Origin of the sequence: Stutzerimonas stutzeri, assembly GCF_024448955.1 — a bacterium.
GTDB classification, from domain to species: domain Bacteria; phylum Pseudomonadota; class Gammaproteobacteria; order Pseudomonadales; family Pseudomonadaceae; genus Stutzerimonas; species Stutzerimonas stutzeri_AQ.
Genome location: NZ_JAMOIH010000005.1, coordinates 113486 through 171156, shown reverse-complemented (window position 1 = coordinate 171156; position 57671 = coordinate 113486). Strand labels below are relative to the sequence as shown.

Below are 57671 nucleotides of genomic sequence, written 5' to 3'. Positions count from 1 at the left end.
CAACCAGTGGCTCGGCCAGTATTCGTCCAACCGCATCCTCGATCGAAACGCTCTCGACGTCTTTGATTGCAGTGCTTTCTGCTTGCGTGAGCAAAGCATTGAGCGCCTGTTCCACAGGCATCAGCGCTGGCGAGTCGGTCAACGTCATGAGCGGCTCTCGCATGGCTCGGCCTGCTTGAGATGCGGCACGAAATTGCACGGACGATGACGCGCATCGAGTTGCTCAGCGAGAATGCCATCCCAGGCGGTTCTGCACGCATTAGTCGACCCCGGCAAGCAGCAGACAAGGGTCGAATTCGACAATCCGGCCAATGCACGCGACTGGACAGTCGAACTGCCGATATCGCTTACCGATATCTGGCGAAACAGTTCGCCAAAGCCATCGACCTGCTTGTCCAGTAGGCATCCAACCGCCTCCGGCGTACTGTCGCGACCTGTAAAGCCAGTGCCACCAGTGATCAATACGACCTGCACCATGTCCTCGGCGATCCAGCTCGCGACCTGCGCTCGGATCCGATAAAGATCATCCTTGAGCAGCACGCGCGAAGCGAGTCGATGACCGGCAGCCTGCAGACGGTCGACGAGTAACTGCCCTGAGGTATCGATTTCCAGCGAGCGAGTGTCACTGACCGTCAGGACAGCGATATTCAGCGGAACAAATGATTGATCGGCGAGGTGGCTCATAGGGGCATTCCGGTTGTTGGTCTCAATGCCGGGTGTTATATCACAAGCTTTTAATGGAGCCCTTGATGCAACAAAGCATGCTTGCCGATTGCTCAATCCTGCTGCTAGCGGGTGGTCGCGGGCAGCGGATGGGAGGCCAGGACAAAGGTTTGGTCGAGTGGCATGGCAAGCCGCTCATAGCCTGGCCGCATCGGATCGTACGGCCATTGACGGATGATCTGCTTGTTTCCTGCAACCGCAACCACCAGCGATACGCAGCCTTCGCGGATCGAGTGGTTAGCGACGACGAGCCGGACTTTCCCGGACCGCTTACGGGCATACGCGCAGGCCTCGCGGCGGCTCGTCATCGCTGGCTCTTGGTACTGCCATGCGACGCACCGCTGATCGATGACGCACTGCCCGCAGCCCTGCATGCAGCGGCGCGAGCGGAACCAAACGTACCCGTAATGGTTCGGCGAGGTGAGCAATGGGAACCGCTGTTTTGCGTCATTCCGGTCAGTCTTGCTTCTGCAATCGAGGAGGCCTGGCGGGCCGGCGAGCGAAGCAATCGCAAGATACTGCTGGCGCTACGATCCCGCGCTGTCGAGCTCGATGAGCATGACCCTCGGCTTGCCAACCTGAACTCACCCGAACTGCTGTCGGAACAAACGCCTCCAGATTGAACTTAGCGCCCTCGAACGCCGTCACAGACGCAACTAACCAAGAGGAGAAGCACTATGCGCGCAGCAACCGGACCCGCCTTGGCATTGTTGGTCGGACTGACCCTGCTAGCGGGCTGCTCGAACCCCAGCGTCATCACCCTAAACGATGGCCGCGAAATCCAGACAATGGACCATCCCCATTATGACGATGAAGCCGGCTTTTACGAGTACGAAGGCCTCGATGGCAAGCCGGGCAGAGTCAACAAGGATCAGGTTCGTACCGTCAAGGAACTCTGAAAACCGCCCTTCTGGTGCCAGGCAGCCTGCCGGGCACCACCAAATAGCTCGTTCTAACCTCTTGTGAAGCAAAAGTTTTTATGTAAAATGCGCGCCATCTTCGGAGCGTAGCGCAGCTTGGTAGCGCGTCTCGTTCGGGACGAGAAGGTCGCTGGTTCGAATCCAGTCGCTCCGACCAAAATCCCGATATTGGATAAACAGTCTGATATATACAAAACCGGCTAATGGCCGGTTTTTTTGTTTTCCAGATTTTCACTTCGTTATCTCGATTCGAGCAGCCAGGATCCGCCTACATGGTGTCCTGCCGTTTCGGTGATAACTATCTAACCCAGTGCCCTAACCCTGCGCCTCTCTTGCTGCAATTGCTCAGGCGCAACGGCTTATTGACGCAGAAACCAGACGACCTGTTCGGTTTCAAATGGCCAATCCAACTCAGCTCCCGTATCGACTCGCCGAAGCACGGGTATACGCAGCCCATAGTCGTCGACCCACTCAGGCCTGTCCGCTATATCCATCAATTCCACCAGCAGACCATGCTCTACCAACGGCAACACTACTGCCTCGGCCTGCTCACATAGATGGCAGCCCAACGTTCCAAACAGTTGGCATTCAGGAAGATACATAAAGTGCTGCTCATTGAAACTGCTGCACGCAATTCTAGCAGCCTCGCCCTGATCCGACTGCCGCTAACCGACCTCATTCCTTGGCGTAACGAACGAGAAAGTGTGATCTCGGCCCCACTCAAACGATGGTTTGGTTTAGGGAATCGACGCGAGGCCGGCAAACGGCTAGGATGCGCGAACCCAAGCGGCCACAGAGCTGTAGGGCCGAAAGTGTTCGTGCGTATCGGTAGCGCTTGATGCTTGCATCAAATCAACGCAAAGCAACTACCGATCAGTTCAACCGGCACTTTCGCACTCAAGCCTTCAAAGACTAAGGTCTAAGGGCTGAAATACCTATGTAGTGCTTTATTGCACAGCGCCGTAAAGAGCGACTTCAGAGCATCATCCAACGAGGAGAAATAAGAAATGCTCAAGACCCCAATCGCCCGGGGCGTGGCACTCGCCACTCTGGGAGCAACACTGGCAATCCCGTCCATGGCTCAGGCTGCTTTTATTGAAGACACCAAGGCCAGCCTGGAACTGCGCAACTTTTACTACAACCGTGACTATCGCCAAGAAGGAGCCAGCCAATCCAAGCAAGACGAATGGGCACAAGGCTTCCTGCTCCGTATTGAGTCGGGTTACACCGAAGGTACTGTAGGCTTCGGCGTCGATGCTTTGGGCCTGCTTGGCGTAAAACTGGACTCGAGCCCTGACCGTACTGGCACTGGCCTCCTGCCGGCTGGCGATTCCGGCGCACCGGATGATTACTCCCAGCTGGGATTAACCGCCAAGGCGAAAGTATCCAAAAGCGTCCTGAAAGTCGGCACCCTGCAGCTGAAGAACCCAGCCATCGCGACCAGCGACAGCCGTCTGCTGCCTGCTGCAATGAGCGGTGCCCAGTTAGTATCCAATGAAATTGATGGCCTGACTCTGGACCTGGGTTATGTTGACCAGATCAACAACCGGAACTCGACCAACTACGAAGATATGGTCGTCAATACGTCCGGTAAAAGCATCACTGGCACCACCGGTGTAGAATCCGACGAGTTCGTTTATCTCGGCGGCACTTACAAGGTCACCAAGGACCTGAGCGCTTCCTACTACTACAGCAACCTGGAAGAGTTCTACAAGCAGCACGCACTGAACCTTGTTCACGTGCTGCCGATCGCAGAAGGCCAGTCGCTGAAGACCGATCTGCGCTACCAGCGCTCTACGGACGACGGCAACACCAACGTCGACAACAAAGCCTTTGGCGCCATGGTCACCTACTCGCTCAGTGGGCACAGCTTCGGTCTGGGTTATCAGAAAATGTCCGGTGACACAGGCTTCGCCTATGTCGGCGGCAATATCGACCCCTACTTGGTTAACTTCGTACAGATCGGTGACTTCGCTCAGGCCGACGAGAAGTCTTGGCAGGCTCGCTATGACTTCAACTTCGCCTCTATCGGCATTCCTGGCCTGACCTTCATGACCCGCTACGTTACTGGCGATAATTTCGAGCGCGCCGGCGTATCGGAAGGCAAAGAATGGGAGCGCGACACCGACATCGGTTACACCTTCCAGGAGGGCGCGCTGAAGAACCTTAATTTGAAGTGGCGCAACGCTACTTTCCGCAGCAATGGTACTGCTAACGATATCGACGAAAACCGTCTGATCGTCAGCTACACCATCCCGCTGATGTAATAGCGGCTACCGCATGCAAATGCAGTAGATAGAAAACCCGCTTCGGCGGGTTTTCTTTTTCTGACATCCCACACTACTGCGAAGCCAATCTGAAACTGGCACGCCGGCCTTAGCTCGATCACAACGCGAATTGACTAACCGAAACGGGAACCTTGCGCCAACACCATGCTCGAAAACTCTAGGCACCGGGACCTGTCGTCCCTGCGCGATTAAAGAGGAGCTGCAGATGTCTACCGAATCGACTTTCGGCACCAATGACAACACCCCGATTCCCGACGCAAGCGCGGGAACTACCGCACCCTTGTTCGATAAATCCGCACACCGCCGCAACCTTCAGGCCGCTCAGGCTGCACTCATCGAAGAATTTCACACATTAATCGGCGATACGGAGCGTCTGCTTAAACATACGCAGGACACCGCAGGCACGCAGACCGAAGAGTTGCGCGGCAAGATCAACGCGAACCTGACCCGCGCTCGGCAGATGCTAAAGGAGCAGGAAGGCTCTCTACGAGAGCAAGGCCAGGCGGCTATTCAATGCACTGAGGAATATGTCCATACCCACCCTTGGCAGTCGCTCGGTATTGCAGCTGGGGTCGGCTTTCTCTTCGGCCTGATTACCCGCCGCTGATGTGGGGAACCGATCCAATGGAAACCAAATATTCCGATGAGGCCCCAGCCCCTTCCATCAAAAAGATGGGCAGCGCGCTTGCCGGCCTCATCCAGGGGCATCTGGAGCTTGTCGGAATAGAGCTACAGGAAGAGCGGGTACGGGTCTTCAAACTGTTTCTGCTGGCCAGCATCAGTCTGATACTCGGCTTGCTGATACTGGTGGGGCTTTCGGCGGCGATCGTGATTGCCTTCTGGGATAGCAACCCTATCGCGGCGATTCTCGTTCTCTGTGCGGCATACGCGGTTGTACTAGCGGTATGTATCAGCCGTGCAATCCGCCTCGCCAAGGCCAGCGCTTCGCCCTTCCAGGCGACGGTCGAAGAATTGGCCCGCAATCGGGAGCGCCTACTGCCATGAGCCTGCCTCTCAGTAATGCCAGCGATCTGACCATGCGCAAGGATTTGATTCGGTTACGCATGGAGATGAATCGACAACAAATCCTCTACCACTCACAGCCCTTGGCTCACCCATTCCAGCGAATCAAGGGGATGGTGGCGAATAGGGCTACCGGATCCGATCAACACATACCAAAAGCACCACTGATGGTTGCCGCAACCTTGGCCATGACACTCTTCGGACGTCGTCTGGGGAAAGTTGGCAAACTCGCGCGACTGGGTCTCCTTCTGTATCCAGTGGTTCGCAAGCTGCGGCATTAGTGGTGTGGCAGCGCCTAGCGGTTAGGAAATACGGTAGGCTGCTGCCTGTGCGTGAACACTTCCCCGGCAGGATGCGCTCTCGCTGACGGAATGGCGCCGCTTGGCCTATCGGTCCCCACTGACGGCATCACAAGGAGTTGCTCTTTGGACTGGAACACCCTGCTCAATCGTGAACGGCTCGGGAAATCCGTCCACAGCAATGAAGAACTTGGTCGAAGTCCATTCCACAAGGATCACGACAGGATCATCTTCTCCGGCGCGTTCCGCAGGCTTGGTCGCAAGACCCAGGTGCATCCGGTCTCAAGTAACGATCACATCCACACCCGCCTAACCCATTCGCTAGAGGTTAGCTGCGTTGGGCGTTCACTCGGCATGCGCGTGGGTGAGGTGCTGCGTGAAGACCTGCCGGAATGGTGCAGCCCGGCCGATCTCGGCATGGTCATTCAGTCGGCGTGTCTCGCGCATGATATTGGTAACCCGCCGTTCGGTCATTCTGGCGAAGATGCCATTCGCCACTGGTTCCAGCAGGCCGCCGGGCGTGGCTGGCTCGATGACATGAGCGACGCCGAGCGAGCCGACTTTCTCAACTTCGAGGGCAACGCCCAAGGCTTCAGGGTGCTTACACAGCTCGAATACCATCAGTTCGATGGTGGCACCCGGCTGACCTACGCAACGCTCGGCACTTACCTCAAGTACCCTTGGACATCGCGTCATGCCGAGGCGCTCGGCTACAAGAAACATAAATTCGGCTGTTATCAGAGCGAGCTGCCCCTGCTCGAGCAGATTGCGTCGAAACTCGGCCTACCGAAGTTGGACGAGCAACGGTGGGCGCGCCATCCATTGGTCTATCTGATGGAAGCGGCAGATGACATCTGCTACGGCCTTATCGATCTAGAAGACGGGCTCGAAATGGACCTGCTCGACTATCCCGAGGTCGAGGCGCTGCTGCTGGACCTGGTGGGCGAAGATGTGCCGGAAACCTACCGGCAGCTCGGTCCTGCCGATTCGCGTAGACGCAAGCTGGCGATTCTCAGAGGCAAGGCAATCGAACACCTTACCAACGCAGCTGCACGCGCCTTTGTCGAACAGCAACAGGCACTACTGGCGGGCCAACTCACCGGGGATCTGGTCGAGCATATGCACGGCCCCGCCAAGCGCTGCGTGGTGCAGGCCAAAGCCTTGGCGCGGCAGAAAATCTTTCAGGACAAACGTAAGACGCTGCATGAAATCGGCGCCTATACGACGCTCGAGATACTACTCAACGCCTTCTGTGGCGCGGCGCTGGAGCAACACGGCGGGCGCACCCCGTCATTCAAGAATCGCCGCATTTTGGATCTGCTTGGCAGCAACGCTCCAGACCCCGACTGGCCGCTGTATCAATCCTTCGTACGGATGATCGACTTTATCGCCGGTATGACCGACAGCTACGCGACCGAGATGGCCAGCGAAATGACTGGACGCTCGAGCCCGACGTGAGCCAGATGAAAAAACCGTTGTGGAAGATCGTCGGATGGCAGCCTGGCCGCCCCGCCTGGGGAGCGGCGGCCGTGGCGGGCCTGGGCTGCGCATTGCCGCTTCTGCTCGGCCTGTTCAGCGGCCATCCGGGTTTTCTCTGGGCCACAGTCGGGGCCTTCCAGGCAGCCAAGGCGAATCCACTGCACCGTCTCGGAATGTTGCGAATGCTGTTGCTGATAGCCCTTGGCGCCGGCAGCGCCGGCCTAGGATTCTGGTCGGCAACCCATCCACTGATCAGCCTTGGCCTGTTCGCCTTTTACGGTCTGCTGCTGGCATGGCTGCAACGTTACGGTAGCGAAGCCGGCAAGCTCGGGATCGGCTTGGCCATCTGTCTCTGCCTCGGCCAGGGCCAGTACGGCATCGGGGATTTCAACAACCCCCAGGCGATTGCCACTCTGTTCGCGCTGGGCGGCCTTTGGGTCACCCTGCTCGCCTTCGGCTTACGCGGCATGCATGGCCTGCGCATGTGGCCATACATGCCGCGACTGCTCAGCTTGATGAAAGTGCTGCGCCGACGAGCGCGGCGCACGCCGATTCGCCAGTGGCGACTGCATGCACTCACATACATGATCGCAGCTGCCGCAGGCGGTCTGACCGTCAACATTGCCGATCTTCCACGAGGCTATTGGCTGACGCTGGCGGTTTTTACCACGCTGCAGATGGATCTACAACGCAGCCTCACTCGGGCTCTGCAGGCCGGGGTCGGGATTCTTTGTGCAGCGGCGGTGTTGATCTACATGGGCCACAGCCTGGCCGATCCGCCGATGATGGTCATGATCATGCTGCCGCTGGTCATGCTCAGCCGGGCGTTCCAGGCACATCACTATGGGCTTTTCGTCTTGCAGACGACCCTAAGTTTCCTGTTACTGGCCGAAACCCTGGCGCAAGACTGGGAATTACCACAGCTGCGCCTGATCAACGCGGTAGTTGGCGTGGGCGTAGCATTAGCCGTTACGTTGCTGGTGTATATGCTGCGTAGGCTGTTTGCCCGGATTGCATTGCGCAAACGCGGGCAAACAACCACAACCGATCAGGACAAGAACGACTCGATCATGCCTTAGCGTTGATCTCGTTTTCCGGGTACCAGACGTCCATCAGCGGGCTTACGTTGAATTCGGACAACTCGTTGCGCCCTTTGAGCCACGCCTCGACCTGACCGCGCTGCTCTTCGTTGACCGAGCCACGGCTGGCCAGGCAAACGAAACCGTAATCCTCACCACCGATATAGCCCAGACCGTTGGCTTCGATGGCCTCGGTCAGAAAGGCTTCGAGGAAATCGTCCACCGCCTTGGCATCAAGACCCTCACCGTAGGTCAGAGTCACTTCAAAACCCAGTTCCTGGAATTCGTCGACACAGAGTTTCTTGCGCAAACGACGCGAGCGATTGGTAGCCATTGAATCGGTCCTTTTTTCTAACGAGATGACGGCGCGCACTCTAACAGCAACGCCGCGCTTGTGCGATTGCATCAGGCCGCACTGCTCATCGTCTTTTTTGCAGACTCTCGACATCGCCGTCTACGCTTGTCGGATGAGAAGTACGTCACTTCTCGGTCACGGGCATAATGGCCCGCCATTTTCCCTGAACGTAGTAGGGAACCTCCATGTCATTGATTCTCGCAAGAACTGCCCCAGCCAATCGGGGCAGCGCAATCAGCAGATTTCTAGGCCGTGTCGCCGCCGCCGCACTGACGCTACCGCTGGCATTCCCGGTTTATGCCGAAGCCATCAACCAGACCCTGCCCTCACGCGTCGCGCAGGCACTCAAGGCAAACAAGATCGAGAGCAGCGCGCTGTCCGTCGTCATGCTGCCGCTCAACACCAACGCGACCCCGACGTTCGTGAATGCCGACGTATCGGTAAACCCCGCCTCGACCATGAAACTGGTCACGACCTATGCCGCGCTGGAGCTGCTGGGGCCCAATCATCAATGGAAAACGGAATTCTACGCCGACGGCCCGATTGAGAACGGCACGCTCAATGGCAATCTCTATCTCAAGGGTGGCGGCGATCCCAAGCTCAACATGGAGAAACTCTGGCTTTTGCTACGAGACCTGCGCGTCAACGGCGTGCAGACCGTGACCGGAGAATTGGTGTTGGATCGCAGCCACTTCGTTCAGCCTGCCCTTCCGATTTTCGATGACGACGGCAATGACAAGAACAAGCCCTTCCTGGTCGCACCGGACTCGCTGCTGGTCAACCTCAAGGCGCTTCGCTTCATCGCCCGTAACGATGCCGGCAATGTGAACGTCGTCGTCGAGCCACCGATCGCCTCGGTTCGTATCGACAATCGCATTCAGGCGTTGCCGAAGGCCAAGTGTCCAGGCTGGCCTGATATTCGTTACAACCCGATCGAAGATGCCGAAGGCGTTACGGTCGTCGTCACCGGCAAGCTTCCGGCCGGCTGCAGCGGCCAAACCTATCTGGCGCTACTCGATCATCAACGCTACGCCGCCGGCGCCGTGCGTGCGATCTGGAAGGAACTCGGTGGCAGCATCCTCGGTGAGGATCGCGTCGCCCCGGTACCTGACGACGCGCGGATGATCGCCCGTGCTTACTCGCCGGACCTGGTCGAAATCATCCGCGACATCAACAAATACAGTAACAACACCATGGCGCGGCAGTTGTTTCTGAGCCTGGGTGCGGAATTTCGCAACGAAACGGACGCGGATGATTCCATAGCCGCGCAGCGTGTGATCCGTCAGTGGCTGGCGAAGAAGGGACTGATTTCACCGCATCTGGTCATCGAGAACGGCTCAGGCCTGTCGCGTGCCGAACGCGTCAGCGCACGGGAACTGGCGAGCTTGCTCCAGGCTGCATGGCAGAGCCCCTACGCCGCGGAATTCATTTCCTCGATGCCACTCGCAGCGATTGACGGCACCATGCGCAAGCGTCTGCGCAACACCGGCGTCGCCGGCAAAGCACATATCAAGACCGGCACGTTGAACAACGTGCGAGCAATCGCCGGTTATAGCCGCGACAACGATGGCAACACCTGGGCAGTTGTCGCGATTCTCAACCACCCCCGGCCCTGGGGCGCGTCTTCAGTGTTGGATCAGGTACTGGTCAGTCTCTACAACCGCCCAGGCAACGAAAGCACCGCGCAACGTTAACCCGGCGTGCCGGCGGTTGGCGCCGCCGGCACGGGCTCGACTGAAACGGCGAGCCGATCATTTTCTGCGAAAGCTTCAGCGCGCCTGGAGCTTCCAGGCACGGTGAATCTTGCTGTTGCGGCGGAAATCCTCGTCCAGCGTGGCACTGGTGATCTCTTCGACGGCGTAGCGCTCGGCGATACCCGGGTCAAGCACGAACTTGCGGAAGTTGTTGGAGAAATACAGCGTACCGCCTGTTGCCAACCGCGCCATGGCCAAGTCGAGCAAAGCGATATGGTCGCGCTGGACGTCAAAAACGCCTTCCATGCGCTTGGAGTTCGAGAAGGTCGGCGGGTCGATGAAGATCAGGTCGTACTCGCCACGATCCTCTTCCAGCCAGGCCATCACATCGCCCTGCTCCAGACGCTGCCGATCGGACAGGCCGTTCAGCGCCAGGTTGCGCCGTGCCCAGTCCAGATAGGTTTTCGACAGATCGACACTGGTCGTGCTGCGCGCACCGCCCTTGGCCGCGTGGACGGTGGCAGTCGCTGTGTAGCAATAAAGATTCAGGAAGCGCTTACCGGCCGCTTCGCGCGCAATACGCAGGCGCATCGGGCGATGATCGAGAAACAACCCGGTATCGAGATAATCGGTGAGATTCACCAGCAGTTTGACGTCGCCTTCCCTGACCTCCAGGAATTCGCCCTGGCTGGCCTGACGCTCATACTGACGCGTCCCGCTCTGGCGCTCGCGTCGCTTGACCACCACACGGTCGCGGGAAACGCCCAGCGCCTGCGGGATCGCGCTCAGCGCATCGTACAGGCGCGCCTGGGCCTTCTCCGGATCGATCGAGCGCGGCGGTGCATATTCCTGCACATGCACCCAATCACCGTACAGATCGATGGCCAAGGCGTATTCGGGCATGTCGGCGTCGTATAGCCGATAGCACTGGATGCCCTCCTTACGTGTCCACTTGCCAAGCTGGCGCAGATTTTTCTGCAAGCGGTTGGCGAACATCTGGCCACCCTCGCTCAGGCGCGCCAGTTCCATGGCGGGCTCCTGCTCAGGCTTGTTTTCAGTGAACGCTTTGCGCTGACCAGTGACGAACTGATCCAGCTCGACCTTGATCAGCAATAGCTTGCACGGCAACGCACCGTTCCAGAAGGCGTATTGCTTGTGGCTGCGAATGCCCATGCGCTTGCCGAGATCGGGCGCCGAGGTCAGGACCGCAGCCTCCCAACCGAGGCAGGCCTGTCGCAGCCGCTCGCCGAGGTTCTGGTATAGATAGACAAGGCTCGCCTCATCGCCCAGACGCTCGCCGTAGGGCGGATTGGAGATCACCAGGCCTTTCTGATTCTGGTCTGGACGGGGCTCGAATGTGGCTACATCCCCTTGATATACACGAATCCAGCTCGCTAGCCCCGCTCGCTCGATATTGTTCTTGGCCGGCTGTATTAGCCGCGGGTCCGCCTCGTAGCCGCGTATCCACAACGGCTGCCGGGCCATACCTGCCTCCGCCCGCGCCTGCGCTTCGGCATGCAGACGATTCCAGATGGCCGGAACGTGGCCAAGCCAGGCGCTGAACCCCCAACGCTCACGACGCAGGTTCGGCGCGACGTCCGCTGCCATCATGGCGCCTTCGATAAGGAAGGTGCCGACGCCGCACATGGGGTCCGTCAAGGCTCCGCCGGCTGCGGCGATGCGCGGCCAGCCAGCACGAATCAGTACCGCAGCCGCCAGGTTCTCTTTTAGCGGCGCGGCGCCCTGCTGCAGGCGATAACCACGTTGGTGAAGGCTGTGCCCGGAAAGATCCAGCGAAAGAACCGCCTGACCACGATCCAGGCGCAAATGGATACGCAAGTCAGGATTCAGCTTATCGACGTTCGGGCGCTCGCCAGTAGCCGTGCGAAGGCGGTCGACAATCGCATCCTTGACCTTCAATGCGCCGAAGTGAGTGTTGTCGATCCCCGATCCGTGACCGCTGAACTCGACCGCCAGGCTGCCGCTCGCTTCGAGGTGCTCCGACCAATCGATCCGATGAACGCCGTCATACAGTGTTTCGGCGTTTTCTGTGGCGAAACGATCGATCACCAACAACACCCGGTTGGCCAGGCGCGACCAGAGACACAACCGATACGCCACATCCATGCCGGCGAACCCGCGGATCGCAGCGGTCTGCTCGCGCGCCTCTTCGAGTCCGAGCTCGGTGGCTTCTTCAAGCAGCAGGCCTTCCAGCCCTTTCGGGCATGTGAGGATGAGTTCGTGACGATCGGTCATGGCATGGTCCAAAGAATATGTGCGACCGGTTGGGGATTCCCGCTCCGGATCTCGTTCGATAGGTGGCGCAGTCAATATGACTTACTGTGAATCAGACGCAATGGGGCGCCGGAAAGCTGCGTCTTGCCTGCCTTATGGGCAGCGCTACTGTTTGGTTACCTGCTTATGACAAAACGATCATTCCCGCCCCGGAGTCATTAGGTTAGAACTCGACTCAGCCCGGTATCGCAACGATGTCCGGCAGAGGTCCGCCACGCCGGCAGCGGACTTCGCTGGCAGTCTATCTGCCGACCTCGCCATGAGGTCAACAGGAACACCAGTCAACCACTGAGGGCAATACCCAATGAGAAGACTCAAGCGTGATCCGATGGAACGAGCATTTCTACGCGGTTATCAGCATGGCATACACGGTAAATCTCGCGACCTCTGTCCTTTTTCTCATCCCGAAGTACGCCAAGCCTGGATTAACGGCTGGCGGGAGGGTCGCGGCGACAACTGGGATGGTCTGACCGGCGCCGCCGGTCTTCATCGACTGAACGAACTCCACGCGGTCGGCTGACACGATCACACCGACCTCAACTGGCACGCCCCACCCGGGCGGCGGGCTTGAAGCCCGGGGCTCCCTCAAGGGAGCCCCACCGGGCAACCAATCAGCGATTCACTTCCTTCCTTGATTGCAACGCAGCGATGGCATCCACCGCCTCGCGTATCAATGCCGGCCCCTTGTAGATGAAGCCCGAATACAGCTGAACGAGGCTCGCTCCGGCTTCGATCTTTTCCGCCGCGTGCCGGCCTTCCGTGATCCCGCCGACCGCAATGATCGGTAGACGACCAGCCAGGGTTTCAGCCAACACCTTGACGGTATGGGTGCTTTTCTCGCGCACCGGAGCCCCCGAAAGCCCACCGGCTTCGTCGGCATGGGCAAGCCCCGCGACGCCTTCACGGCTCAGCGTGGTGTTGGTCGCGATGATCGCGTCCATCCCAGCCTGAAACACCGCTTCGGCCACCAGAACGGTTTCTTCGTCGCTCATGTCCGGCGCGATCTTTATGGCCAGCGGCACGCGCTTGCCATGCAATATTTCCAGATCTTCACGGCGCTGGCGAAGCGCGTCGAGCAACTGTTTGAGCGAATCACCGAACTGCAGACTGCGCAGTCCCGGCGTGTTGGGCGAACTGACGTTGACGGTGACATAGCTTGCCTGGTGATAAACCTTGTCCAGGCACAGCAGATAATCGTCCTGGGCACGCTCGACCGGCGTATCGAAATTCTTGCCGATGTTGATACCCAAAATGCCTTTGAATCGCGCTGCATCGACCCGGTCCAGCAGCGCATCGACCCCATGGTTGTTGAACCCCATGCGATTGATGATGGCTTCGGCCTCAGGCAGGCGGAAGATACGCGGCTTCGGGTTGCCCGGCTGCGGCCTCGGCGTCACGGTACCCACTTCGACGAAGCCGAATCCCAGCTGGGACATTCCGCAGATCGCTTCGCCATTTTTATCCAGTCCGGCCGCCAGCCCCACCGGGTTGGGAAAATCCAGGCCCATCACGCGCACCGGCAACGCGGCCGGCGTCTTGTTCAGCAGCGCATTGAGCCCCAGGCGCCCGCCTGCACCGATAAGATCGAGCGATAATTCATGGGACGTCTCGGGGGTGAACTTGAACAGCAGCTGGCGAGCCAGGTTATACATACGCAGCCTAGATCCTGGAAAGTGTGGCGCGGGAGTATAGCAGGCAGGAGGATTTCTCAGCGGGGCGAAACGCAGTTCGACCACACCGCATCGCCCTTATTCGAGCGAGAGTCAATCGAGGCGGCGCAAGCGAATCAGCTGGCCCTCTGGAGCAAATTCCATCTCGAATGAACCAAACACGCCCGCAGTTGTCAGAAAGGGTCGCAGATGATGGGCCGGCAAGCTGACATTTCTTCCTTCCCGGCTCTTGATCAGGATGCGATTGGCGCGCCCCTGGTAGACAGCCAACAGTTTTTCTGCAGGCAGCGCGATATCCAGCACGAGGCTTGGCATGGAGGCTCCTCATTGATCAGCTCAGCGATTTTGCCATACTGGCGCTCTGCGGAAGATACATCGCTGGTATCCGAATATCTCATCTTCGAGCAAAAGCTCGGCAAACACGGTGCACGGCCTCGTCCGCTCTGCCACACTTCGACCGTTGCCCCATGCGTTCATCCACAATGATGAGCTTGCCCGAGCCGATGCCACCCGTGACTTCCCGAATCGCCAGATTTGCCCAGTGCCTTGGGCTGACCGGCAAATCGCCGCGCCAGATTCTTGAGCACGCCAGCCAGATCCGATTGCCGTTCGCCCCACTCTGCGAACCGGCACCGAGCATCTTCTGGAGCGACGGACCGTGCCTGCAGCGATTCGTCGACCTCCCCAGAAGCGCCCTGTCCGGCCCGATACAGGAAGACAAGGCCCGAGCTCGCGCGGCTTTGATGCGGCTCGTGCGTCAGGAGCAGAGCAGCCATCGGGCAATCGACCTGCGACAGATCGACGGGCTCGGTGGCCAAAGCGCCGACGGAATGACCTATCCGACGTTCGAAGCCCTGGCTGCCACACCAGCCTGCCGTCAACTCCGCGTGATCAGCTATAAGGATTTCGTGCGGACCATTACCACCGCCCTGCCCGATTTTCTAACTCGGGCTTCGATCGAGCTTCGTCAGGCCAGTTGGCTGGGCGAGCGCATCTACTGGTCGGGTGAATACCATGCCGAAGCCTTCGCCTGTGCGATCGCCTATGCGCGACTGCGTGGTCTGGAGGTGAGCCTGCCTTGCGAGCTGACCGACTACCGGCTCGACGCGGGCGGGCTGCATACTCTGGATAACGAATACCACGCCATCACCATGCCAGCGCAGGCCTGGAACGATCGTGAATTCATGGGGCTGTTGCTGGAAGCGAAGATCCCGTACGCCCGCTTGACGCTTTTGCGAAACGCCAACAACACTGAATTGCTCCTGCTGGACAAGCGACAGCCGGCCGCCAATGCCCTTGGCGAAGGGCTGAAACTGGCCGGAGCGCCGGACATGGTGCGTTATCTACACACGCTGCCTCAGATAACCCGTTTTCGGCTGGGCAACTAACCCGCACAAGGGAACTGGACGCCGTTCCTGTCGCGGGAGCAGCGATACGAGACGAACCCAACGCGTGACCACAGCTCGATCACACAAAAACGCCGGTGCAAATGCACCGGCGTTTCAGTAAGCGCAACCAACTGCAGAGCAGTCCGGCAGCCAGCCGTTACCTACTGCTGCGTGCTGTTCAGCGCCAAGTCCTGCAACTCGCGACCAGCGACGGCGTACATTGCGTAGTCGACACTGCTGGCGCCCTGCAACTCGACCAGCATCCGCCGCCAGCGCTGGACCTGATACTCACGCTGCGCCAGCCAGAGCTGAACCCGCTCATCCAGATCTTCCGGTGCGTCACTCATCTGCAGCACCGACACCGTGATCGCACGCTGCTGAGCATCGAGATCATCGCGGAAACTCTCTCGCGCCAGCGCCTGCCAGTTGTTCTCGACCGGAAGCGCGGTGATTTGCTGCAGATACCAGGGCAACTCCAGCGCGCCCCCGACGGCAAAATAGGCTGCGGCGACGTCAGCCGGTGGCTGGCCGGTCTTGTCGGCGGCTTCGAGGATTGGCAACAAGGTGTACAGGTGGTTGGTGCCAGCCACCATCCGCGCCAGCAACTCGGGGACGCCTGCCTCGGTGTAACGCTCGTAACGGCCCTGCCACAACTCACGCGTACCGCCTTGCAGCAGCGCGTCGAGCTTAAGGCCTAGCGCCGCCACACGCGGTCCGAAATGAGCGATGTCACGTGCCGCGTCCAGTTCGTTGCGACGGTTGCGCAGGAACCAGCGAGTCGCACGGCGGCCCAGTCGCATGAGCTCATTCATCAGATTGAGCTGCAGCTCGGCCGGCACCTTGTAATCCAGCGCTTCGATCTGGCGGAACCAGTGCGGCAGATGGAAGATGTCCCGCACGATCACGTAGGCGCCAGCGACGTTCGCGGCGCTCAGGCCGGTGGCCTCTCTGAGGCGCTGCACGAAGGTGATGCCCATATTGTTGATCAGGTCGTTGGCGATCTGCGTGCTGACGATCTCGCGCTTGAGGCGATGCTGCAGCATCGGCTGACGATAACGCTCGCTCAGCAGCTGCGGGAATGCGCTCTCCATCTCCCGCGCCAGATAGGCATCGTCCGGCACGCGTGACTGCAGCAGCGCCTCTTTCAGATCGATCTTGCTGTACGAAATGAGCACCGACAGCTCGGCGCGCGTCAGCCCCTGGCCCTGGCTTGCGCGCTCAGCCAACGCCTCGTCGCTCGGTAGGAATTCCAGCGCACGATCCAGCAATCCATCGGCTTCAAGGCCGCTGATCAACCGCTTGTACTCACCGCCGCCTTCACGGGCACGGTGCTGCGCTTGCGACAGCGCCTGGGTCTGCTTGTAGTTGTCATGCAACACCAGTTCGGCCACCGCATCGGTCATCTCGAACAGCAACTGATCACGCTGCTTGCCAGTCATGTCGCCGGCGCTGACGATCTCGTTGAGCAGGATCTTGATGTTGACCTCATGGTCGGAGCAGTTGACCCCACCGGCGTTATCGATGAAGTCGGTGTTCGAGGCACCACCGTGCAGGCCGTATTCGACCCGCCCCAGTTGCGTGACGCCCAGGTTGCCGCCCTCTCCGATCACTTTGGCCCGCACTTCGTTACCGTTGACGCGCAGCACGTCGTTGGCCTTGTCGCCTACATCGGCGTGGCTCTCCATGCTGCTCTTGATGTAGGTACCGATACCGCCGTTCCAGAGCAGATCGACCGGCGCCTTGAGCAATGCATGAATCAGTTCGGCAGGTGTGAGCTGATCCGCGGCGATGTCGAAACGCGCTTTCATCTGCGGGGTGATCGCGATGCGCTTGGCTGACCGCGAAAAAACGCCGCCGCCCGCCGAAATCAGCGAGACATCGTAATCGGCCCAGGACGAACGCGGCAGATCGAACAGACGCTTGCGCTCGATGAAGCTGCGCGCGGCATCCGGATCGGGGTCGATGAAGATGTGCAGGTGGTTGAACGCCGCGACCATCTGCAGGGTTTCGGACATCAGCAAGCCGTTGCCGAAAACATCACCGGCCATATCGCCGATGCCGATCACGCTGACCGGATCGCGCTGAACGTCGATGCCACGTTCGCGGAAATGCCGCTGCACCGAGACCCAGGCCCCTCTGGCAGTGATACCCATCTTCTTGTGGTCGTAACCCGCCGAGCCACCGGAGGCAAAGGCATCGCCCAGCCAGAAATCGTATTCGGCGGCGATGCCGTTGGCGATGTCGGAAAAGGTCGCGGTACCCTTGTCGGCCGCCACTACCAGATAGGGATCGTCTTCGTCATAGCGCAACACGTTGACCGGCGGGACGACGTTGCCGTCCTTGAGGTTGTCGGTTATATCCAGTAAGCCACTAATGAAAATCCGATAGCAGGCGATCCCTTCGGCCAACACCTCGTCGCGCGAGCCGCTTGTCGGCAGCCGGCGCGGAACGAAGCCGCCCTTGGCACCACCCGGCACGATGATCGCGTTCTTCACCTGCTGCGCCTTCACCAGCCCCAACACCTCGGTGCGGTAATCCTCTTCACGATCCGACCAGCGCAGCCCACCACGCGCCACCTTGCCACCTCGCAGATGAACGCCTTCGACCCGGGGCGAATAGACGAATATCTCGAATTTCGGTGCCGGTCGCGGCATCTCCGGAATCGAGCGGGGATCGAGCTTGAAGCTGAAATAGCTTTTCAATTTCCCGCTGGCATCGGTCTGGTAGAAGTTGGTCCGCAGCGTCGCCTTGATCAGGGCCAGGTAGCGCCGCAGGATGCGATCTTCGTTCAGTACCGCGACATCATCCAGAGCAGTGACGATGGCCTGCTCCAGGCGTGCCTGCTTGTCGGCCAGATCTTCTTCGCCGAGCTTGCGCGCCAGGTAGAAACGCATCTTGAACAGGCGTACCAGTTCGCGGGCGATGTCGGTGTGGTTGAGCAATGCGCTGGCGATGTATCCCAGATCGAAGCCCATGCGGATCTGCTTGAGATAGCGTCCATAGGCGCGCAGCAGCGCCACTTCACGCCAGGTCAGGCCGGCAGTCAGCACCAGTCGGTTGAAGGCATCGTTTTCCGCCTGGCCGTTGTGTATGGCAATGAAGGCATCCTGCAGCGGCTCGTTGATCTCCATCAGGTCGATTTCCAGACCTTCGGCGTAGGTAAAGGCGAAATCGTGAATCCAGTATTCGCGCCCATTTTTGTGCCGCAGATGGAAGGGAAACTCGCCGAGCACCCGCAGGCCGAGGTTTTCCAGGATGGGCAGCATGTCCGACAAAGGCAGAGGCGTGTCGAGGTGATACAGCTTGCAGTGCAGGCGATTCTCAGCGGCGGTGATCGGCTGGTAAAAGCTCATTACCAGCGGCCGTTCTTCGCTCAGGCTCAGCACATGCTGCATGTCCACCGCAGCCGAATGCGGCGCAAAGCGTTCGCGGTAGCCAGCCGGAAAACCCTTGGCAAAATCGGCGAGGATGCCGGTGCCCTGCCCCTCGCCGAAGCGCTCGATCACTACGCTGGAATAATCGTCCTGCCAGGTGCGGCAGGCCTGCACGATTTCCCGTTCCAGTTGCGCCGCGTCGAACTGCACCTGCTTGCCCGGATCCACACGCAGCAGGAATTGCACGCGAATGAGCACGGATTCGGAGAAGTAAGTGGAGAATTCGCAGCCGCTGGCTTCCAGCCGATCCATCAGCACCTGTTGAATGCGCAATCGCGTTTCGGTCGAATAACTGTCACGCGGAACATAGACCAGGCAGTAGAAAAAGCGGCGGTAAGGGTCGGTGCGCAGGAACAACCGCAGTTTGTTCCGTTCCTGGATCTGCACGATGGCGATCGCGGTGTCGAACAACTGATCCAGGGTCATCTGGAACAGCTCATCGCGCGGCAGCACTTCGAGTACCTGGATCAGCTCCTTGGCCAGATGCGCCGAGTCGTCGAAGTGAGAGCGCTCGACCACCTGCGCGACCTTGCTGCGGATATAGGGAATCCGCCGCACGCTCTGGGTGTAGACCGACGAGGTGAAGAGCCCGAGGAAACGACATTCCTTGACCACCCGCCCCTGTTCGTCGAACTCGCGGATGGAAACGAAATCGGGATAGGCCGGGCGATGCACCCGGCTCGGCGTCGCTGCCTTGGCGAACGACAGCAGCAGCGGCTCGCGTAGATAGGCCAGGGCCGGCGACATGATCAGCTGATCGCTTTCCTCCAACCCGGTGCGCAGCGTACGTGACAAGCCCAGCAGTGACGACTCGTCATACACGATGCGCCCGCCGTCACCCTGATCCACCACGGTGAATTCTTCATAACCGAGGAAGGTGAAGTGGTCATCGGCGAGCCAGCGCATGAAATCCATTATCTCCGTCAGCTGCCCGTCGCCGGCCTGCTGCGGCAATGCGCTCAGCCGGGCGCAATGCTCCTCGGCCTTGGCCTTCATGGGCGGGAAGTCGTTCACGGTAATACGCACGTCGGCGAGCACGGCATGCAGCGACTGCTCCAGTTCGCGCAAGGCAGCGGCACTGGCGCAGCGGTCTATCTCGACGAAGATCAACGACTCGGCCTTGCTGTCCTCGGCGGAGCGCCCTTTAGGCAGCAGCTCGATCAGGCTGCCATCGGCGTTCCGGCGAACCTGTAGCACGCTGTTCTGTAGCGTATGAATCGCATAACCGCGGCGGGTCAGCTCCATCCGTACCGAGTCCACCAGGAACGGCATATCCGGATGCAGCACCTCGACCACACTATGGGTCGACTGCCAACCGTGCTTCTCGTAGTCAGGATTGAAGACATGCACCTCCGGACTGGCCGGATCGAAACGCTCCAACAGACGCCAACTGGCAAGTGTCGAACCGACGAGATCGGTCATGCGTCGCTGGGTGAGTTCGGGCAGGGCGACAATTCCGAAGAACTGCTCGGCGAAAAGTCCCACTTGTGGCAGGAGTCTCTCGTCGACATGCTGCGCCAGGGCCACTTGCAGTTGTTGCTGAAAGTCGGCTTTGCTGGCAGCGGTAAAGAACGCCATTGGTTCGCTCCATTCTGGCTTGAGATTCGGTTAAGGCAGTCGCGGCACCAGACTGGCGGCGCAACGTTCAAGTTCAACGGTAGTTCAGCAGACAAGGATTGCATCAATATGAGCCTGCCCGACCCGGCGAGCCATAGGCGCTGCCAAGCTGTCTCCAATGCGTTGGTACCTCCTGAGGCGACGAAGTTGCCGAGCCGCGCATAGCTCGCTCCCCGGCAAATGAATTAAAGTCGCGACGTCGAGCGCCCCGCCCCGACATTCCCAGCAGAAGAGCTCAGCGATGGTCCACCGTGAAGCAATAGTCGCCTTGCGACAGTTCCTATCAACCCAGATCCTCGGCCAGGAACGGCTAATCGAGCGTTTGCTGATCGCTTTGCTGGCCGACGGGCATTTGCTCGTCGAAGGCGCTCCGGGCCTGGCCAAGACCCGCGCGATCAAGGAGCTGGCCGGTGGCCTGGAGGCCGAATTCCATCGCATTCAGTTCACCCCGGACCTGCTTCCGGCCGACATCACTGGCACGGAAATATACCGCCCGGAAACCGGTAGCTTCGTGTTTCAACAGGGCCCGATCTTTCACAATCTGGTACTGGCCGACGAAATCAATCGCGCCCCGGCAAAGGTCCAGTCGGCGCTGCTCGAAGCCATGGCCGAGCGCCAAGTCAGCGTCGGCCGCAGCACCTACGACCTGTCGCCCCTGTTTCTGGTAATGGCTACGCAGAACCCCATCGAGCAGGAGGGCACGTACCCACTGCCGGAAGCGCAGCTCGACCGCTTCCTGATGCATGTGAAGCTGGGCTTTCCCGATGCCTCGGTGGAGCGGCGCATCCTTCAGCAGGCCCGTGGCGAGGCCATCAACGGCGAAACCCCTCCGGAACACCGCGTCTCGCAGCAAGCCATCTTCGCCGCGCGTAAGGAAATTCTCGGCCTGTATATGGCCGATGCGGTGGAGGAATATTTGGTGCAGCTAGTCATGGCGACCCGCACGCCCGCCAAGTTCGATGCCGAGCTGGCCGGCTGGATCGCTTATGGCGCCAGCCCGCGCGGTTCGATCTCGCTGGATCGCTGCGCCCGCGCCCACGCTTGGCTGGCGGGCCGCGATTTCGTCAGCCCGGAAGACATCCAGGCCATGCTGTTCGATGTGCTGCGCCACCGGCTAATCCTCTCGTTCGAAGCGGAAGCCGCCGGCATCGATCAGGATCGAGTGCTGCAACGCATCCTCGACGTGGTCGCGGTGGCCTGATGCAACCCTCGCCATCGTCTGGCAGCGACGCGACGCCCTCGCCTGAAGCTGGCATTCGCCTGAGCCTGGCCCAGCTGATCGACATGCGTCACCGCGTCAGGGAAGTTCCGTTGTTTTCTACCCCCCACCGCCGCAGCCCACTGGTCGGTCTGCATCACTCCAAGCTCCGCGGGCGCGGTGTGGATTTCGACCAGGTGCGCATCTATCAGGCGGGCGACGATGTGCGCACCATCGACTGGCGGGTAACGGCGCGCACTCAGGAGCCCCATACCAAGCTGTTCCACGAGGAGCGCGAACGGCCCATTTACATCCTTGTGGAACAAAGCCCCCGGTTGTTCTTCGGCAGTGGTCTGGCCTTCAAATCGGTACTGGCCGCTCAGGCTGCCAGCCTGGTCGGCTGGGCCGCGCTGAGTCACAACGACCGCGTCGGCGGCCTGGTTTTTGGCTGTGGCGAGCAGCACGAGGTAAAACCCCGGCGCAGCAAGCAGAGCCTGTTGCAGCTGCTCGATCGTCTGGCCCGCGCCAACGCCAACTTGAATACCGACCAGAATTGCGATGCCGACGCCTTCGGCATGGCCCTCAGGCGCGCCCGCGAAGTGCTGCGTCCCGGCAGCCTGGCGGTGATCGTCTGCGACGAGCGCACCCTGAGCGATGCCGCCGAACAGCAGCTGACCTTGCTCGCCCGCCACGTCGACCTGTTACTGATTCCGGTGTTCGATCCGCTCGACCACGCCCTGCCCGCTGCCGGCCTGCTGCGCTTCGCCCAGTCTGGCGCACGGCTGGAGCTGGACAGCCACGATGCCGCCATACGTCAGGCCTACCGCAGCCAGGGCGAGGCCCGCACCGCTCGGTGGCGCCGTCTGGCAGATCGCCTGCGACTGCCGTTGATGCCGCTCGACACCCAGCGCGAGCTAATCGAGCAGCTGCGTGAACACCTCAGCGTGCAGCATCCTGGGGCGCCCCGATGAGCTCGCTCGATCAGCTCGAACCCCTTATGGCTCCTGCTCCGATAAGCGCCTGGCCACCCGCACCCGGCTGGTGGTTTCTCGCTGCGTTACTGCTCAGCCTCGTTCTGCTCGTACGTTTACGCCCGTGGCAGCATTGGAAGCGAGACGACACGACCGAAGTCGAGCCGACCCTCGAACCTCAACGACAAATCGCCCTCGACGAACTCGCACAGCTGAACAAACCCTACGGCGGCCAGCCGGCCAACCTGTGGCTGCAGCAGCTTAATGCACTGCTCAAGCGCCTCTGTCGAACCCGTTATCCGGACGCCCATCCGCATACGCTCAGCGGGCGTGCCTGGCTGGCGTTTCTCGACAATCGCTGCCCAGCGGCTGGCCTGACGCGCTGGATGGTGCTGGTCGAAGGTGTCTATCGCGCCGAATGCCGACTTGATGACAAGGCCATCCAAGGGTTGGAGCAGGCCGTGCAGATCTGGATTCGCAAACATGTTTGATCTGGCATGGCCGTGGGTCTTCCTGCTGCTGCCGCTGCCCTGGGTGCTGCGCAGGCTGTTGCCGGCCGCCGACAGCGGCGATGCCGCCTTGAAGGTCAGCTTTCTCGACGACCTGGAGGCACTGGCCGGTCGCCGCGCCATGGTCACGCTGCCGGCGTGGCGCCAGCAACTTCCGTATCTGCTGGTCTGGTTGCTGCTGCTGTTCGCCGCTGCCAGGCCGCAATGGCTCGGCGAGCCGTTACCACTGCCCACCAGTGGCCGCGACCTGCTACTAGCGGTGGATGTTTCCGGATCGATGGACTACCCCGACATGCAATGGCAGGGCGAGGAGATCAGCCGGCTCGAACTGGTCAAGCGCCTGCTCGGTGACTTCATCATCGAGCGGCGCGGAGACCGTGTCGGGCTGATCCTGTTCGGTAGCCAGGCCTATTTGCAGGCTCCGCTGACCTTCGATCGGCAAACCGTGCGTACCTGGCTCGACGAGGCGGCCATCGGCATCGCCGGTGGCAACACGGCCATTGGCGATGCCATCGGGCTGGCCGTCAAACGGCTGCGTGAGCGCCCAGCGGACAGCCGGGTGCTGGTACTGGTCACCGACGGCGCCAACAACGGTGGCGAGATCGAGCCGCTACTGGCCGCTCGCCTGGCTGCGACGCAAGGCATCAAGGTGCATACCATTGGCATCGGCGCCGACGCGGAAAGCGGCGGCGTGCTCCAGCGTTTCGGCTTCAATGTCGGCGCCGAACTGGACGAGCCGACGCTACGGGCAATCGCTGAACAAACCGGTGGCGAATACTTCCGGGCGCGTTCGAGCAGCGAATTGGTCGCCGTCGGCGCGGCACTCGATCAGCTCGAACCCGCCGCGCAACAACCGACCCAGGCGCGCGTCGCCGATGCGCTCTATGTCTGGCCATTGTCCGCCGCCTTGCTGATCAGCCTGCTGCTGGTTGCAAACAGCCTCTGGCACTCATCGCTGCAACGCCTGTTCTGGCGTGGAGAGCGGCCATGATGGAGTTTTTGCCGCAGCTGCTTCGACCCTTCTGGTTACTGATTCTGCCGTTGCCAATCTGGCTGCTGTGGCGGCTCTGGCATCGCCAGCGGCAGATCGGCCGCTGGCAGCGCCTGTTGCCCGAAGCATTTCACGCCGCCTTGCTGACACGCGGCAGGCTGCGCAACAGCCGACGCCCCTGGCTGGTGCTCGGCGCGGCCTGGCTGCTTGCCTGTCTGGCGCTGCTCGGACCGAGCTGGCAGCAGGCCGAGCAGCCGAGCCTGTCACGCGCCGATCCGCTGGTGGTACTGCTCGATACCACGCCCGCCATGCTCGCCGCCGACGTTCGGCCCACCCGCCTGGAACAGGCCAAACACGAGATCCTCGATCTGTTGCAGACCCGCCCGGATGCACAGACCGCAGTGGTGGCGTTCGCCGGCAGTGCTCACACGCTGGTGCCGCTGACCAACGATATCGCCACGACCCAGAACCTCTTGGATGCCCTCCAGCCCGAGCTGATGCCGGAGCCGGGGCACCGGGCGGATCTGGCCGTTGCCCATGGCATCGGCTTGCTCGCTCAGGGTGGCCATGAACGTGGCCGGTTGCTGCTGATCGGTAGCCAACTGGATGAACGGGAGCGCTCCGCGATCGCCACGCTGCTGGAGGACAGTTCCGTGCAGCTGCTGATACTGGGCATCGGCACCGAGCAAGGCGCGCCGATCGCCCGCGAAGACGGCAGCTTTATGAAAGATGACAACGGCGCCATTCTGATTCCAAGGCTCGACGACAGTGGTTTGCGCCGCTTCGCCAGCGAAATCGGCGGGCGCTATCAGCAGGCGCGGCTCGATGAAAGCGACTTGCATGCGCTGGGATTACTGGCACGCACCGGCGAGATCGTGACCCGAGACGACACCACTCGCCTCAGCGCCTGGCTGGATCAAGGGCATTGGCTGCTGCTGCCGTTGCTGTTGCTGGCCGCCTGTGCCGGCCGTCGCGGCTGGTTGTTCTGTTTGCCGCTGATCGTCTTCATGCCGCAACCGTCCAGCGCATCGGGCATGCAAGATCTGTGGTCGCGCCCGGATCAGCAAGGCATACGCCTGCTCGAATCCGAACGTCCCGCCGAAGCCGCAGAGCGCTTCGAAAACCCGCAATGGCGAGGCTACGCTCTTTACCAGGCCGGCGATTTTGCCGGTGCCGCCGAGCAATTCGGTAAGGGTGATACCGCCGCGGACCATTACAACCGGGGTAACGCACTGGCGCGCAACGACGGGCTGGAAGCGGCGATCGAAGCCTACGATCAGGCATTGGCGCTCGACCCGGCGCTGGAACACGCCCAACGTAACAAGGCCACCGTCGAAGAAATCCTGCGCCAGCGCCAGCAACAGGCGCAGCAGGAGCAAGCCCCCGACGACCAGCCTGCCCAGGATGCGTCGCCCGATGCCGAGCAAAGGCCTTCGACCAGCGGTTCGGCGGCCAGTCGACCCGAAGCCACCGAGCCGGTCGACGCGGATGAAGCCAGCGATAACGGCGAAAACGCCACACCCGCCGCGGCGCCAGATCCGATCGAACAGGGCGAAACGGAGGAATCACTTGCCCACTCCCAGCTGGGCTCACACGATCCCGAGCAGGATCAGGCGATGGATCAATGGCTGCGCAAGATTCCCGACAACCCCGGCGAGTTGCTACGCCGCAAATTCCTTTACGAACAACGCAAGCGCCAGGAAACGATTAGATGACGCGGCTGATGACACTGGTGTTTCTGCTCATGCTCGGCTGCCAGGCGAGCGCCTCTGCGCTGGTCGCGCGGGTCGATCGCACCCAGCTGAGCCTGGATGAAACCGTCGAGTTGACGCTCGAAACCGGGGATATCACGGCGTTCGGCAGACCGAACCTGCAGCCGCTCGATGGCCTGTTCAAGGTGTTCGACAGCCGCCAGGTCAACCAGCTGTCCGGTGCCAACGGCGAGGCGCGTACCACCACACGATGGTTGATCACGCTTCAGCCGCTACAGACCGGCTACGTGGTGATTCCGCCATTGCAGCTGGGCGACTGGCGCAGCGAACCCATCACGCTGCATGTCAGCGAGCCCGGGAACGAAGGCAGCGACACGCTGGCGCCAATATTCATCGACTCCAGCCTCGACCAAGACAGCGTTTACGTCCAGGCGCAGGTGGTGCTGACCCTGCGCATTTACCATTCCGTGTCGCTCTACGACGACAGCACGCTCTCGCCCTTGCAGATGAGCGATGCGCTGGTCGAGCGGCTTGGCGAGCCGCGCACTTACGAAAAAGACATCAATGGAATACGTCACGGCGTGATCGAGATCCGCTATGCGCTGTTCCCGCAGAAAAGCGGCACGCTGAGCATTCCCGCGCAGCTATTCAGCGCGACCACCGTGGCCTCGAACGGTGCCTTTTACGGTTCTCGCTTCGGCAAGTCCACCCAGGTCAAATCCCCCGAGATTCCGCTAGAGGTCAAAGCCAAGCCGGCCGAATATCCCGCCGATGCGCCCTGGCTTCCGGCGACCAACCTGACCCTGGTCGAAGCCTGGAGTCCGCAACCGCAGGACGCCCAGCTGGGCGAGGCCCTGACGCGCAGCCTGATGCTGAAGGCCGAAGGCCTGTCCAGCACTCAGCTGCCGCCGCTCGAATCGCCGTCGGTGGCTGGACTGCGGCGTTATCCCGACCAGCCAAGCCTGAACGACGAGGTCACCGACAAGGGCGTCACCGGCAGCCGCGAGCAGCGTGAGGCGCTCGTTGCGACAGGCGCTGGGGAATACGTGCTGCCAAGCGTGGAGCTGGTCTGGTGGAACACCGGCGAAGACCGCCTGGAGCGCAGTACCCTGCCCGAGCGAGTGCTTCAGGTGGCTGAAAACCCCGAATTTCAACAAGCGCCGATCGAGCATCCAGACACGCCGCAGGCGCAGACCGAAACACGGCTATGGCCATGGCAGCTGAGCAGCGCAGTGCTGGCCCTGACCACCCTGCTCGGCTTCGGCCTGTGGCTACGGGCACGCAGCCAGCCGGCGGTAATCCGCACGGTACAGAGCGGTCCGACACCACGCAGCCTGCTCGACGACCTCAAGCGCGCCTGTCTGGCCAACGACACCCAGGCGACCCGCCACGCGCTCGACGCCTGGGCGCGTCAACAACCAGAAACACTGGCGGACATGGCGGCACGCTTCGTCCCGCTGTCCGATGCGCTGGATGGCTTGAACGGCGCGCTCTACAGCGAGACCGGTCAGCGCTGGCAGGGTGAGGCGCTATGGCAGGCCATCCAGAATCTGCCGGCCGCTCAACCGACCGCCACCGAGGCGGAAAACGGCGCCTTGCCGCCGTTGTATCCGCGCTGAAACTCCACCTGCGTAGCGCACCGCCTGCTGTCTGAACCGGAAGCGGGCGGAATCGTTTTCCCTTTGGCATGTGGCTTGCTTCGTCAGGCACATGATCTCTCAGCGCATCAGCCACCTCCCGTGGCGATCGCGTCCAGCATGTCAAAGGTCCCGTTCGCATGACTCATCCCAACACGCCGCCACGGCCCGACCTATTGGCTTGGGTTGCGGGCAGCGATGCACCGGAAAAACGCGTCGTCAATCTCGGATTCATGGCCCTGACCGATGCCGCATCGCTGATCGTTGCCGCCACACAGGGCTTCGCTCAACCCTACGGCCTGACCCTCAACCTGCAACGGCAAACGTCCTGGTCGAATATTCGCGACAAACTGATCAAGGGCGAGCTGGACGCCGCCCATGGTCTGTACGGTTTGATCTATGCCGTACATCTGGGGATCGGCGGCAGCGCGCCGATAGACATGGCGGTGCTCATGGGTCTGGCTCAGAACGGCCAGAGCATCAACTTGTCCAGCGCCCTCAAGACGTCGGGCGTGACCGATCCCGAAGCACTCAGCCGCTGCGTGCGCCAGAGCGGTGCAAAGCTTGTCCTGGCGCAAACCTTCCCTACCGGCACGCATGCCCTCTGGCTTTATTACTGGCTGGCGGCCTACGGCATCCATCCGCTGAAAGACGTGCGCACGCTGGTGGTGCCGCCTTCGCAAATGGTGGCGCACCTGCGGGCAGGTCGCATCGATGGCTTCTGCGCCGGCGAGCCCTGGGGCGCTCAGGCGATACGGGAAGACATGGGCTTCACCCTGGCCACCAGCCAATCGATCTGGCCCGACCATCCGGAAAAGGTGCTGGGCTGCACACGCGCCTTCGTCGAGCAATATCCCAACACTGCCCGTGCACTGGTCATGGCGATCCTCGAAGCCAGTCGCTTTATCGACGAGAGCCAGGAGAATCGGCGCAGCACCGCGCAGTTGATCGCCGGCAGCGGCTACGTCGATGCACCGGTGGCCGCCATCGAGCCGCGTTTTCTCGGCCAGTATGAAGACGGCCTGGGGCGCGCCTGGCAGGACGAGTACCCGCTACGCTTCTTCGGCAATGGCGAGGTGAACATGCCCTACCATTCCGACGGCCTCTGGTTCATGACCCAACTGCGCCGCTGGGGCCTGTTGCGCGAAGATCCGGACTACCTCGCCGTTGCGCAGAAGGTGCAGCAAACCAGCCTCTACAGCGATGCGGCGACGGCATTGAACATTTCGGTGCCGGACTCGGTCATGCGCAGCGCCGTGCTGATGGATGGCAGTCGCTGGGACGGCAGCGATCCGGCCGTCTATGCACGCAGTTTCGCCTTGGATGGCCTAACCGAAACCGCCGCGCTGCCCGAGCCGAGCTAAGGGAGAAAGCCATGCTTCGCGTCCTGCTGATCGACGATACGCCCCGCAAGGTTGGTCGCCTGCGCGCCGCGCTGATGGAAGCCGGCTTCGAGGTGATTGAGGAATCCGGCCTGACCATCGACCTGCCCGAACGAGTCGAAGCGGTTCGCCCCGACGTAGTGCTGATCGACACCGACTCACCTGGCCGAGACGTGATGGAGCAGGTGGTGATGGTCAGCCGCGATCAGCCGCGGCCCATCGTGATGTTCACCGACGACGACAACCCCGACGCCATGCGCCAGGCGATCCGCGCCGGCGTCAGCGCCTATATTGTCGAAGGCATCCAGGCTCAACGCCTCAAACCGATCCTGGATGTGGCGATGGCCCGCTTCGAAAGCGATCAGGCCATTCGTGCGCAACTGCAGGCGCGCGATCAACAGTTGGTCGAGCGCAAGCGCATCGAGCTGGCCAAGGGCATGCTGATGAAAATGAAAAGCTGCAACGAGGAAGACGCCTATACATTGATGCGCCGCCAGGCCATGAGCCGCCAGCAGAAGCTGATACAGGTAGCCGAGCAGATCATCGCCATGAACGAACTGCTCGATCGGTAACGACTGTCCGGCAAAGGTGCACGCAGCTTCGATGTTGCACCGCCGCTGGGCGTTTCGCCTCAGCAAGACGAGCTGAGCGGCCATGCTTCGCTGAAAAGAACCCCATTATCCTTGGCCACAGAGTCAAGCGGCATTGATGCTGCTCATTGGCAAGAGTCTTGCCTGCCCTTACGTAGCATTAACCACGCACTACGCCGGCTGACAGAGGGGTGCTGAACAGCACACGCCTCAATGAGATTCGCTCCAAACGCCGCTGATCGAATAAAAAAAGGATATCTGAATGGCCATGATCGCGACCTTGATAATTGCCTGCCTGCTGGCATTGCTCGGCCATTACCTGAACCGGATTGCAAGCGCACAGCATCATCAGCGACTCGAAGCGCTACGCACTAAAACAAAGCGTGACTGGAAAGCATCTGTATGAGACTCGGCGCTCCGCACAATAGAACGTGAGCTCTCGCATGTTACTTGCAGCGCTGCTGTGGCTGGCGAGCCGGCGGCGCTCGCGCTGTGCTCCGGCGTTAGCTATGGCGGACATAGTGGCTACGCTAGAATGCGCGCCTTCGATCACCAGCCGAGCATTTCATGGCCCGCCTCACTTTGCAGTTTCCCGAAGACCAATTCTGTTTCACCACGCAACTGACCGTACGCATCACCGACATCAACGCTGGTAATCATCTGGCCAACGATTCGATGATCTCGATGATTTCCGAGGCCCGCGCGCGCTTTTTGTTCGCCTACGGCATCGCCGAGACCAGAAAGGACGGAAACGGCATCATCGTCACCGACCTCGCCACTACCTACAAAGCCGAAGCCCATGCGCGCGATGTGCTGCTGTTCGAAGTCGGCGTGATGGACTTCAACCGCTATGGTGGCGACATCACCTTCCGCATCACCCGCCCCGCCGATGGCACCTTGATCGCCATGGCCAAGTCCGGTTTCGTTTTCTACGACTATCTGAACAAGCGCGTCGTACCGATGCCCAGCGAGTTCGACGCCAAGTTCCCCAAGGTCAACCGCATCAGCTGAAAAACGCTCCACTTCGAAGCACGACGCACCTGAGGTGCGCCCATTTCGCTCGGCAGCGAAGCCCTGGCTGCGCGCGAAGCCTTGAAATGTCAGGCTTCGGCTCTTTGGCACAGCTAATGCTTAGTACAGATCAGGTAGCCAAAGGCGGTTACTCACAGACATGACAAAGGCGTCGCGTTGCCCCGTTGAGACTGACGGCGGTTTCGCGGCGCTTTTTCGTTTGCCCCAGGGACCGGGGCGCGAATGGCAACGACCCGGCCACTCGCAACTGCTTCGAGCGCTGCCGCAGCCGGATCGGTTGGGCGGTCATCGCATATCCGCCGCCCATTTCGGCGCGTCGGTTGCACTTGTCTAGCGTCTAGTGAGGTGTTCGATGAATACGAGTTTCTGGAAAGCCGGCCATACGCCGACGCTGTTCTCTGCCTTTCTCTACTTCGATTTGAGTTTCATGGTCTGGTACGTACTCGGCCCGATGGGCGTGCAGATCGCTGCCGATCTCGGGCTGACCACGCAGCAGCGCGCCTTTATGGTGGCTACGCCGATCCTCTCCGGCGCCATTCTGCGCCTGGTGCTGGGTATGCTGGCCGACCGCACATCACCGAAGACGGCCGGACTGTTCGGCCAGATCGTGGTGATCGCCGCGCTGTTCGTGGCCTGGCTCCACGGCGTCCACAGCTATGAACAGGCATTGCTGCTCGGCCTGTTTCTCGGTATGGCCGGCGCTTCCTTCGCCGTGGCGCTGCCGCTGGCGTCGCAGTGGTATCCACCGCAGCATCAGGGCAAGGCCATGGGCATCGCCGGTGCCGGCAACTCGGGGACTGTACTTGCAGCGCTATTCGCGCCGGTACTAGCAACGATGTTCGGCTGGAGCAACGTGTTCGGCCTGGCGTTGATCCCGCTGGTGCTGACCCTGATCATCTTCGCCAGCGTCGCCAAGAATGCGCCGAACCGTCCCGCGCCGAAGTCCTTCGCCGACTACATGAAGGCGTTGGGTGACCGCGATAGCTGGTGGTTCATGTTCTTCTACAGCGTGACGTTCGGCGGCTTCCTCGGACTGGCCAGCACCCTGCCCGGCTACTTTCACGACCAGTACGCGTTCGACCCGGTCAAGGCCGGCTACTACACCGCCGCCTGCGTATTCGCCGGCAGCTTGTTGCGGCCGCTGGGCGGCGCGCTGGCCGACCGTATCGGCGGCATCCGCTCGCTGCTGGTGATGTATACCGTGACGGCTATCTGCTTATTCATCGTCGGGTTCAATCTGCCAAGCTCGACGGCTGCACTGGCGTTGTTCGTCGTTGCCATGCTCAGCCTTGGGGCCGGCAACGGCGCGGTGTTCCAGTTGGTGCCGCAGCGTTTCAACAAGGAAATCGGCGTGATGACCGGGCTAGTCGGCATGGCCGGCGGCATCGGTGGCTTCTTGCTCACCGCAGGTTTGGGCGCCGTCAAGCAGGCCACAGGCGACTACCAGCTGGGCCTCTGGCTGTTCGCCAGCCTGGGTGCGTTGGCCTGGTTCGGCCTCTATGGCGTGAAGCGTCGCTGGAGAACCACCTGGGGTTCGGCGGCAATGACAGTGGCTAGGGTATAGAAGGAGCAGCTAAAAGCTGGAAGCTGGAAGCTGGAAGAGGTGCATTTAGCTTCTAGCTTCTAGCTTCTAGCTTCAGGCTAAACCTGATCGCATCGGATCGACTTATGCCCCTTCAACTTTCCTTCGGCGAAGCCACCGCAACCGGTCCGCGTGCAGAAAATCAGGACGCGCTGCGTATCGTCACGCCAACGCTAGGCCTCGCGGCTAGCAAGGGTGCGCTGTTCGCTATCGCCGACGGTGTCAGCCAGTGCGCGGACGGCGGCCTGGCGGCGCGGGCGACGCTGCAGGCACTGGCCACCGATTACTACGCCACACCGGAAACCTGGACCGTCGCGCAGTCGCTCGACCGAGTACTGGTTGCCCACAATCGCTGGCTGCAAGCCAACGGTGGCGGGCAGCCGCTGCTGACGACGTTAACCGCGCTGGTGCTGCGTGGCCGTCGCTTTACCCTCGCCCACGTCGGTGACTGCCGGGCTTATCGCTGGTATGACGGCCAGATGCATCGGTTGAGCGAAGACCATGTGTGGGACCAGCCGAACATGCAACACGTGCTCAAGCGTGCCATGGGCCTGGACCAGCATCTGGTGGTGGACTACCTCGACGGCGAGCTTCGCCTCGGCGAAATCTTCGCGCTGCTCAGCGACGGCGTCTGGGCCAGCATCGCCGAGGGCGATATCCGGAACGTTCTCCGCTCCGAGTCTGATCTGTCCCGTGCCGCCGGCACGCTGGTCAAGCTCGCGCATCAAAGTAGTAGCCAGGACAACGCCAGCGCCTTGCTGCTGCGGGTCGAAGCGCTGCCGGAAGCGGTATTGGCCGATTCACTTGCGGAGCTCGCGGACTGGCCATTGCCGCCCAGGCTGCGTCCCGGTCAGGCATTCGAAGGCTGGACCATCGAGGCGTTGCTGGCCGAGTCGCGCCAATCGCTGGTCTACCGGGTGCGTGATCAACAGGCTCAGCCCTGGCTGCTCAAGACCTTGCCACCGAGCCGGGCGGACGAACTCGAAGCCGGACCAGCGTTGCTGCAGGAGGAATGGTTTCTGCGCCGGGTCGCCGGCCGCCATTACCCCGAGCTCCATGACCTGCCCCGGCGCCAGCACCTGTATTACGTGCAGCGCGAATACAGTGGGCAGACCCTCGTACAGCGCTTCACTCAACAAGGCCCGATGTCGTTGCCCGACTGGTTGCAGATGGCGCCACGCCTGATCCGCGCGCTGGGTATGCTGCACCGACGCAACATCCTGCACCGCGACATCAAACCGGAAAACCTGCACCTGGATGACGCCGGCGAGCTGCGCCTGCTGGATTTCGGCCTGGCCTATTGCCCGGGGCTGTCCGAGGACCAGCCGCACAACTTGCCGGGCACGCCGAGCTATATCGCCCCTGAAGCCTTTGCCGGCGCGTCGCCAAGCCGGCAACAGGACCTCTACGCAGCTGGCGTCACGCTCTACTACCTGCTCACCGGTCACTACCCCTACGGCGAGGTGGAAGCCTTCCAACGGCCCCGTTTCGGCAACGCTGTGCCGGCCAGTCGCTATCGACCCGATCTGCCCCAATGGCTGGATGACATGCTCAAGCGCGCCGTCGCGGCAGAGCCCGCACAGCGCTTCGAAACAGCCGAAGAATGGCTATTGGTACTGGAACAGGGTGAGCGCCTGGCAAACAGCACGCCGTCGCGGCCATTGCTCGAACGCGAACCGTTGAAGGTCTGGCGCGGCATCGCCCTGCTCTCGCTGTTGTTGAATCTGGCTCTGCTGGCGTGGCTAGGTAAAAACGGCTAGCCGATCAACGCCGAACGATCAGCCCCTGGCGCGCAACACGGGTCAGCTCGCGCACGCATTCCTCGAGCCGTTCGCCGCTCGGTGCTTGGATGACCGCCAGATCGAAGCTGTTGGTGGCGAAATGCGCCAGTGATTCATCGGCACCGGTGAACTGAACGAGGAAAGCGCGCGGCTTTCCCCAGCGCTTCGGCCAACCGTCCAGATAGCGCAACAGCGACGGCTGATGATTGCCACCAAGGAGAATTTTCGGATTGCTGCGGACCAGCCCGCTGGTGATGGGGGCCAAACGTAGAGAGGTGCGTTGCGATGCATTCATGAAAGATATCCCGCCTCGAGGATTCCGCTGGGCAGCGGTGGGAGGCGACACCGAACCAGCGCTTTAGCGGTATTTCGAAGCCTTCGGCTCCAGGCGCCCCGCAAGTAGCTGACTAAATCGGCGCATGAGGCGAAACAATAAAAAGCCGCACGGGTGCTGTCAACGGCGAATTTGCCGCGTGCTAGGCGGCTTGACTGCACCAGTGCTGCACGGCGCGCATCATAGCGGTGCAAAAAACACAGCCTCACCATGCCCCGTCGCTGACGCTAAGCGCCGGAAACCAAGCCAACACAGGGTTGGCACAGCCCCTGCATTGTCAGGAGCAACACAAGCCGGGCCTTCAATGTGGAGGGCCGGGCTCCGAATACGGAACAAGGACAAAGGCGTCCTCACCGGGTAACCGGTGGGGGCGCCTTTTTCGTTGACGCCCAGCTCGCGCGGAGAACGGTATGAAAAAACTCAGACTCGTGATGATCGGCAATGGCATGGCCGGGGTTCGTACCCTAGAGGAACTGCTCAAGCTCGCCCCTAATCTCTACGACATCACGGTATTCGGCGCCGAGCCCCATCCCAACTACAACCGTATCCTGCTTTCGCCCGTATTGGCCGGCGAGCAAACCTTCGAGGAGATCGTGCTCAACGACCTCGACTGGTATGCGAAGAACGGCATCCGCCTGCTACTCAACCGCAAGGTGATTCAGATCGACCGGATCAGGCGTCGGGTGATCGCTGAGGACGCCAGCGAAGCCGAGTATGACCGGCTGCTCATCGCCACCGGTTCGACCCCCTTCATCCTGCCGATTCCCGGTAATCAGCTCGACGGGGTGATCGGCTATCGCGATATCGCCGACACCCAGGCGATGCTGGACGCCGCCAGGAACCACAGGCACGCCGTGGTAATCGGTGGCGGATTACTCGGGCTGGAAGCGGCCAACGGCCTGAAGCTGCGCGGCATGCGGGTGACTGTAGTGCACCTCGGCGAATGGCCGATGGAGCGCCAGCTCGACCAGAGCGCCGGCACCTTGCTGCAGAACGCGCTGCAAGCCCGCGGCCTGATCTTCAGGATGAACAAGCAGACCGCCGAACTGATTGGCAACGATCAGGGCCGGGTCCAGGCCGTACGCTTCACCGACGGCGAAGTGATCAACGCCGATCTGGTGGTCATGGCCGCCGGCATCCGTCCCAATAGCGCGCTGGCGGAGCAAGCCGGAATCCCCTGCAACCGCGGCATTCTCGTCAGCGACACCCTGCAGACCTATGACCCCCGCGTCTATGCCGTCGGTGAATGCGCCAGCCATCGGGGCACCGCCTACGGGCTGGTCGCGCCCGTGTTCGAGCAGGCCCGGGTCTGCGCCAATCACCTGGCGATGCTGGGATTCTCCCGTTACCCGGGCTCGGTGACGTCGACCAAGCTGAAGGTCACCGGAATCGACCTATTCTCTGCCGGTGATTTCATCGGCGGTGAAGGCACCGAGACCATCACCCTCTCCGACCCCATCGGCGGCGTATACAAGAAACTGGTGATCAAGGACGACGTCCTCGTTGGAGCCTGCCTGTACGGCGATACCTCCGATGCCGGCTGGTATTTCCGCCAGGTGCGCGAAGGTCAGAACGTCAGTGATATTCGGGATTGCCTGATGTTTGGTGCGACCGGCTTAGGCCAGCCCGCTTCGGGCGTGGAGAGCGAGGCGCTACGCAGCAGTAGTGAATCCGTTCGGTTGTCACCCGATAGCACAACCGAATGTGCCTGACAGCGCACCAAGCCCACCAGATCAGGAGAGAAAACGCCATGCGCCAGACCACTGCATCCACCTGCTGCTACTGCGGCGTCGGCTGCGGCGTGCTGATCGAGCACGACGGCGAGCGCATCCTCGATGTCGCTGGCGATCCGAATCATCCAGCCAACTTCGGCAAGCTGTGCAGCAAGGGATCGACCTTGCACCTGACCGGTGATTTGGACGCTCGCGCGCTCTACCCCGAGTTGCGCCTGGGCAAAGACCTGGCCCGTACCCGCACCGACTGGGATAGCGCGCTCGACCATGCCGCCCATGTATTCGCCGAGACGATTGCGAAACACGGCCCGGACAGCGTCGCCTTCTACATCTCCGGCCAGTTGCTGACCGAGGACTACTACGCGTTCAACAAGCTCGCCCGCGCGCTGGTCGGCACCAACAACATCGACTCCAACTCGCGCCTGTGCATGTCGTCCGCCGTTGCCGGTTACAAGCGCAGCCTCGGTGCCGACGCGCCGCCGTGCAGCTACGAAGACATCGAACAGAGCGACTGCCTGCTGATCGTCGGCAGCAACATGGCCTATGCCCACCCGGTGCTGTTTCGCCGCCTGGAAGAAGCCAAGGCGAAGCGGCCGCAAATGAAAGTCATCGTGGTCGATCCGCGACGCACCGACACCTGTGATTTGGCCGACCTGCATTTGGCGATCCTGCCGGGCAGCGATGTCGCGCTGTTCCACGGCATTCTGCACATTCTGCTGCGCGAAGGCTGGGTCGACCGGGACTACATCGACGCTCACACCGATGGGTTCGACGAACTCGGTGACATGGTGCGTGAATACAGTCCGGCCAGGGTCGCGGACCTGTGCGGCGTCAGCACCGAAGACTTGCAGATTTGTGCTCGTTTGATTGGTAGCGCGCCTAGCTTTCTGTCGCTCTGGTGCATGGGCGTAAACCAGTCGACCTCCGGCAGCGCCAAGAACAGCGCGCTGATCAATCTCCACCTCGCCATGGGCCAGATCGGCAAACCCGGCGCCGGCCCCTTCTCGCTGACGGGCCAGCCCAACGCCATGGGCGGACGCGAAACAGGCAGCCTATCCAACCTGTTGCCAGGCCATCGCGAATCGGGCAACGCACAACATCGCGCCGACGTCGCCAACTATTGGGGCGTGCCGGCGCTGCCTGATACGTCGGGCCTGTCCGCGATAGAACTGTTCGATGCCGTACGCAGCGGCAAGGTCAAGGCGCTGTGGATCGCCTGCACCAACCCCGCACAATCGATGCCTGACCAGCAGAGCATTCACCAAGCGCTGGCGGCATGCCCTTTCGTGGTCGTCCAGGAAGCCTTCTTCACCACCGAGACCTGCCGCTACGCCGATCTGCTGCTGCCCGCGGCCAGTTGGGGCGAGAAGGACGGCACCGTGACCAACTCCGAGCGCCGTGTCAGCCATGTGCGACGCGCCATTCCCGCACCGGGCGAGGCGCGCGCCGATTGGTCGATCACCTGTGATTTTGCTCGCCGGCTGGAAAGCCTGATGCGCCCCGATCAAGCGAGCCTGTTCGCGTTCGACACCGCCGCCGCGCTGTTCGAGGAATACAAATTGCTCACCCAGGGCCGTGACCTGGACCTGTCCGGTCTCAGTCATGCGGTGATTGATCAGCTCGGCCCACAACAATGGCCCTTCCCTGCCGGCAGCCAGCGAGGCACGCCGCGGCTCTACGGCGACGGCGTGTTCCCGACCGATGACGGCCGCGCACGCTTTATCGCCGAGCACTATCAGGCGCCGAAGGAGAAACGCGAAACCCAGTTCCCGCTGACGCTGAACACGGGTCGCCTGCGCGATCAATGGCATGGCATGAGCCGCACCGGCACCGCCGCGCGCCTGTTCAGCCATGTCGAAGAAGCGCTGCTGAGCATGAGCGCCGAGGACATGCGTAGCCGTCGGCTGCTCGATGGCCAACTGGTCAAGGTCCGCAGCCGCCGTGGCGAGCTGCTGTTGCCGGTACGCGAGGATGAAAGCCTGCGCCCTGGCCAGCTATTCATGCCCATGCATTGGGGCGATCGCTTCCTCAAGGGGTTGGGCGTCAACCGGCTCACATTGCCGGCATTCGACCCGATTTCGAAACAACCCGAACTCAAGCACGCCGGTGTCGAGGTGGAAAAAATCGAGCTGCCCTGGCAGTTCTTCGCCCTCGTCGAAGGCTCGGTGCAGCAACGTTTCGAGACGCTGCGCCCATTGTTCGAGGGGTTCGCCTACGCCAATTTCAGCCTTGCCGGGCGGGACCGCGAAGCGTTGGTGATCCGCGCCGCTGATAGCGAGGCGCCGAGCACAGCGTTACTGGCGCAGCTCAATCATTTGCTGCGGCTGGATGAAGGTTCGGTGCTGGTCTACGACGATCCGCGCCGCGGCGTTGGCAAGCGGGTGCGCATCGAAGACGGCCGCATCGTCGCCCTCAGCCTGTCCGGTGAAACCGCGGCACGCCAATGGCTGAAGCAGCTCTGGCATGACGGCAATGTTGACCAGGCGCTACGCCGCTGGCTGTTGGCACCCCTAAGCACGCCGCCTGTGGGTGCAATACGCGCAGGCAAGACCCTGTGTAACTGCATGAACGTCAGCCAGGATGCGGTCTGTGCGGGAATCGAACGGGGCCTGGATCTGGATGGCTTGAAGCGGGAACTGGGCTGCGGGACCAGCTGTGGCTCCTGCGTACCGGAAATCAGGCGACTGCTGGTGAAACAGCCAACGGTGGCCTGAACGACAACCACGACGGAACAGGCGATGCATAGCGCATCGTCAGCATGATCGAAGCAGCATGAGAGATAGACACATGAGCGCAAAAGTATGGCTGGTGGGAGCAGGTCCCGGTGATCCGGAACTATTGACGCTCAAGGCCGTGCGGGCCATGGGCGAGGCGCAGGTGGTGCTGATCGACGACTTAGTCAATCCCGCCGTGCTCGAACACTGCCCGAACGCACGGGTCATCCCAGTGGGCAAGCGCGGCGGTTGCCGCTCGACGCCACAGGCCTTCATCCATCGATTGATGTTGCGCTACGCGCGCCAGGGCAAGTGTGTGGTGCGCCTGAAAGGCGGCGATCCGTGCATTTTCGGACGCGGCGGTGAAGAAGCGGAATGGCTGGCGGAGCGTGGCGTCGAAGCGGAGATCGTCAATGGCATAACCGCAGGCCTTGCCGGCGCGACTCAATGCGGTATTTCGCTGACCCATCGCGGCGTCGCCCGTGGCGTTACCTTGGTTACAGCACATACGCTGGATAACAGCAGTCCCGAGTGGCACGCGCTGGCGAAAACCGGCACGACACTGGTCGTCTACATGGGCGTCAGCAGCCTGCATCAGGTACAGGCTGGCCTGATCGAAGGCGGTCTGCCGGCGTGGACCGCCGTCGCGATGATCGAAAACGCCTCCCTTACGCAGCAACGCGAATGCCGCTCCAGCCTGGCGGACATGTGCCGCGATGCCCTGGCCTTTCAGCTAAAAAGTCCGGCAATTCTCGTAATCGGTGAGGTTGCTGCGTACACGAAGGCCATGCTCGATGACTGCGTAGCATAAGTAAACAGATGCACAGGCCCAACCACGCGAAGATTGCGACAGCCGGTCACTGCCTCTGCAGAAGGCCGGCCCGGCGCCGTTTCGCGGCCTGCAATTATTGAGTGACATCAAATAAACGTCAGAAATACTTCAATATGTTTCATGTAGAAACATGTACTTAAACTTTTCATAGGCATAGAATGCCCGGCCATTAGGAGTTGCGACGCTTGGTCGCTGTCGCAAGCTGGACATACATAAGCCGTTCCGCTAAGGGGCCCGGCATGCCTGATGTATCTCTGTCCCATAATTGGGGCTTCGCAGTATTCGTTCTCGGCGTTATCGCACTCTGCGCATTCATGCTCGGCGTATCCAGCCTGCTTGGCAGTAAGGCCTGGGGCCGCGCCAAGAACGAGCCCTTCGAGTCAGGCATTCTCCCCACGGGCAACGCCCGGCTGCGTTTCTCCGCAAAATTCTATCTGGTCGCGATGCTCTTCGTGATCTTCGACGTTGAAGCCCTATATCTCTTTGCCTGGGCTGTCTCGGTGCGCGAAAGCGGCTGGGCGGGCCTCATTGAAGCTACCGTATTCATAGCAATTCTGTTGGCGGGTCTTGTCTACCTTTGGCGGGTGGGTGCGCTCGATTGGGCGCCATCCAGCCGTCGCGAGCGACAGGCGAAGCTAAAACAATGAGGCTCTTCACATGCAATACAAACTTACCCGGATCGATCCGGATGCGGTCAATGACCGTTATCCGATCGGCCAGCAGGAGACTGTTGCCGATCCATTAGAAGACCAGGTTCATCGCAACATCTACATGGGCAAACTGGAAGACGTGCTGAGTGGCGCGGTCAACTGGGGGCGCAAGAACTCCCTCTGGCCGTACAACTTCGGCCTGTCGTGCTGCTATGTGGAGATGACCACGGCCTTCACCGCGCCTCATGACATCGCCCGCTTCGGTGCTGAAGTAATCCGTGCTTCGCCGCGCCAGGCCGATTTCATGGTCATTGCCGGCACCTGCTTCATCAAGATGGCGCCGATCATCCAGCGCCTGTACGAACAGATGCTCGAACCCAAGTGGGTCATTTCCATGGGTTCGTGCGCCAATTCCGGTGGTATGTACGACATTTACTCGGTCGTTCAGGGGGTCGACAAGTTCCTCCCCGTGGACGTGTACATACCCGGCTGCCCGCCCCGCCCCGAGGCGTTCCTGCAAGGCTTGCAATTGTTGCAGGAGTCCATCGGCAAGGAGCGCCGCCCGCTTTCCTGGGTCGTCGGTGATCAAGGCGTCTATCGCGCCGAAATGCCGTCGCAGAAGGAACAGCGACGCGAACAGCGTATCCAGGTCACCAACCTGCGCAGCCCCGACGACGTGTGAGCCCGGCTTTCCATCCGGAAGGCCTCTCCACACCCAAACGTTGACCGAAAGCGACCGAGATCATGACTGCAGGCAATGCTCTGTACATCCCGCCCTACAAGGCTGACGACCAGGATATCGTCGTCGAACTGAACGCGCGCTTCGGCGCCGAGACCTTCACGCTGCAACCCAGCCTGACCGGCATGCCGGTGCTCTGGGTACCCCGCGAAAAGCTCATCGAAGTGCTGAGTTTCCTGCGCCAGGTCAGCAAGCCCTACGTGATGCTCTACGACCTGAGCGCCACCGACGAGCGCCTGCGCACCCAGCGACGTGGCCTGCCTGCCGCTGATTTCAGCGTCTTCTATCACCTGATGTCGCTGGAGCGAAACAGCGATGTGATGATCAAGGTCGCGCTCCGCGAAGGCGACATGAACCTGCCCACCGCCGTCTCCGTCTGGCCCAACGCCAACTGGTACGAGCGCGAAATCTGGGACATGTTCGGCATCACCTTCGATGGCCACCCGTTCCTCACCCGCATGCTGATGCCGCCGACCTGGGAAGGCCATCCGCTGCGCAAGGACTACCCGGCGCGCGCCACCGAGTTCGATCCCTACAGCCTGAATGCCGCCAAGCAGGACCTGGAGCAGGAAGCCCTGCGCTTCAAACCCGAGGACTGGGGCATGCAGCGCCACAGCGAGCACGAGGACTACATGTTCCTCAACCTCGGCCCCAACCACCCTTCGGCCCATGGCGCTTTCCGCATCATCTTGCAGCTCGATGGCGAGGAAATCCTCGATTGCGTGCCGGAGATCGGCTACCACCACCGTGGCGCCGAAAAGATGGCCGAGCGCCAGAGCTGGCACAGCTTCATCCCCTACACCGACCGCATCGACTACCTCGGCGGGGTAATGAACAACCTGCCCTACGTGCTGGCGGTGGAGAAACTGGCCGGCATCACCGTGCCGGACCGCGTCGACTTCATCCGCGTGATGATGGCCGAGTTCTTCCGTATCCAGAACCACCTGCTGTACCTGGGTACCTACATCCAGGACGTCGGCGCGATGACGCCGGTGTTCTTCACCTTCACCGACCGCCAGCGCGCCTACAAGGTCATCGAAGCCATCACCGGGTTCCGTATGCACCCGGCCTGGTACCGCATCGGCGGCGTCGCGCACGATCTGCCGCGCGGCTGGGACAAGCTGGTTCGCGAATTTCTCGACTGGATGCCCAAACGCCTGAAGGAATACGAAAAGGCCGCGCTGAAGAACAGCATCCTGATCGGTCGTACCAAAGGCGTCGCGTCGTACAACACCAAAGAGGCCCTGGAATGGGGCGTCACCGGTGCCGGCCTGCGCGCCACCGGTCTCGACTTCGACATCCGCAAGGCGCGACCCTACTCCGGCTATCAGCATTTCGATTTCGAAGTGCCACTGGCCGTCAACGGCGACGCCTATGACCGTTGTATGGTCAAGATGGGCGAAATGCGCGAGAGCCTGAAGATTATCGAACAGTGCCTCAAACACATGCCCGAAGGCCCCTACAAGGCCGATCACCCGCTGACCACGCCGCCGCCGAAAGAGCGCACGCTGGAGCACATCGAAACCCTGATCACGCACTTCCTGCAGGTGTCCTGGGGTCCGGTGATGCCGGCCAACGAGAGCTTCCAGATGATCGAAGCGACCAAGGGCATCAACAGCTATTACCTGACCAGCGACGGCAGCACCATGAGCTACCGCACGCGCATCCGCACGCCCAGCTTCCCGCATCTGCAGCAGATCCCCTCGGTGATCCGCGGCAGCATGATCCCGGACCTGATCGCCTATCTGGGCAGCATCGATTTCGTTATGGCCGACGTGGACCGCTGATATGAGCACTCTGATCAAGACTGACCGTTTCGTCCTCAGCGAAACCGAACGCTCGGCCATCGAGCACGAAATGCACCATTACGAAGACCCGCGCGCGGCCAGCATCGAAGCCCTGAAGATCGTGCAGAAGGCCCGCGGCTGGGTGCCGGACGGCGCCTGCGATGCCATCGGCGAGATCCTCGGCATCCCGGCCAGCGACGTCGAAGGCGTGGCCACCTTCTATAGTCAGATCTTCCGCGTGCCGGTGGGCCGCCACATCATCCGCGTCTGCGACAGCATGACCTGCTACATCGGCGGCCATGAAAACGTGCTGGACAGCATCAGGAATGAAATCGGCATTGAGCCCGGCCAGACTTCCGCCGATGGCCGCTTCACCCTGATTCCGGTGTGCTGCCTGGGCAACTGCGACAAGGCCCCGGCGCTGATGATCGACGACGACACCTTCGGTGACGTTCAGCCCGGTGGCGTCGCCCAGTTGCTGGAGGCCTTTCAATGAGCACCATGAAGCAATTGGCATCCATCGGCCCGGCCAACCGCATTGCCCGTAGCGAAGAAACCCATCCGCTGACCTGGCGCCTGCGCGACGACGGCCAGCCGGTATGGCTCGACGAGTATCGCCAGAAGAACGGCTACGACGCGCTGCGCAAGGCGCTGGCCGACATGGCCCAGGCCGATATCGTGCAAACGGTGAAGGAATCCGGCCTCAAGGGCCGTGGCGGCGCCGGCTTCCCCACGGGCGTGAAGTGGGGCCTGATGCCCACCGACGAATCGCTGAACATCCGCTACCTGCTGTGCAACGCGGACGAGATGGAGCCCAACACCTGGAAGGATCGCCTGCTGATGGAGCAGCTGCCACACCTGCTGGTGGAAGGCATGATCATCAGCGCCCGCGCGCTCAAGGCCTATCGCGGCTACATCTTCCTGCGCGGCGAATACGTCGACGCGGCACGCAATCTCAACCGCGCCATCGACGAAGCCAAGGCCGCCGGCCTGCTGGGCAAGAACATTCTGGGCTCGGGCTTCGATTTCGAGCTGTTCGTGCATACCGGCGCCGGCCGCTACATCTGCGGCGAGGAAACCGCGCTGATCAACTCGCTGGAAGGCCGTCGAGCCAACCCCCGCGCCAAGCCGCCCTTCCCCGCCGCTGTCGGCGTCTGGGGCAAGCCAACCTGCGTCAACAACGTCGAGACCCTGTGCAACGTGCCGGCAATCATCGGCAACGGCGTGGAGTGGTACAAGTCGCTGGCGCGCCCCGGCAGCGAAGACCACGGCAGCAAGCTGATGGGCTTCTCCGGCAAGGTGAAGACCCCCGGCATCTGGGAATTGCCCTTCGGCATCACCGCGCGCGAGCTCTTCGAGGACTACGCCGGCGGCATGAAGGATGGCTACACCCTCAAATGCTGGCAGCCCGGCGGCGCCGGCACCGGTTTCCTGTTGCCCGAGCACCTCGAGGCGCAGATGTACGCCGGCGGCATCGCCAAGGTCGGCACGCGCATGGGCACCGGCCTGGCGCTGGCCGTCGACCACACCGTTAGCATGGTCTCGCTGCTGCGCAACATGGAAGAGTTCTTTGCCCGCGAATCCTGCGGCTGGTGCACGCCGTGCCGTGACGGCCTGCCCTGGAGCGTGAAGACCCTGCGCGCACTGGAGCGCGGCCAGGGCACGCGCCAGGACCTGGACATCCTGCTGCGGCTGGTGGACTTCCTCGGCCCGGGCAAGACCTTCTGCGCCCACGCACCCGGCGCGGTAGAGCCGCTGGGCGCCGCGATCAAGTACTTCCGGGACGAATTCGAGGCGGGTGTCGCCCAGGCGGCAACCGCGCCTCCGCAGCCGGCATGAAGAATTGAAAGACGCTGAAGGCTGAACGCTGGACGAACGAGCCGTACGGCCTCGTCCAGCCCTGATCTCGACCTTCAGCGGAAAAAGTTTCCTATTAGCCAAACCCGCGCAAGCGGGATGAGAAGACCTAGAAATGGCCACTATCCACGTAGACGGCAAAGACTACGAAGTCGATGGGGCGGACAACCTGCTGCAGGCCTGTCTGTCGCTCGGCCTCGATGTCCCCTATTTCTGCTGGCACCCGGCGCTTGGCAGCGTCGGCGCCTGCCGCCAGTGCGCGGTCAAGCAGTACAGCGACGAGAACGACACCCGCGGCCGGCTGGTCATGTCCTGCATGACGCCCGCCACAGACAACAGCTGGATATCCATCGACGACGAGGAAGCCAAGGCCTTCCGCGCCAGCGTGGTGGAGTGGCTGATGATCAACCACCCGCACGACTGCCCGGTGTGCGAGGAAGGCGGTCACTGCCATCTGCAGGACATGACGGTGATGACCGGCCACAACCAGCGCCGTTATCGCTTCACCAAGCGCACCCACCAGAACCAGGAACTCGGCCCGTTCATCGCCCATGAGATGAACCGCTGCATCGCTTGCTACCGCTGCACGCGCTACTACAAGGACTACGCCGGCGGCACCGACCTCGGCGTATTCGGCGCCCACGACAACGTCTATTTCGGCCGTGTCGAAGACGGCGTGCTGGAAAGTGAATTCTCCGGCAACCTCACCGAGGTCTGCCCCACCGGCGTGTTCACCGACAAGACTCATTCGGAGCGCTACAACCGCAAGTGGGACATGCAGTTCGCGCCGAGCATCTGTCATGGCTGCGCGTCCGGCTGCAACATCAGCCCCGGCGAGCGCTACGGCGAAATCCGCCGCATCGAGAACCGTTTCAATGGCGAAGTGAACCACTACTTCCTCTGCGACCGCGGGCGCTTCGGCTATGGCTACGTCAACCGCAGTGATCGCCCACGCCAGCCGCTGCTGGGCGCGGACAGGCTCGGCATCGACGCCGCCCTGGACAGTGCCGCCGAGCTGCTGCGCGGCAAGCGCGTGATCGGCATCGGCTCGCCACGCGCCAGCTTGGAAAGCAACCACGCCCTGCGTGCGCTGGTCGGCGCGGAAAACTTCTACAGCGGCATCGCCGCCGCCGAGCTGGAGAATATCCGGCTGATCCGCCAACTGCTGCAGAACGGCCCGCTGCCGGTGCCGACGATGCGCGACATCGAAAGCCACGATGCCGTGTTCATCCTCGGCGAAGACCTGACCCAGACCGCTGCCCGCATGGCCCTGGCCGTGCGCCAGGCTGCGAAAGGCAAGGCCACCGAGATCGCCGCCTCGATGAAGATCCAGGACTGGCACGTGGCGGCGGTGCAGAACGTTGCCCAGAACGCCCTGCATCCGGTGTTCATCGCCAGCGTCAGCGAAACCCGTCTCGACGACATCGCCGAGCAGAGTGTGCATGCCGCACCGGTCGATCTGGCCCGTCTTGGTTTCGCCGTGGCCCACGCCATCGACCCCAGCGCGCCGGCGGTGGATGGCCTGGAAGCCGAAGCCCGCGAGCTGGTGCAGCAGGTCGCCGACGCCCTGCTCGCCGCCAAGCGTCCTTTGCTGATCAGCGGCGCTTCGCTGGGCGAGAAAAGCCTGATCGAAGCCGCCGGCAACATTGCCCAGGCGCTGAAGAACCGCGAGAAGAGCGCCTCCCTCAGCCTCGTCGTGCCGGAAGCCAACAGCCTCGGCGTGGCGCTGCTCGGTGGCGAATCCGTGGATGCCGCGCTGGATGCGCTGATCACCGGAGAGGCTGAGGCCGTGATCGTGCTGGAAAACGACCTCTACCGCCGCGCCGATCAGGCCAAGGTGGACAAGGCCCTGGCCGCCGCCCAGGCCGTAATCGTCGCCGATCACCAGCAGACCGCCACCACCGCCAAGGCCCATCTAGTGCTCTCGGCCGCCAGCTTCGCCGAAGCCGACGGCACCCTGGTCAGCCAGGAAGGGCGCGCGCAGCGTTTCTTCCAGGTCTTCGAGCCCAGCTATTACGACGGCAAGATACTGGTACGCGAAGGCTGGCGCTGGATGCACGCGCTGCAATGCACGCTGCAGGGCAAGGCCGTGGACTGGACCAACCTGGATCAGGCCACCGCCGATTGCGCCGCGGCCAACCCGCAACTGCAGGGTATTCTGGCCGCTGCGCCGCTTTCCTCGTTCCGCATCAAGGGCCTGAAAATGGCCCGCGAGCCGCTGCGCTACAGCGGCCGTACCGCCATGCGCGCCAACATCAGCGTGCACGAACCGCGTCAGCCGCAGGACCAGGACTCGCCGTTCGCCTACTCCATGGAAGGCTATTCCGGCAGCGCCGAGGACCGCCAGCAGATCCCCTTCGCCTGGTCGCCGGGCTGGAACTCGCCGCAGGCCTGGAACAAGTTCCAGGACGAAGTCGGCGGCCACCTGCGTGCCGGTGACCCGGGTGTGCGCCTGCTCGACGACGTTCGTCAGGACCTGGCCTGGAAAACCGCGCCCGCCGCCTTCGCCCCCGCACTCGGCAGCTGGCAGGTGGTGCCGCTGCATCATCTGTTCGGCAGCGAAGAGACCACGGCGCTCGCCGCACCTATCCAGAGCCGCATCCCGCAGCCCTATGTCGCCCTGGCCGAAGCCGAAGCCCAGCGCCTTGGCGTGGTTGAAGGCGAGCCGATCAGCCTGCGGATCGCTGATCGGCACCTGCAGCTGCCGGTGCGTATCGATGAATCACTGGGCCTCGGCCTGGTCGGGCTGCCGGTCGGCCTCGAAGGCATTCCGGTACTGAACAGCACCTGCCTGGCCACTGAACTGGAGGCCATTCAATGAACTGGCTGACTCCCGAAGTGATCGACGTGATCATCGCCGTCGTCAAGGCGCTGGTCATCATGCTGGCCGTCGTGGTGTGCGGTGCCTTGCTGAGCTTCGTCGAACGTCGCCTGCTGGGTTGGTGGCAGGACCGCTACGGCCCCAACCGGGTCGGCCCGTTCGGCATGTTCCAGATCGCCGCCGACATGCTGAAGATGTTCTTCAAGGAAGACTGGAACCCGCCGTTCTCCGACCGGCTGATTTTCACCCTGGCGCCGGTGGTGGCGATGAGTTCGCTGCTGCTGGCCTTCGTCATCGTGCCGATCACCCCGACCTGGGGCGTGGCGGACCTGAACATCGGCCTGCTGTTCTTCTTCGCCATGGCCGGTCTCACGGTGTACGCGGTGCTGTTCGCCGGCTGGGCGAGCAACAACAAGTTCGCCCTGCTCGGCGCCCTGCGCGCCTCGGCGCAGACGGTGTCGTACGAGGTGTTTCTCGGGCTGTCGCTGATGGGCATCGTCGCCCAGGTCGGCTCGTTCAACATGCGCGACATCGTCGAGTACCAGCAGCAGAACCTGTGGTTCATCATTCCGCAGTTCCTCGGCTTCTGTACCTTCTTTGTTGCTGGCGTCGCGGTCACCCACCGCCACCCCTTCGACCAGCCGGAGGCCGAGCAGGAGCTGGCCGACGGTTACCACGTCGAATATGCCGGGATGAAGTGGGGCATGTTCTTCGTCGGCGAGTACATCGGCATCGTGACCATCTCGGCGCTGCTGACCACATTGTTCTTCGGCGGTTGGCACGGCCCCTTCCTGGATACCCTGCCCTGGCTGTCGTTCTTCTATTTCGCGATCAAGACCGGTTTCTTCATCATGCTGTTCGTGCTGTTGCGCGCCTCGCTGCCGCGCCCGCGCTACGACCAGGTGATGGCCTTCGGTTGGAAGTTCTGCCTGCCGCTGACCCTGATCAACCTGCTGGTGACCGGCGCGCTCGTGCTGGCCGCGGCCCAGTAAGGAGAAAATTCGATGTTCAAGTACATTGGCGCGGTGCTCCACGGCACCTACACCCAACTGCGCAGCCTGGTGATGGTCTTCAGCCACGGCTTTCGCAAGCGCGACACCCTGCAATACCCGGAAGAGCAGGTCTACCTGCCGCCGCGCTATCGCGGTCGCATCGTCCTGACCCGTGATCCCGACGGCGAAGAACGCTGCGTGGCCTGCAACCTCTGTGCGGTGGCCTGCCCGGTGGCCTGCATCTCATTGCAGAAAGCCGAGACCGACGAGGGCCGCTGGTATCCCGAGTTCTTCCGCATCAACTTCTCGCGCTGCATCTTCTGCGGTTTCTGTGAGGAGGCCTGCCCGACCAACGCGATCCAGCTCACCCCGGACTTCGAGATGGGCGAATACAAGCGCCAGGAACTGGTTTACGAGAAGGAAGACCTGCTGATTTCCGGCACCGGCAAGTATCACGACTACAACTTCTACCGCGTCTCGGGCCTGGCCATCGCCGGCAAGCCCAAGGGCGCCGCGCAGAACGAGGCGGAGCCGATCAACGTCAAGGGGTTGTTGCCATGACGCTCGTTCGATTCACAGATGCTGCGCCAGCCGGCCTCGCGCCGGCTTCCCACCGGTCGAGGACGTACTGATGGAATTCGCTTTCTACTTTTCCGCCGGCGTGGCCGTGGTCGCCACGCTGAGGGTGGTCACCGGCAGCAACCCGGTGCATGCCCTGCTCTACCTGATCACCTCGCTGCTGGCCGTGTCGATGTGCTTCTTCGCCCTCGGCGCGCCCTTTGCCGGCGCGCTGGAAATCATCGTCTATGCCGGCGCCATCATGGTGCTCTTCGTGTTCGTGGTGATGATGCTCAACCTGGGGCGCAACACCGCCGGCCAGGAGCGCGCCTGGATGGCGCCGCGCGTCTGGATAGGTCCGTCACTGCTGGCGGCGATCCTGCTGGCGCAGTTGCTCTGGGCCTTGTTCTCGGCGCCGGAATACGCACCGGCAGGCCTGACCACCGTCGGCCCCAAGGAAGTCGGCATCGCCCTGTTCGGGCCTTACCTGCTGGCTGTCGAGTTGGCTTCAATGCTGCTGCTGGCAGCACTGGTTGCCGCCTTCCATCTGGGCCGCTACGAGGCGAAGGAGTAAGCCATGCATTCGATTCCAATGGAGCACGGCCTGGCCATCGCCGCCGTGCTGTTCTGTCTGGGCCTGGTCGGACTGATGGTGCGGCGCAACATCCTGTTCATGCTGATGAGCCTGGAAGTGATGATGAACGCCGCGGGCCTGGCCTTCGTCGTGGCCGGTAGCCGCTGGGCGCAGCCGGATGGGCAAATCATGTTCATCCTGGTGATCACCCTGGCCGCCGCCGAGGCCGCTATCGGCTTGGCGATCCTGCTGCAGCTGTATCGCCGCTTCAACACCCTCGATGTCGATGCTGCAAGCGAGATGCGCGGATGAACCTACTATTCCTGACCTTCGTTTTCCCGCTGCTCGGCTACTTCCTGCTGGCGTTCTCGCGCGGGCGGATCTCCGAAAACCTGGCAGCTGTGATCGGCGTCGGCTCGGTCGGCCTGTCGGCGATGATCAGCGCGCTGTGCATCTGGCAGTTCAACAGCTCGCCCCCCGCGGGCGGCGTGTTCAACCAGCATTTGTGGCAATGGCTGGATGTGGCCGGCTTCAGCGTCGCCTTCGGCCTGCACCTGGACGGCCTGTCGCTGACCATGCTCGGCGTGGTCACCGGCGTGGGTTTCCTGATCCACCTGTTCGCCAGCTGGTACATGCGCGGTGAAGAGGGTTACTCGCGCTTCTTCGCCTACACCAACCTGTTCATCTTCAGCATGTTGTTGCTGGTGCTGGGCGACAACCTGCTGCTGCTGTACTTCGGCTGGGAAGGTGTGGGGCTGTGCTCCTACCTGCTGATCGGCTTCTACTTCAAGGAACGCAAGAACGGCAACGCCGCGCTCAAGGCCTTCATCGTTACCCGTGTCGGCGATGTGCTGATGGCCTTCGGTTTGTTCATCCTGTTCGTCCAGCTCGGCACGCTGAATATCCCGGAATTGCTAGCGCTGGCACCCCAGAAGTTCGCCGAAGGCGATCTGTGGATCACCCTTGCGACCCTGGCGCTGCTGGGCGGCGCCGTGGGCAAGTCCGCTCAACTGCCGTTGCAGACCTGGCTGGCCGACGCCATGGCTGGCCCGACGCCGGTTTCCGCACTGATCCATGCGGCGACCATGGTTACTGCCGGCGTCTACCTGATCGCCCGCACCCACGGCTTGTTCCTGCTGGCGCCGGACGTGCTGGAACTGGTGGGCATCGTCGGTGGCGTGACCCTGGTACTGGCCGGCTTCGCCGCGCTGGTGCAGACCGACATCAAGCGCATCCTTGCCTACTCGACCATGAGCCAGATCGGCTACATGTTCCTGGCCCTGGGCGTCGGCGCCTGGGACGCGGCGATCTTCCACTTGATGACCCATGCTTTCTTCAAGGCGCTGCTGTTCCTCGCCTCCGGTTCGGTGATCAGCTCCTGCCACCACGAGCAGAACATCTTCAGGATGGGCGGGCTCTGGAAGAAGCTGCCGCTGGCCTACGCCAGCTTCATCGTCGGCGGCGCGGCGCTGGCGGCACTGCCGCTAATTACCGCAGGCTTCTATTCCAAGGACGAAATTCTCTGGGAAGCCTTCGCCAGCGGTCACAGCGGCCTGCTTTACGCGGGGTTGGCCGGTGCCTTCCTGACCTCGCTGTACACCTTCCGCCTGATATTCATCGCCTTCCACGGCGAGGCGAAGACCGAGGCGCATGCCGGGCGCGGCCTGGCTCACAACCTGCCGCTGGTGGTGCTGATCGTGCTCTCGACCTTCGTCGGCGCGCTGATCGTGCCGCCGCTGGCCGGCGTGCTGCCGCAGAGCGTCGGCCATGCCGGTGGCGAAGCCAAACACAGCCTGGAGATCGCCTCCGGCGCCATCGCCCTGGCCGGCATTCTACTCGCGGCGCTGCTGTTCCTCGGCAAGCGCGGCCTGGTCAGCGCCATCGCACAAAGCGCGCCGGGGCGTTTCCTCTCGGCCTGGTGGTACGCCGCCTGGGGCTTCGACTGGCTTTACGACAAGCTTTTCGTGCGGCCCTACCTGTGGCTTACCCGCCTGCTGAGACGCGACCCCATCGACGCCACCATCGGATTGGTACCGCGTACGGCACGGGGTAGCCATGTGCTGCTAAGCCGCAGCGAAACCGGCCAGTTGCGCTGGTACGCCCTGTCCATCGTTGGCGGAGCCGTGCTGTTGCTCGGCATCGTTCTGCTCTGAATTTGCGCAAGGACTCGAAATCGTGATTCTGCCCTGGCTAATCCTGATTCCCTTCATCGGCGGCCTGCTCTGCTGGTTCGTCGAACGTTTCGACAAAAGCATGCCGCGCTGGATCGCCCTGCTCACCATGTCGCTGCTGCTGGTGCTCGGCCTCTGGCTGTGGGCGGGCGGCAATTACCAGCTCGCCCCCGCGCCCGGCGCCGAGGCCAACTGGGCTGTGGAATTCAAGCACGTCTGGATCGAGCGCTTCGGCATCAACCTGCACCTGGCGCTCGATGGCCTGTCGCTGCTGATGATCATGCTCACCGGCCTGCTCGGCGTGCTCTCGGTACTCTGCTCCTGGAAGGAAATCCAGCGCCACGTCGGCTTCTTCCACCTCAACCTGATGTGGATTCTCGGCGGCGTGGTCGGGGTGTTCCTCGCCCTGGACCTGTTCCTGTTCTTCTTCTTCTGGGAAATGATGCTGGTGCCGATGTACTTCCTTATCGCGCTCTGGGGTCACAGCTCGGAAGGCAAGCGTTCGCGGATCAACGCGGCGACCAAGTTCTTCATCTACACCCAGGCCAGCGGCCTGATCATGCTGGTGGCCATTCTCGGCCTGGTGCTGGCCAACTACCACGCCACCGGGGTACTGACCTTCGACTACGAGCTGCTGCTCCAGGCCGATCTGGCGCCGGGTACCGAGTATCTGCTGATGCTGGGCTTCTTCATCGCCTTCGCGGTGAAGTTCCCCATCGTGCCACTGCATTCCTGGCTGCCCGATGCCCACGCCCAGGCGCCTACCGCCGGCTCCGTCGACCTGGCCGGCATCCTGCTGAAAACCGCCGCCTACGGCATGATCCGCTTCGCCCTGCCGCTGTTTCCCGACGCCTCGATGGACTTCGCGCCTATCGCCATGGGCCTGGGTCTGCTCGGCATTTTCTACGGTGCAGTGCTGTCGTTCGCGCAGACCGACATCAAGCGCCTGATCGCCTATTCCAGCGTCTCGCACATGGGCTTCGTGCTGATCGGCATCTATTCGGGCAGCGAGCTCGCCCTGCAGGGCGCGGTGGTGCTGATGATCGCTCACGGCCTCTCGGCCGCGGCACTGTTCATCCTCAGCGGCCAGCTCTATGAGCGCCTGCACACGCGGGACATGCGCGAAATGGGCGGCCTGTGGTCGCGCCTGCCCTGGTTGCCCCCGCTGAGCCTGTTCTTCGCCGCCGCCTCGCTGGGCCTGCCCGGCACCGGCAACTTCATCGGCGAGTTCGTGGTGTTGTTCGGCGCCTTCGCTAATTCGCCGTGGGTCGTGGTGATCGCCACCTTCGGTCTGGTGCTCTCGTCCATTTATTCGCTGGCGATGATCCACCGCGCCTATTTTGGCCCGACCAAGGCCGAAGGGCTGTTGCAGGGCCTGGACGCACGCGAGATCGGCATGGTGCTGTTGCTGGCGGTGCTGCTGGTGCTGCTCGGCGTCTATCCGCAGCCGGTGTTCGACACCTCGCTCGCCACCATGAGCGGCGTGCAGCAATGGATCGATACCGCTTTATCCCCAACAGTTTCGGCTCGGTAGGCTCGCCATGGAATTCACACAGCAACACTTCATCGCCCTGCTGCCCCTGCTGATCACCGGTACCACCGCTATCGCAGTGATGCTGGCCATCGCCTGGCGGCGCCATCACGGGCTCAGTTTCATCGTCACTTCGGCTGGCCTGACGCTCGCGCTGCTGTCGATAGCGCCCGCGCTGCAGGTTGGCCCGCTGGATGTGACGCCGCTTCTGCGGCTGGACGCTTTCGCCTATTTCTACAGCGCCGTGGTGCTGGTCGCGACCCTGGCCTGCGTGACCCTGGCGCACGCCTACCTGGGCGAGAAAGCCGGCTCCGAAGGCTTCCCCGGCAATCGTGAGGAGCTCTACTTGCTGATGGCACTGTCGGCAGCAGGCGGGCTGGTGCTGGTCAGCGCGCAGCACCTGGCCGGGTTCTTTATTGGCTTGGAACTGCTCTCGGTACCGGTTTACGGGCTGGTCGCCTACGCCTTCTTCAACAAGCGCTCGCTGGAAGCCGGGATCAAGTACATGGTGCTTTCCGCCGCTGCCAGCGCGTTCCTGCTGTTCGGCATGGCGCTGCTCTACGCCGAATCGGGCAGCCTCAGCTTCGCCGGCATCGGCGCCAGCCTGGCCGCGCAAGGCTCGTCTGTACTGGTGCAAGCCGGTATCGGAATGATGCTGATCGGCCTAGGTTTCAAGCTCTCACTAGCCCCCTTCCACCTGTGGACGCCAGACGTCTACGAAGGCGCGCCGGCTCCGGTGGCGACCTTCCTGGCTACCGTCAGCAAGGTCGCGGTGTTTGCCGTGCTGCTGCGCCTGTATCAGCTGTCACCGGCCACCAGCGGCGGCTGGCTGAACGATGCGCTGAGCCTGATCGCCATTGCCTCGATCCTGATCGGCAATCTGCTGGCGTTGAACCAGAGCAATCTCAAGCGCCTGCTCGGCTACTCCTCCATCGCCCACTTCGGCTACCTGCTGGTGGCGCTGATCGCCAGCAAGGGCCTGGCGGTAGAAGCCATCGGCGTGTATCTGGTGACCTACGTGCTGACCACCCTGGGTGCATTCGGGGTGATCACCTTGATGTCGAGCCCCTTCAACGGGCGCGACGCCGATGCGCTCTATGAGTACCGCGGGCTGTTCTGGCGCCGCCCCTACCTCACCGCCGTGCTCACCGTGATGATGCTGTCGCTGGCCGGCATTCCGCTGACGGCAGGCTTCATCGGCAAGTTCTACGTGATCGCCTCCGGTGTCGAATCCCAACTGTGGTGGTTGCTGGGCGCGCTGATCATCGGCAGTGCGGTGGGCCTGTTCTACTACCTGCGGGTCATGGTGACGCTGTACCTGGTCGAACCAGGCATTCGCCGCCACGACGCCCCGATCAATTGGGGACAGCGCGCGGGCGGCATCATGTTGCTGGCGATTGCCCTGCTTGCGTTCTTCTTCGGGGTTTATCCGCAGCCGTTGCTGGAGCTGGTACAGCAGGCGGGGTTTGCCGCGCTCTGACACGCTCGATCTAGAAGCAGAACGCCCCGGCTCGGGGCGTTCTGCTTTCTGCCGATCGTAAGCTATCTCTTTCAACTCCTTTGCGATGTCGATCAGTCCGACAGACGCTCGCGTTGCGTACAGCGCTGGTTTTTCGTGACCGTTTCTACGCTTCTAGTGGGCGCACCCAGACGCTTCGCATCACGGAACCGAACACTTCCGCCCCCAAAAAAAACCGCGACCCATGGGCCGCGGTTTTGCTTATTGCCGAAGCATCACACCTTCTGCTGCAGCTTCTCCGGCTTGATAAGGAAGCGTGCCAGGGCTGGCAGCAGCCAGATCGCGCCGACCATGTTCCAGAGGAACATGAAGGTCAGCATCAGGCCCATGTCCGCCTGGAACTTGATCGCTGAGAACACCCAGGTGAATACGCCGATGGCCAGGCAGACGCCGGTGAAGATCACCGCCTTGCCAGTGGATTTCAAGGTCTGATAGTAGGCTTCCTGCAACGTCATACCTTGGCGCAGATACGTCTCCAGCCGGCTATAGATGTAGATGCCGTAATCCACACCGATACCCACGCCCAAGGCGATTACTGGCAATGTCGCCACCTTTACACCAATGCCCATGAAAGCCATCAGCGCATTGCCGAGGATCGAGGTCAGCACCAGCGGCAGAATCACGCAGAGCGTCGCGGCAACGGAGCGGAAAGTCAGCAGGCACATAAAGCTCACCGCCGCATAAACCGCAATCAGCATCGTGGTTTCGGAGGCTGCGATGACTTCGTTGGTAGCCGCTTCGATACCGGCGTTACCGGCAGCAAGGACAAACTCCAACCCTTCACGGTTGTTCTCCTCGGCGAACTCACGCGCCGCGGCTACGACGTGCTCCAGCGTTTCAGCCTTGTGATCGTTGAGGAACACCAGCACCGGCGCCAACGAGCAATCGCCGTTGTACATGCCCTCAGCACGAGCGATGGAGCTGTTCAGGACGAACTGGTTACGCGACAGGGTTTCCCATTTCAGGCTGCCCTCGTTCATACCCTTGATGCTCTGCCGCGCGACGGTGACCATCGACACCGCCGACTGCACGCCCTCTGTGTTCTCCATCTTCCACATCAGCTCGTCCATGGCGGCGAGCGTGTCGTAATGGGCGCAGCCTTCAGGCGCCGTCTTGACCATTACCACCAGCACGTCGGAGCTGGTCGAGTAGTTGCGGATGACGAAATCATTGTCCAGGTTGTAGCGCGAATCCGGGTGCAGTTCCGGTGCGCCCTGGTCGAGATCGCCAATCTTCAGGTTCTGCCCGTACCAAAGCCCGCCGCCCACGGCGAGCAAGGCAATGACGATGGAGATCGGCGCGACCACCGGGTTGGCGAAATTCGACAGCAACCGCCAGAACGGGTGGTTGCGCGCCGCTTCCTCGCGAGCCTGTTTGACCGCGCGCTGGCTGATACCCATGTAGGAAATCGCCACCGGCAGCAGAATCAGGTTGGTCAGGATGATCACCGCCACGCCCAGCGAAGCGCCAATCGCCAACTCGCGAATCACACCGATATCGATCAGCAGCAGCGTCACGAAACCAACGGCATCAGACGCCAGCGCCACCATGCCGGGGATGAACAACTGACGGAACGCCATGCGTGCAGCCGCCAGCGGATCATCGGTTTCGCCCGACGCCATGGCGATGCCATTGATCTTCTGAACGCCGTGGGAAATACCGATGGCAAACACCAGGAACGGCACCAGCATCGAATAGGGATCCAGCCCGAAGCCCAGCGTGTGCAGCAAGCCGAGCTGCCAGGCCACGGCGATCAGCGTAGTCACCACCACCGCGATGGTGCTCTTGAAGCAGCGGGTGAACCACAGCAGCAGCGCTAGGGTGATGCCGATAGCAACGAAGAAGAACAACGCGACACCGACCAGCCCGTCGATCAGATCGCCTACCTTCTTGGCGAAACCGATGATGTGGATCTCCACGTTCGGATTCTGCGCCTCGTACTTGTCACGAATCTTCTCTTCGAGCTCGTGGGAAAACGTCTGGTAGTCGAGAGTGATCTGCTTGCTACGGTCGTCCGGGTCCGAATAGGACTCCATCAGCGGCACGTCGATGATGCTGGACTTGAAGTCGTTGGCCACCAGGCGGCCGATCTGACCGGACTTGAGAATGTTGTTACGCAAATCGTCGAGGCTTTCAGGCGAGCCGTCATAGGTCTGCGGGATGACCTCGCCACCGGCGAAGCCCTGCTCTGTCACCTCGGTCCAGCGAACACTGGGGCTCCACAGCGACTTCATGTTCGAGCGGTCGACACCCTGGATGTAGAACACTTCGTCATGGATCTGACGCAGCGTTTCCATGTACTCCTTGGAGAAGATGTCACCATCCTTGGCCGCGACGGATATCCGCACCGTGTTGCCCAGGTTGGCCAGATCATCACGATGCTGGAGCATGTTCTGAATGTAAGGGTGCCCCAGCGGGATCATCTTTTCGAAGCTGGTCGAAGGACGGACCTGAGCAGCCTGGTAGAACAGGAATACGCTGATCAACAGGCAGACAAGGATCACTGCCGGTCGATTGTTGAAAATCAGGCGTTCTAGAAAGGACGCCGGCTTCTGCTGATGCTTGGTCATGTTGGCTCCGGCTTATTGTTGTTGTGCGGGCAAGTTGGCGCCGGTCGGGGAAACGACCCTGACGCCGCTCTGCCCGACGAGGACCAGATTGCCGTCCGGGTTGGAGACGACGCCTGACAGCGAGCGTCGATCCGGGCGACTGAACAGCTTGAAGCTCTGTCCTTGGTCCTCGCTACTAAGCACGGTGCCGCCGTGGCCGACCACGACGATACGACCATCCGGCAGCAGATTGCCGTCCGCCAGCCCCGACTCGAGGGCATCGCTTCCGTCGAGCAGATCGATTGCTTGCCAGCTATCGCCGAAGTCGGCGGAACGGAACAGATGACCACGCAGGCCGAACGCCACAACCACTCCGGGTTCGCCGCCACTCACGACGCCGAACAAGGATCCCTGATAGGGCGACTCGACGCGCTCCCAGGTCTCACCCATGTCGCTGGAACGGAACATTCCGCCCATTTCGCCAACGACGAACAGACCCGAGCCCTGAATATGGGTGATGGCGTTCAGGTGAGCGCCGTCCTCGTTGTCGAGGCGATCAGCGATATCTTCCCAATTCTGGCCGCCGTCAGTGGTTTCCAGCAGCACGCCATAAGCACCCGTGGCGAAGCCGTGCTCCGAATTCTCGAACCAGACGTCAAGT

Annotated in this window: 49 protein-coding genes, 1 tRNA gene and 1 pseudogene (2 of these 51 running past the window's edge); 40 read left to right on the top strand and 11 right to left on the bottom strand. The window is 61.8% G+C overall.

Annotated elements, in window-relative coordinates:
- Together glp and moaB are read right to left on the bottom strand one after the other, a co-directional pair.
- Positions 1–148: the start of a gephyrin-like molybdotransferase Glp gene (gene glp / locus NA645_RS07305; protein ID WP_256048218.1), read on the bottom strand. It extends 1067 nt beyond the left edge of the window; only the first 148 of its 1215 coding nucleotides appear in the window; it begins with the start codon at positions 146–148; its stop codon lies beyond the left edge, outside the window.
- Positions 145–684, bottom strand: a complete 540-nt coding sequence (moaB, locus tag NA645_RS07300) for a molybdenum cofactor biosynthesis protein B (RefSeq protein ID WP_256048217.1) — start codon at positions 682–684, stop codon at positions 145–147. Before moaB ends, glp begins: the two co-directional genes overlap by 4 nt.
- Before the next feature lie 65 nt (positions 685–749).
- On the opposite strand from moaB, the gene mobA reads away from it, so the two are divergent.
- The 3 genes from mobA to NA645_RS07285 all read left to right on the top strand — a co-directional run bounded on the left by mobA (position 750) and on the right by NA645_RS07285 (position 1800).
- The gene (mobA, locus tag NA645_RS07295; RefSeq protein WP_256048216.1) at positions 750–1346 is read left to right on the top strand and encodes a molybdenum cofactor guanylyltransferase MobA; all 597 of its coding nucleotides are present in this window, start codon (positions 750–752) and stop codon (positions 1344–1346) included.
- 54 nt (positions 1347–1400) lie between these two features.
- Complete coding sequence (locus tag NA645_RS07290) at positions 1401–1622, top strand: YgdI/YgdR family lipoprotein (RefSeq protein WP_256048215.1); 222 nt, start codon at positions 1401–1403, stop codon at positions 1620–1622.
- 101 nt (positions 1623–1723) lie between these two features.
- Positions 1724–1800, top strand: a tRNA-Pro gene (locus tag NA645_RS07285).
- A 202-nt stretch (positions 1801–2002) separates the two neighbouring features.
- On the opposite strand, the gene NA645_RS07280 is transcribed toward NA645_RS07285, so the two are convergent.
- Complete coding sequence (locus NA645_RS07280) at positions 2003–2245, bottom strand: glutaredoxin family protein (RefSeq protein ID WP_256048214.1); 243 nt, start codon at positions 2243–2245, stop codon at positions 2003–2005.
- Positions 2246–2650: 405 nt separating this feature from the next.
- On the opposite strand from NA645_RS07280, the gene NA645_RS07275 reads away from it, so the two are divergent.
- The 6 genes from NA645_RS07275 to NA645_RS07250 all read left to right on the top strand — a co-directional run bounded on the left by NA645_RS07275 (position 2651) and on the right by NA645_RS07250 (position 7811).
- On the top strand, positions 2651–3910 hold the full coding sequence (locus tag NA645_RS07275) for an OprD family porin (RefSeq protein ID WP_256048213.1): 1260 nt from the start codon (positions 2651–2653) through the stop codon (positions 3908–3910).
- A 226-nt stretch (positions 3911–4136) separates the two neighbouring features.
- A complete protein-coding gene (locus tag NA645_RS07270) occupies positions 4137–4538 on the top strand; it encodes a DUF883 family protein (protein WP_256048212.1) in 402 nt (133 codons plus the stop codon).
- 17 nt (positions 4539–4555) lie between these two features.
- Positions 4556–4936 (top strand): phage holin family protein, encoded by a 381-nt coding sequence (locus NA645_RS07265; protein WP_248492608.1) that lies wholly within the window; start codon positions 4556–4558, stop codon positions 4934–4936.
- Positions 4933–5235: a hypothetical protein gene (locus NA645_RS07260; RefSeq protein ID WP_256048211.1), complete on the top strand. Its 303-nt coding sequence runs from the start codon at positions 4933–4935 to the stop codon at positions 5233–5235. The genes NA645_RS07265 and NA645_RS07260 overlap by 4 nt, the downstream gene beginning before the upstream one ends.
- Before the next feature lie 144 nt (positions 5236–5379).
- Positions 5380–6711 carry a deoxyguanosinetriphosphate triphosphohydrolase gene (locus tag NA645_RS07255; RefSeq protein WP_256048210.1) on the top strand — a complete coding sequence of 444 codons (1332 nt, stop codon included), beginning with the start codon at positions 5380–5382 and terminating at the stop codon, positions 6709–6711.
- A 5-nt stretch (positions 6712–6716) separates the two neighbouring features.
- The gene (locus tag NA645_RS07250; protein ID WP_256048209.1) at positions 6717–7811 is read left to right on the top strand and encodes an FUSC family protein; all 1095 of its coding nucleotides are present in this window, start codon (positions 6717–6719) and stop codon (positions 7809–7811) included.
- Here NA645_RS07250 and NA645_RS07245 read toward each other — a convergent pair.
- The gene (locus NA645_RS07245; protein ID WP_197444615.1) at positions 7801–8145 is read right to left on the bottom strand and encodes a YggL family protein; all 345 of its coding nucleotides are present in this window, start codon (positions 8143–8145) and stop codon (positions 7801–7803) included. The genes NA645_RS07250 and NA645_RS07245 overlap by 11 nt on opposite strands.
- Positions 8146–8351: 206 nt before the next feature.
- Between NA645_RS07245 and dacB the strand changes: the two genes are divergently transcribed.
- A complete protein-coding gene (gene dacB / locus NA645_RS07240) occupies positions 8352–9860 on the top strand; it encodes a D-alanyl-D-alanine carboxypeptidase/D-alanyl-D-alanine endopeptidase (protein WP_256048208.1) in 1509 nt (502 codons plus the stop codon).
- A gap of 75 nt (positions 9861–9935) precedes the next feature.
- Here the strand turns inward: dacB and rlmKL are convergent, their stop codons facing one another.
- On the bottom strand, positions 9936–12116 hold the full coding sequence (gene rlmKL / locus NA645_RS07235; protein WP_256048207.1) for a bifunctional 23S rRNA (guanine(2069)-N(7))-methyltransferase RlmK/23S rRNA (guanine(2445)-N(2))-methyltransferase RlmL: 2181 nt from the start codon (positions 12114–12116) through the stop codon (positions 9936–9938).
- 343 nt (positions 12117–12459) lie between these two features.
- Between rlmKL and rmf the strand changes: the two genes are divergently transcribed.
- On the top strand, positions 12460–12675 hold the full coding sequence (gene rmf / locus NA645_RS07230; protein ID WP_021207445.1) for a ribosome modulation factor: 216 nt from the start codon (positions 12460–12462) through the stop codon (positions 12673–12675).
- A gap of 91 nt (positions 12676–12766) precedes the next feature.
- On the opposite strand, the gene NA645_RS07225 is transcribed toward rmf, so the two are convergent.
- Together NA645_RS07225 and NA645_RS07220 are read right to left on the bottom strand one after the other, a co-directional pair.
- A complete protein-coding gene (locus tag NA645_RS07225) occupies positions 12767–13807 on the bottom strand; it encodes a quinone-dependent dihydroorotate dehydrogenase (RefSeq protein WP_197444612.1) in 1041 nt (346 codons plus the stop codon).
- Positions 13808–13918: 111 nt separating this feature from the next.
- Positions 13919–14140, bottom strand: a complete 222-nt coding sequence (locus NA645_RS07220) for a DUF2835 domain-containing protein (RefSeq protein ID WP_256048206.1) — start codon at positions 14138–14140, stop codon at positions 13919–13921.
- Positions 14141–14307: 167 nt separating this feature from the next.
- On the opposite strand from NA645_RS07220, the gene NA645_RS07215 reads away from it, so the two are divergent.
- Entirely contained in the window at positions 14308–15213 is a 906-nt protein-coding gene (locus NA645_RS07215) for a DUF6685 family protein (RefSeq protein WP_256048327.1), read from the top strand.
- Positions 15214–15374: 161 nt separating this feature from the next.
- On the opposite strand, the gene NA645_RS07210 is transcribed toward NA645_RS07215, so the two are convergent.
- A complete protein-coding gene (locus NA645_RS07210; protein ID WP_256048205.1) occupies positions 15375–20225 on the bottom strand; it encodes an NAD-glutamate dehydrogenase in 4851 nt (1616 codons plus the stop codon).
- A gap of 280 nt (positions 20226–20505) precedes the next feature.
- Between NA645_RS07210 and NA645_RS07205 the strand changes: the two genes are divergently transcribed.
- From NA645_RS07205 to NA645_RS07150, 12 genes are all read left to right on the top strand, one after another.
- Complete coding sequence (locus tag NA645_RS07205) at positions 20506–21465, top strand: AAA family ATPase (protein WP_131648486.1); 960 nt, start codon at positions 20506–20508, stop codon at positions 21463–21465.
- Complete coding sequence (locus NA645_RS07200) at positions 21465–22433, top strand: DUF58 domain-containing protein (protein ID WP_256048204.1); 969 nt, start codon at positions 21465–21467, stop codon at positions 22431–22433. Before NA645_RS07205 ends, NA645_RS07200 begins: the two co-directional genes overlap by 1 nt.
- Positions 22430–22924 carry a DUF4381 domain-containing protein gene (locus tag NA645_RS07195; RefSeq protein ID WP_256048203.1) on the top strand — a complete coding sequence of 165 codons (495 nt, stop codon included), beginning with the start codon at positions 22430–22432 and terminating at the stop codon, positions 22922–22924. The genes NA645_RS07200 and NA645_RS07195 overlap by 4 nt, the downstream gene beginning before the upstream one ends.
- Positions 22917–23933, top strand: coding sequence for a vWA domain-containing protein (locus NA645_RS07190; protein WP_256048202.1), 1017 nt, complete (start codon positions 22917–22919; stop codon positions 23931–23933). The genes NA645_RS07195 and NA645_RS07190 overlap by 8 nt, the downstream gene beginning before the upstream one ends.
- Positions 23930–25648, top strand: coding sequence for a vWA domain-containing protein (locus NA645_RS07185; RefSeq protein ID WP_256048201.1), 1719 nt, complete (start codon positions 23930–23932; stop codon positions 25646–25648). The genes NA645_RS07190 and NA645_RS07185 overlap by 4 nt, the downstream gene beginning before the upstream one ends.
- Positions 25645–27264, top strand: a complete 1620-nt coding sequence (locus NA645_RS07180; protein WP_256048200.1) for a BatD family protein — start codon at positions 25645–25647, stop codon at positions 27262–27264. The genes NA645_RS07185 and NA645_RS07180 overlap by 4 nt, the downstream gene beginning before the upstream one ends.
- A 158-nt stretch (positions 27265–27422) precedes the next feature.
- Positions 27423–28646: a CmpA/NrtA family ABC transporter substrate-binding protein gene (locus NA645_RS07175; RefSeq protein ID WP_256048199.1), complete on the top strand. Its 1224-nt coding sequence runs from the start codon at positions 27423–27425 to the stop codon at positions 28644–28646.
- Between the two features lie 11 nt (positions 28647–28657).
- A complete protein-coding gene (locus tag NA645_RS07170; RefSeq protein WP_256048198.1) occupies positions 28658–29236 on the top strand; it encodes an ANTAR domain-containing response regulator in 579 nt (192 codons plus the stop codon).
- 280 nt (positions 29237–29516) lie between these two features.
- A complete protein-coding gene (locus NA645_RS07165) occupies positions 29517–29660 on the top strand; it encodes a hypothetical protein (RefSeq protein ID WP_256048197.1) in 144 nt (47 codons plus the stop codon).
- A gap of 161 nt (positions 29661–29821) precedes the next feature.
- Positions 29822–30265 carry a thioesterase family protein gene (locus NA645_RS07160; RefSeq protein ID WP_256048196.1) on the top strand — a complete coding sequence of 148 codons (444 nt, stop codon included), beginning with the start codon at positions 29822–29824 and terminating at the stop codon, positions 30263–30265.
- A 373-nt stretch (positions 30266–30638) separates the two neighbouring features.
- Positions 30639–31850 carry an MFS transporter gene (locus NA645_RS07155; RefSeq protein WP_256048195.1) on the top strand — a complete coding sequence of 404 codons (1212 nt, stop codon included), beginning with the start codon at positions 30639–30641 and terminating at the stop codon, positions 31848–31850.
- 104 nt (positions 31851–31954) lie between these two features.
- Positions 31955–33628 carry a bifunctional protein-serine/threonine kinase/phosphatase gene (locus NA645_RS07150; RefSeq protein WP_256048194.1) on the top strand — a complete coding sequence of 558 codons (1674 nt, stop codon included), beginning with the start codon at positions 31955–31957 and terminating at the stop codon, positions 33626–33628.
- Between the two features lie 4 nt (positions 33629–33632).
- Here the strand turns inward: NA645_RS07150 and NA645_RS07145 are convergent, their stop codons facing one another.
- Entirely contained in the window at positions 33633–33944 is a 312-nt protein-coding gene (locus tag NA645_RS07145) for a class I SAM-dependent methyltransferase (RefSeq protein ID WP_256048193.1), read from the bottom strand.
- Positions 33945–34393: 449 nt separating this feature from the next.
- Here NA645_RS07145 and NA645_RS07140 point away from each other — a divergent pair.
- The 16 genes and pseudogenes from NA645_RS07140 to nuoN all read left to right on the top strand — a co-directional run.
- Positions 34394–35605 (top strand): annotated as a pseudogene (locus NA645_RS07140) (NAD(P)/FAD-dependent oxidoreductase); the annotation flags it as partial.
- A gap of 128 nt (positions 35606–35733) precedes the next feature.
- Positions 35734–38430, top strand: a complete 2697-nt coding sequence (locus tag NA645_RS07135; RefSeq protein ID WP_256048192.1) for a nitrate reductase — start codon at positions 35734–35736, stop codon at positions 38428–38430.
- A gap of 73 nt (positions 38431–38503) precedes the next feature.
- A complete protein-coding gene (cobA, locus tag NA645_RS07130; RefSeq protein WP_256048191.1) occupies positions 38504–39241 on the top strand; it encodes a uroporphyrinogen-III C-methyltransferase in 738 nt (245 codons plus the stop codon).
- 260 nt (positions 39242–39501) lie between these two features.
- A complete protein-coding gene (locus tag NA645_RS07125; RefSeq protein WP_131648471.1) occupies positions 39502–39909 on the top strand; it encodes an NADH-quinone oxidoreductase subunit A in 408 nt (135 codons plus the stop codon).
- Between the two features lie 10 nt (positions 39910–39919).
- A complete protein-coding gene (locus tag NA645_RS07120; protein WP_014852512.1) occupies positions 39920–40594 on the top strand; it encodes a NuoB/complex I 20 kDa subunit family protein in 675 nt (224 codons plus the stop codon).
- A 62-nt stretch (positions 40595–40656) separates the two neighbouring features.
- The gene (gene nuoC, locus NA645_RS07115; RefSeq protein ID WP_256048190.1) at positions 40657–42438 is read left to right on the top strand and encodes an NADH-quinone oxidoreductase subunit C/D; all 1782 of its coding nucleotides are present in this window, start codon (positions 40657–40659) and stop codon (positions 42436–42438) included.
- 1 nt (position 42439) lies between these two features.
- The gene (nuoE, locus tag NA645_RS07110) at positions 42440–42934 is read left to right on the top strand and encodes an NADH-quinone oxidoreductase subunit NuoE (RefSeq protein WP_256048189.1); all 495 of its coding nucleotides are present in this window, start codon (positions 42440–42442) and stop codon (positions 42932–42934) included.
- A gap of 5 nt (positions 42935–42939) precedes the next feature.
- Positions 42940–44277, top strand: coding sequence for an NADH-quinone oxidoreductase subunit NuoF (nuoF, locus tag NA645_RS07105; RefSeq protein ID WP_256048326.1), 1338 nt, complete (start codon positions 42940–42942; stop codon positions 44275–44277).
- Positions 44278–44410: 133 nt separating this feature from the next.
- Positions 44411–47116 (top strand): NADH-quinone oxidoreductase subunit NuoG, encoded by a 2706-nt coding sequence (gene nuoG / locus NA645_RS07100; RefSeq protein WP_256048188.1) that lies wholly within the window; start codon positions 44411–44413, stop codon positions 47114–47116.
- Positions 47113–48108 (top strand): NADH-quinone oxidoreductase subunit NuoH, encoded by a 996-nt coding sequence (gene nuoH, locus NA645_RS07095; protein WP_256048187.1) that lies wholly within the window; start codon positions 47113–47115, stop codon positions 48106–48108. The genes nuoG and nuoH overlap by 4 nt, the downstream gene beginning before the upstream one ends.
- Positions 48109–48120: 12 nt before the next feature.
- Entirely contained in the window at positions 48121–48669 is a 549-nt protein-coding gene (nuoI, locus tag NA645_RS07090; protein WP_256048186.1) for an NADH-quinone oxidoreductase subunit NuoI, read from the top strand.
- Positions 48670–48739: 70 nt separating this feature from the next.
- Positions 48740–49240 carry an NADH-quinone oxidoreductase subunit J gene (gene nuoJ, locus NA645_RS07085; protein ID WP_256048185.1) on the top strand — a complete coding sequence of 167 codons (501 nt, stop codon included), beginning with the start codon at positions 48740–48742 and terminating at the stop codon, positions 49238–49240.
- Positions 49241–49243: 3 nt separating this feature from the next.
- Positions 49244–49552 carry an NADH-quinone oxidoreductase subunit NuoK gene (gene nuoK, locus NA645_RS07080; RefSeq protein ID WP_058076041.1) on the top strand — a complete coding sequence of 103 codons (309 nt, stop codon included), beginning with the start codon at positions 49244–49246 and terminating at the stop codon, positions 49550–49552.
- Complete coding sequence (nuoL, locus tag NA645_RS07075) at positions 49549–51393, top strand: NADH-quinone oxidoreductase subunit L (RefSeq protein ID WP_256048184.1); 1845 nt, start codon at positions 49549–49551, stop codon at positions 51391–51393. The genes nuoK and nuoL overlap by 4 nt, the downstream gene beginning before the upstream one ends.
- A 22-nt stretch (positions 51394–51415) precedes the next feature.
- The gene (gene nuoM, locus NA645_RS07070) at positions 51416–52945 is read left to right on the top strand and encodes an NADH-quinone oxidoreductase subunit M (protein ID WP_256048183.1); all 1530 of its coding nucleotides are present in this window, start codon (positions 51416–51418) and stop codon (positions 52943–52945) included.
- A 7-nt stretch (positions 52946–52952) separates the two neighbouring features.
- The gene (gene nuoN, locus NA645_RS07065) at positions 52953–54422 is read left to right on the top strand and encodes an NADH-quinone oxidoreductase subunit NuoN (protein WP_256048181.1); all 1470 of its coding nucleotides are present in this window, start codon (positions 52953–52955) and stop codon (positions 54420–54422) included.
- Positions 54423–54676: 254 nt separating this feature from the next.
- Here the strand turns inward: nuoN and NA645_RS07060 are convergent, their stop codons facing one another.
- Together NA645_RS07060 and NA645_RS07055 are read right to left on the bottom strand one after the other, a co-directional pair.
- Complete coding sequence (locus NA645_RS07060; protein WP_256048180.1) at positions 54677–57031, bottom strand: efflux RND transporter permease subunit; 2355 nt, start codon at positions 57029–57031, stop codon at positions 54677–54679.
- 12 nt (positions 57032–57043) lie between these two features.
- Positions 57044–57671, bottom strand: the 3' portion of a protein-coding gene (locus tag NA645_RS07055; RefSeq protein ID WP_256048179.1) for a WD40/YVTN/BNR-like repeat-containing protein. Its footprint extends 461 nt past the window's final position; only the last 628 of its 1089 coding nucleotides appear in the window; its start codon lies beyond the right edge, outside the window; the stop codon is at positions 57044–57046.

What these genes read in the sequence shown, in the direction of transcription:
- moaB (WP_256048217.1), bottom strand. Translation starts at nt 684, where the DNA reads ATGAGCCACCTCGCCGATCAATCATTTGTTCCGCTGAATATCGCTGTC.
- mobA (WP_256048216.1), top strand. Translation starts at nt 750, where the DNA reads ATGCAACAAAGCATGCTTGCCGATTGCTCAATCCTGCTGCTAGCGGGT.
- NA645_RS07290 (WP_256048215.1), top strand. Translation starts at nt 1,401, where the DNA reads ATGCGCGCAGCAACCGGACCCGCCTTGGCATTGTTGGTCGGACTGACC.
- NA645_RS07280 (WP_256048214.1), bottom strand. Translation starts at nt 2,245, where the DNA reads ATGTATCTTCCTGAATGCCAACTGTTTGGAACGTTGGGCTGCCATCTA.
- NA645_RS07275 (WP_256048213.1), top strand. Translation starts at nt 2,651, where the DNA reads ATGCTCAAGACCCCAATCGCCCGGGGCGTGGCACTCGCCACTCTGGGA.
- NA645_RS07270 (WP_256048212.1), top strand. Translation starts at nt 4,137, where the DNA reads ATGTCTACCGAATCGACTTTCGGCACCAATGACAACACCCCGATTCCC.
- NA645_RS07265 (WP_248492608.1), top strand. Translation starts at nt 4,556, where the DNA reads ATGGAAACCAAATATTCCGATGAGGCCCCAGCCCCTTCCATCAAAAAG.
- NA645_RS07260 (WP_256048211.1), top strand. Translation starts at nt 4,933, where the DNA reads ATGAGCCTGCCTCTCAGTAATGCCAGCGATCTGACCATGCGCAAGGAT.
- NA645_RS07250 (WP_256048209.1), top strand. Translation starts at nt 6,717, where the DNA reads ATGAAAAAACCGTTGTGGAAGATCGTCGGATGGCAGCCTGGCCGCCCC.
- NA645_RS07245 (WP_197444615.1), bottom strand. Translation starts at nt 8,145, where the DNA reads ATGGCTACCAATCGCTCGCGTCGTTTGCGCAAGAAACTCTGTGTCGAC.
- dacB (WP_256048208.1), top strand. Translation starts at nt 8,352, where the DNA reads ATGTCATTGATTCTCGCAAGAACTGCCCCAGCCAATCGGGGCAGCGCA.
- rlmKL (WP_256048207.1), bottom strand. Translation starts at nt 12,116, where the DNA reads ATGACCGATCGTCACGAACTCATCCTCACATGCCCGAAAGGGCTGGAA.
- rmf (WP_021207445.1), top strand. Translation starts at nt 12,460, where the DNA reads ATGAGAAGACTCAAGCGTGATCCGATGGAACGAGCATTTCTACGCGGT.
- NA645_RS07225 (WP_197444612.1), bottom strand. Translation starts at nt 13,807, where the DNA reads ATGTATAACCTGGCTCGCCAGCTGCTGTTCAAGTTCACCCCCGAGACG.
- NA645_RS07220 (WP_256048206.1), bottom strand. Translation starts at nt 14,140, where the DNA reads ATGCCAAGCCTCGTGCTGGATATCGCGCTGCCTGCAGAAAAACTGTTG.
- NA645_RS07215 (WP_256048327.1), top strand. Translation starts at nt 14,308, where the DNA reads ATGATGAGCTTGCCCGAGCCGATGCCACCCGTGACTTCCCGAATCGCC.
- NA645_RS07210 (WP_256048205.1), bottom strand. Translation starts at nt 20,225, where the DNA reads ATGGCGTTCTTTACCGCTGCCAGCAAAGCCGACTTTCAGCAACAACTG.
- NA645_RS07205 (WP_131648486.1), top strand. Translation starts at nt 20,506, where the DNA reads ATGGTCCACCGTGAAGCAATAGTCGCCTTGCGACAGTTCCTATCAACC.
- NA645_RS07200 (WP_256048204.1), top strand. Translation starts at nt 21,465, where the DNA reads ATGCAACCCTCGCCATCGTCTGGCAGCGACGCGACGCCCTCGCCTGAA.
- NA645_RS07195 (WP_256048203.1), top strand. Translation starts at nt 22,430, where the DNA reads ATGAGCTCGCTCGATCAGCTCGAACCCCTTATGGCTCCTGCTCCGATA.
- NA645_RS07190 (WP_256048202.1), top strand. Translation starts at nt 22,917, where the DNA reads ATGTTTGATCTGGCATGGCCGTGGGTCTTCCTGCTGCTGCCGCTGCCC.
- NA645_RS07185 (WP_256048201.1), top strand. Translation starts at nt 23,930, where the DNA reads ATGATGGAGTTTTTGCCGCAGCTGCTTCGACCCTTCTGGTTACTGATT.
- NA645_RS07180 (WP_256048200.1), top strand. Translation starts at nt 25,645, where the DNA reads ATGACGCGGCTGATGACACTGGTGTTTCTGCTCATGCTCGGCTGCCAG.
- NA645_RS07175 (WP_256048199.1), top strand. Translation starts at nt 27,423, where the DNA reads ATGACTCATCCCAACACGCCGCCACGGCCCGACCTATTGGCTTGGGTT.
- NA645_RS07170 (WP_256048198.1), top strand. Translation starts at nt 28,658, where the DNA reads ATGCTTCGCGTCCTGCTGATCGACGATACGCCCCGCAAGGTTGGTCGC.
- NA645_RS07165 (WP_256048197.1), top strand. Translation starts at nt 29,517, where the DNA reads ATGGCCATGATCGCGACCTTGATAATTGCCTGCCTGCTGGCATTGCTC.
- NA645_RS07160 (WP_256048196.1), top strand. Translation starts at nt 29,822, where the DNA reads ATGGCCCGCCTCACTTTGCAGTTTCCCGAAGACCAATTCTGTTTCACC.
- NA645_RS07155 (WP_256048195.1), top strand. Translation starts at nt 30,639, where the DNA reads ATGAATACGAGTTTCTGGAAAGCCGGCCATACGCCGACGCTGTTCTCT.
- NA645_RS07150 (WP_256048194.1), top strand. Translation starts at nt 31,955, where the DNA reads ATGCCCCTTCAACTTTCCTTCGGCGAAGCCACCGCAACCGGTCCGCGT.
- NA645_RS07145 (WP_256048193.1), bottom strand. Translation starts at nt 33,944, where the DNA reads ATGAATGCATCGCAACGCACCTCTCTACGTTTGGCCCCCATCACCAGC.
- NA645_RS07135 (WP_256048192.1), top strand. Translation starts at nt 35,734, where the DNA reads ATGCGCCAGACCACTGCATCCACCTGCTGCTACTGCGGCGTCGGCTGC.
- cobA (WP_256048191.1), top strand. Translation starts at nt 38,504, where the DNA reads ATGAGCGCAAAAGTATGGCTGGTGGGAGCAGGTCCCGGTGATCCGGAA.
- NA645_RS07125 (WP_131648471.1), top strand. Translation starts at nt 39,502, where the DNA reads ATGCCTGATGTATCTCTGTCCCATAATTGGGGCTTCGCAGTATTCGTT.
- NA645_RS07120 (WP_014852512.1), top strand. Translation starts at nt 39,920, where the DNA reads ATGCAATACAAACTTACCCGGATCGATCCGGATGCGGTCAATGACCGT.
- nuoC (WP_256048190.1), top strand. Translation starts at nt 40,657, where the DNA reads ATGACTGCAGGCAATGCTCTGTACATCCCGCCCTACAAGGCTGACGAC.
- nuoE (WP_256048189.1), top strand. Translation starts at nt 42,440, where the DNA reads ATGAGCACTCTGATCAAGACTGACCGTTTCGTCCTCAGCGAAACCGAA.
- nuoF (WP_256048326.1), top strand. Translation starts at nt 42,940, where the DNA reads ATGAAGCAATTGGCATCCATCGGCCCGGCCAACCGCATTGCCCGTAGC.
- nuoG (WP_256048188.1), top strand. Translation starts at nt 44,411, where the DNA reads ATGGCCACTATCCACGTAGACGGCAAAGACTACGAAGTCGATGGGGCG.
- nuoH (WP_256048187.1), top strand. Translation starts at nt 47,113, where the DNA reads ATGAACTGGCTGACTCCCGAAGTGATCGACGTGATCATCGCCGTCGTC.
- nuoI (WP_256048186.1), top strand. Translation starts at nt 48,121, where the DNA reads ATGTTCAAGTACATTGGCGCGGTGCTCCACGGCACCTACACCCAACTG.
- nuoJ (WP_256048185.1), top strand. Translation starts at nt 48,740, where the DNA reads ATGGAATTCGCTTTCTACTTTTCCGCCGGCGTGGCCGTGGTCGCCACG.
- nuoK (WP_058076041.1), top strand. Translation starts at nt 49,244, where the DNA reads ATGCATTCGATTCCAATGGAGCACGGCCTGGCCATCGCCGCCGTGCTG.
- nuoL (WP_256048184.1), top strand. Translation starts at nt 49,549, where the DNA reads ATGAACCTACTATTCCTGACCTTCGTTTTCCCGCTGCTCGGCTACTTC.
- nuoN (WP_256048181.1), top strand. Translation starts at nt 52,953, where the DNA reads ATGGAATTCACACAGCAACACTTCATCGCCCTGCTGCCCCTGCTGATC.
- NA645_RS07060 (WP_256048180.1), bottom strand. Translation starts at nt 57,031, where the DNA reads ATGACCAAGCATCAGCAGAAGCCGGCGTCCTTTCTAGAACGCCTGATT.